Annotated in this window: 57 protein-coding genes (1 of these 57 running past the window's edge); 15 read left to right on the top strand and 42 right to left on the bottom strand. The window is 39.6% G+C overall.

Going from position 1 to position 57,671, the window contains the following annotated elements; translation table 11 throughout:
• From GJS40_RS01495 to rpoN, 9 genes are all read right to left on the bottom strand, one after another.
• A protein-coding gene (locus GJS40_RS01495; protein ID WP_270895582.1) for an alpha/beta hydrolase crosses the window boundary here: on the bottom strand, positions 1–134 show its 5' portion. The gene continues 616 nt to the left of window position 1, outside the view; the window shows 134 of its 750 coding nt (coding positions 1–134); its start codon is at positions 132–134; the stop codon falls past the left edge of the window.
• A gap of 26 nt (positions 135–160) precedes the next feature.
• Positions 161–901: an alpha/beta hydrolase gene (locus tag GJS40_RS01490; RefSeq protein ID WP_270895581.1), complete on the bottom strand. Its 741-nt coding sequence runs from the start codon at positions 899–901 to the stop codon at positions 161–163.
• A gap of 87 nt (positions 902–988) precedes the next feature.
• Positions 989–1,219, bottom strand: a complete 231-nt coding sequence (secG, locus tag GJS40_RS01485; RefSeq protein WP_270895580.1) for a preprotein translocase subunit SecG — start codon at positions 1,217–1,219, stop codon at positions 989–991.
• 199 nt (positions 1,220–1,418) lie between these two features.
• The gene (gene eno, locus GJS40_RS01480; protein ID WP_270895579.1) at positions 1,419–2,711 is read right to left on the bottom strand and encodes a phosphopyruvate hydratase; all 1,293 of its coding nucleotides are present in this window, start codon (positions 2,709–2,711) and stop codon (positions 1,419–1,421) included.
• Between the two features lie 16 nt (positions 2,712–2,727).
• Positions 2,728–4,266: a 2,3-bisphosphoglycerate-independent phosphoglycerate mutase gene (gene gpmI / locus GJS40_RS01475; protein WP_270895578.1), complete on the bottom strand. Its 1,539-nt coding sequence runs from the start codon at positions 4,264–4,266 to the stop codon at positions 2,728–2,730.
• Positions 4,256–5,020, bottom strand: coding sequence for a triose-phosphate isomerase (gene tpiA, locus GJS40_RS01470; protein WP_270895577.1), 765 nt, complete (start codon positions 5,018–5,020; stop codon positions 4,256–4,258). The genes gpmI and tpiA overlap by 11 nt, the downstream gene beginning before the upstream one ends.
• Before the next feature lie 18 nt (positions 5,021–5,038).
• Positions 5,039–6,223, bottom strand: a complete 1,185-nt coding sequence (locus GJS40_RS01465; protein ID WP_270895576.1) for a phosphoglycerate kinase — start codon at positions 6,221–6,223, stop codon at positions 5,039–5,041.
• Positions 6,224–6,375: 152 nt separating this feature from the next.
• A complete protein-coding gene (gene gap / locus GJS40_RS01460) occupies positions 6,376–7,380 on the bottom strand; it encodes a type I glyceraldehyde-3-phosphate dehydrogenase (RefSeq protein WP_270895575.1) in 1,005 nt (334 codons plus the stop codon).
• Positions 7,381–7,570: 190 nt separating this feature from the next.
• Positions 7,571–8,923, bottom strand: a complete 1,353-nt coding sequence (gene rpoN, locus GJS40_RS01455; protein WP_270895574.1) for an RNA polymerase factor sigma-54 — start codon at positions 8,921–8,923, stop codon at positions 7,571–7,573.
• Positions 8,924–9,220: 297 nt separating this feature from the next.
• On the opposite strand from rpoN, the gene clpP reads away from it, so the two are divergent.
• The gene (gene clpP / locus GJS40_RS01450) at positions 9,221–9,799 is read left to right on the top strand and encodes an ATP-dependent Clp endopeptidase proteolytic subunit ClpP (protein ID WP_270895573.1); all 579 of its coding nucleotides are present in this window, start codon (positions 9,221–9,223) and stop codon (positions 9,797–9,799) included.
• A 236-nt stretch (positions 9,800–10,035) separates the two neighbouring features.
• Here clpP and GJS40_RS01445 read toward each other — a convergent pair whose 3' ends face one another.
• The 14 genes from GJS40_RS01445 to GJS40_RS01380 all read right to left on the bottom strand — a co-directional run bounded on the left by GJS40_RS01445 (position 10,036) and on the right by GJS40_RS01380 (position 21,316).
• A complete protein-coding gene (locus GJS40_RS01445; protein ID WP_270895571.1) occupies positions 10,036–10,239 on the bottom strand; it encodes a KGG domain-containing protein in 204 nt (67 codons plus the stop codon).
• A 183-nt stretch (positions 10,240–10,422) separates the two neighbouring features.
• Complete coding sequence (locus tag GJS40_RS01440; RefSeq protein ID WP_270895569.1) at positions 10,423–10,677, bottom strand: HPr family phosphocarrier protein; 255 nt, start codon at positions 10,675–10,677, stop codon at positions 10,423–10,425.
• Between the two features lie 24 nt (positions 10,678–10,701).
• Complete coding sequence (gene whiA / locus GJS40_RS01435) at positions 10,702–11,658, bottom strand: DNA-binding protein WhiA (RefSeq protein ID WP_270895568.1); 957 nt, start codon at positions 11,656–11,658, stop codon at positions 10,702–10,704.
• A 51-nt stretch (positions 11,659–11,709) separates the two neighbouring features.
• Entirely contained in the window at positions 11,710–12,648 is a 939-nt protein-coding gene (locus GJS40_RS01430; protein WP_270895567.1) for a gluconeogenesis factor YvcK family protein, read from the bottom strand.
• On the bottom strand, positions 12,645–13,535 hold the full coding sequence (rapZ, locus tag GJS40_RS01425; RefSeq protein WP_270895566.1) for an RNase adapter RapZ: 891 nt from the start codon (positions 13,533–13,535) through the stop codon (positions 12,645–12,647). Before rapZ ends, GJS40_RS01430 begins: the two co-directional genes overlap by 4 nt.
• A gap of 28 nt (positions 13,536–13,563) precedes the next feature.
• Complete coding sequence (locus GJS40_RS01420) at positions 13,564–14,034, bottom strand: NUDIX hydrolase (protein ID WP_270895565.1); 471 nt, start codon at positions 14,032–14,034, stop codon at positions 13,564–13,566.
• 282 nt (positions 14,035–14,316) lie between these two features.
• A complete protein-coding gene (gene trxB / locus GJS40_RS01415) occupies positions 14,317–15,288 on the bottom strand; it encodes a thioredoxin-disulfide reductase (RefSeq protein WP_270895588.1) in 972 nt (323 codons plus the stop codon).
• 198 nt (positions 15,289–15,486) lie between these two features.
• Positions 15,487–16,113, bottom strand: coding sequence for a bifunctional phosphoribosyl-AMP cyclohydrolase/phosphoribosyl-ATP diphosphatase HisIE (hisIE, locus tag GJS40_RS01410; protein ID WP_270895564.1), 627 nt, complete (start codon positions 16,111–16,113; stop codon positions 15,487–15,489).
• Positions 16,110–16,868, bottom strand: a complete 759-nt coding sequence (hisF, locus tag GJS40_RS01405) for an imidazole glycerol phosphate synthase subunit HisF (RefSeq protein ID WP_270895563.1) — start codon at positions 16,866–16,868, stop codon at positions 16,110–16,112. The genes hisIE and hisF overlap by 4 nt, the downstream gene beginning before the upstream one ends.
• Positions 16,865–17,602: a 1-(5-phosphoribosyl)-5-[(5-phosphoribosylamino)methylideneamino]imidazole-4-carboxamide isomerase gene (gene hisA, locus GJS40_RS01400; protein WP_270895561.1), complete on the bottom strand. Its 738-nt coding sequence runs from the start codon at positions 17,600–17,602 to the stop codon at positions 16,865–16,867. Before hisA ends, hisF begins: the two co-directional genes overlap by 4 nt.
• Before the next feature lie 28 nt (positions 17,603–17,630).
• Positions 17,631–18,221 carry an imidazoleglycerol-phosphate dehydratase HisB gene (hisB, locus tag GJS40_RS01395; RefSeq protein ID WP_270895560.1) on the bottom strand — a complete coding sequence of 197 codons (591 nt, stop codon included), beginning with the start codon at positions 18,219–18,221 and terminating at the stop codon, positions 17,631–17,633.
• Entirely contained in the window at positions 18,218–19,501 is a 1,284-nt protein-coding gene (hisD, locus tag GJS40_RS01390; RefSeq protein WP_270895559.1) for a histidinol dehydrogenase, read from the bottom strand. Before hisD ends, hisB begins: the two co-directional genes overlap by 4 nt.
• Positions 19,498–20,136 carry an ATP phosphoribosyltransferase gene (hisG, locus tag GJS40_RS01385; protein ID WP_270895558.1) on the bottom strand — a complete coding sequence of 213 codons (639 nt, stop codon included), beginning with the start codon at positions 20,134–20,136 and terminating at the stop codon, positions 19,498–19,500. The genes hisD and hisG overlap by 4 nt, the downstream gene beginning before the upstream one ends.
• A gap of 1 nt (position 20,137) precedes the next feature.
• Positions 20,138–21,316 carry an ATP phosphoribosyltransferase regulatory subunit gene (locus tag GJS40_RS01380; protein WP_270895557.1) on the bottom strand — a complete coding sequence of 393 codons (1,179 nt, stop codon included), beginning with the start codon at positions 21,314–21,316 and terminating at the stop codon, positions 20,138–20,140.
• A 968-nt stretch (positions 21,317–22,284) separates the two neighbouring features.
• Here GJS40_RS01380 and GJS40_RS01375 point away from each other — a divergent pair.
• The 4 genes from GJS40_RS01375 to tatC are packed head-to-tail and all read left to right on the top strand — an operon-like array spanning position 22,285 to position 25,721.
• On the top strand, positions 22,285–23,037 hold the full coding sequence (locus GJS40_RS01375) for a gluconate 2-dehydrogenase subunit 3 family protein (RefSeq protein ID WP_270895555.1): 753 nt from the start codon (positions 22,285–22,287) through the stop codon (positions 23,035–23,037).
• 15 nt (positions 23,038–23,052) lie between these two features.
• On the top strand, positions 23,053–24,765 hold the full coding sequence (locus GJS40_RS01370) for a GMC family oxidoreductase (RefSeq protein WP_270895553.1): 1,713 nt from the start codon (positions 23,053–23,055) through the stop codon (positions 24,763–24,765).
• Positions 24,766–24,791: 26 nt separating this feature from the next.
• On the top strand, positions 24,792–24,986 hold the full coding sequence (tatA, locus tag GJS40_RS01365) for a twin-arginine translocase TatA/TatE family subunit (protein WP_270895552.1): 195 nt from the start codon (positions 24,792–24,794) through the stop codon (positions 24,984–24,986).
• A gap of 18 nt (positions 24,987–25,004) precedes the next feature.
• Complete coding sequence (tatC, locus tag GJS40_RS01360; protein WP_270895550.1) at positions 25,005–25,721, top strand: twin-arginine translocase subunit TatC; 717 nt, start codon at positions 25,005–25,007, stop codon at positions 25,719–25,721.
• A 39-nt stretch (positions 25,722–25,760) separates the two neighbouring features.
• Here the strand turns inward: tatC and GJS40_RS01355 are convergent, their stop codons facing one another.
• The 14 genes from GJS40_RS01355 to GJS40_RS01290 all read right to left on the bottom strand — a co-directional run bounded on the left by GJS40_RS01355 (position 25,761) and on the right by GJS40_RS01290 (position 40,012).
• Entirely contained in the window at positions 25,761–26,246 is a 486-nt protein-coding gene (locus GJS40_RS01355) for an acyltransferase (protein ID WP_270895549.1), read from the bottom strand.
• The gene (gene ppaX / locus GJS40_RS01350; RefSeq protein ID WP_270895548.1) at positions 26,243–26,890 is read right to left on the bottom strand and encodes a pyrophosphatase PpaX; all 648 of its coding nucleotides are present in this window, start codon (positions 26,888–26,890) and stop codon (positions 26,243–26,245) included. The genes GJS40_RS01355 and ppaX overlap by 4 nt, the downstream gene beginning before the upstream one ends.
• Positions 26,880–27,836 (bottom strand): nucleoside recognition domain-containing protein, encoded by a 957-nt coding sequence (locus GJS40_RS01345; RefSeq protein ID WP_270895546.1) that lies wholly within the window; start codon positions 27,834–27,836, stop codon positions 26,880–26,882. Before GJS40_RS01345 ends, ppaX begins: the two co-directional genes overlap by 11 nt.
• 24 nt (positions 27,837–27,860) lie before the next feature.
• Positions 27,861–28,724 (bottom strand): prolipoprotein diacylglyceryl transferase, encoded by an 864-nt coding sequence (gene lgt, locus GJS40_RS01340; protein WP_270895545.1) that lies wholly within the window; start codon positions 28,722–28,724, stop codon positions 27,861–27,863.
• 23 nt (positions 28,725–28,747) lie between these two features.
• Positions 28,748–29,683 carry an HPr(Ser) kinase/phosphatase gene (gene hprK / locus GJS40_RS01335; protein WP_270895544.1) on the bottom strand — a complete coding sequence of 312 codons (936 nt, stop codon included), beginning with the start codon at positions 29,681–29,683 and terminating at the stop codon, positions 28,748–28,750.
• 163 nt (positions 29,684–29,846) lie between these two features.
• Entirely contained in the window at positions 29,847–29,978 is a 132-nt protein-coding gene (locus GJS40_RS01330) for a hypothetical protein (protein ID WP_270895543.1), read from the bottom strand.
• Positions 29,979–30,167: 189 nt separating this feature from the next.
• Positions 30,168–30,521, bottom strand: a complete 354-nt coding sequence (locus GJS40_RS01325; RefSeq protein ID WP_270895587.1) for a phage holin family protein — start codon at positions 30,519–30,521, stop codon at positions 30,168–30,170.
• 2 nt (positions 30,522–30,523) lie between these two features.
• Complete coding sequence (locus GJS40_RS01320; protein WP_270895542.1) at positions 30,524–30,721, bottom strand: PspC domain-containing protein; 198 nt, start codon at positions 30,719–30,721, stop codon at positions 30,524–30,526.
• A complete protein-coding gene (locus tag GJS40_RS01315) occupies positions 30,721–31,878 on the bottom strand; it encodes a DUF4097 family beta strand repeat-containing protein (RefSeq protein ID WP_270895541.1) in 1,158 nt (385 codons plus the stop codon). The genes GJS40_RS01320 and GJS40_RS01315 overlap by 1 nt, the downstream gene beginning before the upstream one ends.
• A gap of 86 nt (positions 31,879–31,964) precedes the next feature.
• Positions 31,965–34,856 (bottom strand): excinuclease ABC subunit UvrA, encoded by a 2,892-nt coding sequence (uvrA, locus tag GJS40_RS01310; RefSeq protein ID WP_270895540.1) that lies wholly within the window; start codon positions 34,854–34,856, stop codon positions 31,965–31,967.
• A 6-nt stretch (positions 34,857–34,862) separates the two neighbouring features.
• Positions 34,863–36,839 (bottom strand): excinuclease ABC subunit UvrB, encoded by a 1,977-nt coding sequence (gene uvrB / locus GJS40_RS01305; RefSeq protein WP_270895539.1) that lies wholly within the window; start codon positions 36,837–36,839, stop codon positions 34,863–34,865.
• A gap of 133 nt (positions 36,840–36,972) precedes the next feature.
• Positions 36,973–37,197 carry a hypothetical protein gene (locus tag GJS40_RS01300; protein WP_270895538.1) on the bottom strand — a complete coding sequence of 75 codons (225 nt, stop codon included), beginning with the start codon at positions 37,195–37,197 and terminating at the stop codon, positions 36,973–36,975.
• A gap of 51 nt (positions 37,198–37,248) precedes the next feature.
• A complete protein-coding gene (locus GJS40_RS01295; RefSeq protein WP_270895537.1) occupies positions 37,249–38,454 on the bottom strand; it encodes a PDZ domain-containing protein in 1,206 nt (401 codons plus the stop codon).
• Between the two features lie 103 nt (positions 38,455–38,557).
• The gene (locus tag GJS40_RS01290) at positions 38,558–40,012 is read right to left on the bottom strand and encodes a S41 family peptidase (protein WP_270895536.1); all 1,455 of its coding nucleotides are present in this window, start codon (positions 40,010–40,012) and stop codon (positions 38,558–38,560) included.
• A 156-nt stretch (positions 40,013–40,168) separates the two neighbouring features.
• Between GJS40_RS01290 and GJS40_RS01285 the strand changes: the two genes are divergently transcribed.
• From GJS40_RS01285 to GJS40_RS01245, 9 genes are all read left to right on the top strand, one after another.
• Positions 40,169–41,275 (top strand): polysaccharide deacetylase family protein, encoded by a 1,107-nt coding sequence (locus GJS40_RS01285; protein ID WP_270895535.1) that lies wholly within the window; start codon positions 40,169–40,171, stop codon positions 41,273–41,275.
• A 203-nt stretch (positions 41,276–41,478) separates the two neighbouring features.
• Positions 41,479–42,654, top strand: coding sequence for a sulfate adenylyltransferase (gene sat / locus GJS40_RS01280; protein WP_270895586.1), 1,176 nt, complete (start codon positions 41,479–41,481; stop codon positions 42,652–42,654).
• A complete protein-coding gene (locus tag GJS40_RS01275; RefSeq protein WP_270895534.1) occupies positions 42,651–44,432 on the top strand; it encodes an SLC13 family permease in 1,782 nt (593 codons plus the stop codon). The genes sat and GJS40_RS01275 overlap by 4 nt, the downstream gene beginning before the upstream one ends.
• A gap of 21 nt (positions 44,433–44,453) precedes the next feature.
• Entirely contained in the window at positions 44,454–45,053 is a 600-nt protein-coding gene (gene cysC / locus GJS40_RS01270) for an adenylyl-sulfate kinase (RefSeq protein WP_270895533.1), read from the top strand.
• Positions 45,054–45,145: 92 nt separating this feature from the next.
• Positions 45,146–46,024: a glycosyltransferase family 2 protein gene (locus tag GJS40_RS01265; RefSeq protein WP_270895531.1), complete on the top strand. Its 879-nt coding sequence runs from the start codon at positions 45,146–45,148 to the stop codon at positions 46,022–46,024.
• A 160-nt stretch (positions 46,025–46,184) separates the two neighbouring features.
• A complete protein-coding gene (gene wecB, locus GJS40_RS01260; protein WP_270895529.1) occupies positions 46,185–47,276 on the top strand; it encodes a non-hydrolyzing UDP-N-acetylglucosamine 2-epimerase in 1,092 nt (363 codons plus the stop codon).
• Positions 47,269–48,255 (top strand): polysaccharide biosynthesis protein, encoded by a 987-nt coding sequence (locus tag GJS40_RS01255; protein WP_270895527.1) that lies wholly within the window; start codon positions 47,269–47,271, stop codon positions 48,253–48,255. Before wecB ends, GJS40_RS01255 begins: the two co-directional genes overlap by 8 nt.
• Positions 48,256–49,080 carry a dTDP-4-dehydrorhamnose reductase family protein gene (locus GJS40_RS01250; RefSeq protein ID WP_270895525.1) on the top strand — a complete coding sequence of 275 codons (825 nt, stop codon included), beginning with the start codon at positions 48,256–48,258 and terminating at the stop codon, positions 49,078–49,080.
• The gene (locus GJS40_RS01245; RefSeq protein ID WP_270895523.1) at positions 49,077–49,982 is read left to right on the top strand and encodes an NAD-dependent epimerase/dehydratase family protein; all 906 of its coding nucleotides are present in this window, start codon (positions 49,077–49,079) and stop codon (positions 49,980–49,982) included. The genes GJS40_RS01250 and GJS40_RS01245 overlap by 4 nt, the downstream gene beginning before the upstream one ends.
• A 45-nt stretch (positions 49,983–50,027) precedes the next feature.
• Here the strand turns inward: GJS40_RS01245 and GJS40_RS01240 are convergent, their stop codons facing one another.
• Positions 50,028–51,101, bottom strand: coding sequence for a glycosyltransferase family 4 protein (locus GJS40_RS01240; RefSeq protein WP_270895521.1), 1,074 nt, complete (start codon positions 51,099–51,101; stop codon positions 50,028–50,030).
• Positions 51,102–51,199: 98 nt separating this feature from the next.
• On the opposite strand from GJS40_RS01240, the gene GJS40_RS01235 reads away from it, so the two are divergent.
• Entirely contained in the window at positions 51,200–51,901 is a 702-nt protein-coding gene (locus GJS40_RS01235) for a glycosyltransferase (RefSeq protein ID WP_270895519.1), read from the top strand.
• Positions 51,902–52,059: 158 nt separating this feature from the next.
• Here GJS40_RS01235 and GJS40_RS01230 read toward each other — a convergent pair whose 3' ends face one another.
• From GJS40_RS01230 to GJS40_RS01215, 4 genes are all read right to left on the bottom strand, one after another.
• Positions 52,060–53,976: a glycosyltransferase gene (locus GJS40_RS01230; protein ID WP_270895518.1), complete on the bottom strand. Its 1,917-nt coding sequence runs from the start codon at positions 53,974–53,976 to the stop codon at positions 52,060–52,062.
• A gap of 38 nt (positions 53,977–54,014) precedes the next feature.
• Positions 54,015–54,695 (bottom strand): sulfotransferase family 2 domain-containing protein, encoded by a 681-nt coding sequence (locus GJS40_RS01225; RefSeq protein ID WP_270895516.1) that lies wholly within the window; start codon positions 54,693–54,695, stop codon positions 54,015–54,017.
• 651 nt (positions 54,696–55,346) lie between these two features.
• Positions 55,347–55,787, bottom strand: a complete 441-nt coding sequence (locus GJS40_RS01220) for a M67 family metallopeptidase (protein ID WP_270895514.1) — start codon at positions 55,785–55,787, stop codon at positions 55,347–55,349.
• Positions 55,788–55,874: 87 nt separating this feature from the next.
• On the bottom strand, positions 55,875–57,446 hold the full coding sequence (locus tag GJS40_RS01215) for a coiled-coil domain-containing protein (RefSeq protein WP_270895512.1): 1,572 nt from the start codon (positions 57,444–57,446) through the stop codon (positions 55,875–55,877).
• Positions 57,447–57,671: the final 225 nt, after the last annotated feature.

Below are 57,671 nucleotides of genomic sequence, written 5' to 3'. Positions count from 1 at the left end.
CACGTATACCCTCTCTTTTGTAAAAATCGTCCGAGCATACGAACGTCTGCCGAAGAACCTGTAAAGGCATGTAATAATAATACCGCCCTTTTTCCTCCTTCAAACGTAAACGGTTTCGGTGGTACTATTCTCATTTTGATGTTCCCCTTTCTCTCTTGTCTTATTCAATGCTTTTTAACACCATCGTTGATTTTTCTATGTCCGTCATTAGAAATGTTTCGACGTCATTCATTACTTGTTCTCTATTTTTATCGTATAACAAAAAATGTTTCGATTCTTGATACAGGTGTAGTTGTCGTATCGTTTGATTCATTTCTTCATAAATAAAAATAGCACTTTTCTTCGGAACAATCCCATCTTCCACTCCTTGACCGATAAAAACCGGAATTTGAACAGTAGAGATAAACGGAGTAATTGTTTTTACAAGCTTTTGAAATTGAGTGAGTGCACGAACAGGGGTTTTTATTTTATCATGGAGAAAACGATAATACGGATGTTCTTTCATTTGCCCTTTGATTCCATATTCAACTAGATGAACAACATCTTTCATCAGTTGTCCTGCATTGAAATACTCGGCAGCCGCTCCAAGTAACACTAATTTTTCAACCTGATAACGAGCTGCTAAATACGTGGCGAGCAGTCCACCCATGGAAAAACCAATGACAAATACTTTTTCACAGCGGTTAAGCAATTCTTGGAGCGCAATGTCAGCTTTTAAAATCCAATTTTTATAAGACGCTTCTTTTAACTGTTCAATTGCTTCATGCCCCGGTAACACAGGAGTATATACGAGCCAATGATACTTCTGTTTTAAACGTTCTGCGAGCGGCTCTAATTCCCAAGGAGAGCCGGTAAATCCATGAAGACATAAACAACCAATTGTTTCTTTATGTTTTACCATGATTCATCCCGCGCTTTCTCGTCTCTTCCTCTATTTTTCTCTTAAAACAGGAAAGAAGCAGCCGATTCCGCTGCTTCTTCCATTTCTTTATAAAAAATATGCAAGCAACACGGTCAACACAAAAAATAAGATGGCAAGAACTACTGTTGCCCGCGTCAAAAATGCTTCAATTCCACGCGCTTTTTGTTTTCCCATCAATTGTTCGGCCCCTCCGGAAATCGCCCCGGAAAGACCTGCACTACGTCCGGATTGAAGTAGTACAACGGCAATGAGCGCAATCGAAACAATGATTAGTAGCACATAAAGTAACGTCTCCAAAACCACACCTCCGACTGGTTCGGTTGCTTTTCTTCAAATTTAACATAAACACTAAACGAACACAACCGTCCCCAAAACCAATATGTGACAATTTTTTCTCAACAATCAATATCCCGAATCCATTTACTTGGAACGTTTTGCTAATAAGAGGTGAGCGTCATATTGACCATTTCATCGTTCAAATTCATATCCGATACCGTTATTGAAATGATTTTGCAAGGTTATAAAATGCTTTTTTTCCAGGATATTGGCTTGTGTTTCCGAGTTCATCATCAATACGTAGTAATTGGTTATATTTTGCGACACGATCCGTGCGGGATGGTGCTCCTGTTTTAATTTGTCCTGCGTTTACAGCAACGGCAATATCCGCAATGGTCGCGTCTTCCGTTTCCCCAGAGCGGTGAGAAATGACGGCGGTGTATCCTGCTCGCTTCGCCAATTCAATCGCATCGAATGTTTCTGTCAATGTACCAATTTGGTTCACTTTAATTAAGATAGAGTTGCCAATTCCCTTTTCAATACCTTCTGCTAACTTTTCGGTATTTGTGACAAATAGATCATCACCTACGAGTTGAACCCGATCGCCGATTGCTTCCGTTAATTTTTTCCAACCGTCCCAATCATTTTCGTCCAATCCGTCTTCAATGGATACAATCGGATATTTATCGACAAGCTCTTCATAGAAAGCAATCATTTCCTCAGAAGTTTTCACAAGCCCTTCCCCTTTTAAGTGATACTTTCCGTCTTCATATACTTCGGAGGAAGCAGCGTCCATCGCCAGTTGCACTTCTTCACCCGGTTTGTATCCAGCTTTTTCAATCGCTTCTACAATCGTTTGCAATGCTTCTTCATTAGACTTCAAGTCCGGAGCAAATCCACCTTCGTCTCCAACTGCTGTGTTATACCCTTTTTCTTGCAGTACTTTTTTCAAGTGGTGAAAAATTTCGGTGCCAATTTTCATTGCTTCTTGAAAATCTTTTGCTCCAACGGGCATGATCATAAATTCTTGAATATCGACATTGTTGTCCGCGTGTTCTCCTCCGTTGAGAATGTTCATCATCGGTACCGGTAATGTTTTCGCATTAAATCCGCCCAAATATTGATACAGTGGAATACCGAGCTCGTCTGCCGCCGCGTGAGCCACTGCCATCGACACGCCTAAAATTGCATTCGCGCCTAAGTTTTCTTTATTCGGAGTCCCATCTAACTCAATAAGCAATCGATCAATTCCTGCTTGGTCCGTGACGTCCATACCAATGACTTCCGGAGCAATCGTTTCATTGACGTTCTGAACCGCTTTTAACACTCCTTTTCCCATCAAACGATCGCCACCGTCACGTAATTCCACTGCTTCATATTCTCCTGTGGACGCTCCGCTCGGTACTAACGCCCGTCCAAATGCTCCCGTTTCTGTAAATACTTCTACTTCCACGGTCGGATTGCCGCGTGAATCCAGCACTTCTCTTCCATACACATCAACAATATAGCTCATCTTCATTGCTCCTTTTTTATTTATTTTGAATTAATGATTTTCCTGTCATTTCTTTTGGTTGCTCCACACCGAGTAATTCACAAGCCGTTGGAGAAAGATCCGCTAAAATACCGCCTTTCCGTAATGTTAATCCTTGTTTTGTTACAATCACAGGAACTGGGTTTGTCGTATGAGCAGTCATCGGTTTTCCTTCCAACGTCACGACTTCATCCGCATTTCCATGATCGGCGGTAATAATAGCGACACCATGATGCTTTTCGATTTGATCAATGATTTTACCGAGACACTCATCCACGACTTCGACCGCTTGAATCGTCGCTTTTAAATCTCCTGAATGACCGACCATGTCTGGGTTGGCAAAGTTCAATACGATAAAGTCCGGCATATCATTTTCCATTTCTGTAAGCAATGCTTCCGTCACTTCATACGCGCTCATTTCCGGCTTTAAGTCATACGTCGGAACTTTTGGCGAATCGATAAGAATCCGCTTTTCTTTGTTAAATTCTTTATGCTCTCCTCCACTGAAAAAATAAGTCACGTGAGGATACTTTTCCGTTTCCGCAATCCGAAGTTGAGAAAGACCCGCCTTTTCCACCGCTTCTCCCATCGTGTTCACTAGCGTTTCCGGCGGGTACACAATGCTCGCTTGGACCGTATCGCTATATGGTGTCATCGTTACATAATGAATATTTTCCGGTGCTTTCTCTCCTAAAGAAAAATCGTGAAAAGTAGGGTTTGTGAACACTTCAGATAATTGAATGGCTCGGTCCGGTCGGAAATTAAAAAAGATAATCGCATCGTGATCTTTCACGGTCGCTATCGGTTCCGAATGATCACCTACTATTACTGTCGGTTCAAAAAACTCGTCGGTAATTCCATCCTTATAAGAAGCTTCTACGGCCGCTTCTGGAGAAGAAAAAGTACGTCCTTCTCCATAAACAAGAGTGCGATAAGATTTTTCCACTCGTTCCCACCGTCTGTCTCGATCCATGGCGTAGTAACGCCCGTGTAATGAAGCGATTTGACCGACTCCAATTTGTGCGAACTTTTCTTGTAAGTCACGTACATACGTGAGTGCCGTCTTCGGTCCTACGTCTCTTCCGTCTAAAAAACCATGCACGTATACTTCTTTGATTCCTTGTTCTTTTGCCACTTGGAGCAGTGCGAACAAATGATCAATATGACTATGTACACCTCCGTCCGACAATAACCCAAATAAGTGAAGGCTACTTTGCGACCTTTTCACGTGGGCACAAGCATCCACAATGGCTTTCTTTTTTTGAAAAGTGCCATCTTCAATTCCTTTATTAATTCGCGTTAAACTTTGATAAACGATTCTGCCTGCTCCAATATTTAAATGCCCTACTTCAGAGTTTCCCATTTGACCATCCGGCAAGCCAACTGCTTCTCCACAAGCGGTAAGGGTTGTATGCGGGTAATTCTCCCAATAACGATCAAAGTTTGGCGTATTCGCTTGTTTCACAGCATTTCCGTACGTTTCCTCTCTTAAGGCGAATCCGTCTAATATGATTAACGCCACGGGTCTATTTTCCATGTTTCGCCACCTCTACTAATTGTAAAAAAGAATCTGCTTCTAAACTCGCGCCACCGACTAGGGCACCGTCAATTTGGTCCTGTTCCATAAAGCTTTTCATATTGTCAGGTTTGACACTCCCCCCATACAAAAGACGCACTTGTTTAGCGACGTCATCCCCAAATTGTTGAGCGAGAGCTGTGCGAATCGTCCGGCACGTTTCATTTGCTTCTTTTGCTCTGGAAGACTTTCCTGTGCCAATTGCCCAAATCGGTTCATAGGCGATGACGACGTTTTTCACTTCCTCTCTTTTGATACCGTGTAAAGCCGCATCCACTTGAAAAGTGACGACTTCTTTTGTCTCCTGATTCTCATATTCAGAAAGAGTTTCCCCACAACATATAATGGGAATGAGTCCATGTTTGAATGCAGCGTGCACTTTTTTATTGACACTTTTATCGGTTTCATTAAACATCTCTCTTCGCTCTGAATGACCGATAATGACGTAACGAACTCCTATATTTTGCAAGGCAACAGGGCTGATTTCTCCCGTAAAAGCACCTTGTTCTTCTTCGTGCATCGTTTGTGCTCCAATGGCAAGAGAGCTGTCTGTTGTCAAATCAACCATTTCCTTTAAAAACAAAGCAGGAGCACAGACGACGGTTTCCACTTCATCTACGGTAGGGACACCTTCTTTTACTTCGTTCGTAAACTGAACTGCTTCCTCCCATGTTTTATGCATTTTCCAATTACCAGCCACAATCGGTGTTCTCATCGTCTTTCACCTCTAATACTATTTGTCATCGATTGCCGCAATTCCTGGTAACACTTTTCCTTCAATATACTCCAAGGATGCACCGCCACCTGTGGAAATATGATCCATTTTATCCGATAATCCAAACATTTCCACCGCATGCGCAGAGTCTCCCCCACCGATGATGGAATACGTATTTTCTGCTTCCGCGAGAGCTTCACTGACACCTTTTGTTCCTTCCGCAAAAGCCGGGAATTCAAACACACCCATTGGCCCATTCCAAATGACTAATTGGGACGATTGAATAACTTCTTTGTACAATGCGACTGTTTCTGGTCCAATATCAAGCCCTTGCCACCCTTTTGGCATTTGATCAATAGTAACGACTTTTGCTTTTGCATCTTTTGAAAAAGAATCTGCCACGACCGCATCAATTGGTGTGTAAAATTTAACCCCCTTCTCCTCTGCTTTTTTCATAAAGGAGTTTGCAAGGTCAATTTTATCTTCTTCCAAAAGGGAACTGCCAATTTCATACCCTTTTGCTTTGATAAACGTGTAGGCGAGTCCTCCACCGATAATAAGATTATCCACTTTATCCAACAGATTATCAATCACTTCTATTTTATCTTTTACTTTTGCACCACCAATAATGGCCGTAAAAGGTCTTTCCGGATTTGTCATAGCGCGACCGAGAATTGCAAGTTCCTTCTCCATTAAAAATCCAGTAGCAGACGGCAGTTGACGAGCAATTCCTTCGGTGGAAGCGTGAGCCCTGTGAGCACAACCGAAAGCATCATTGACATAATAATCAGCAAGGGCGGCAATATTTTTCGACAGTTCCTCATCATTTGCCTCTTCTCCAGGGTGAAAGCGAACATTTTCTAACAGAACGACGTCTCCTTCTTTCATTTCTGCTACCGCTCGTTTCGTATCTTCCCCATAGACTTCCTTCATCATGTTCACTTCTTTATGTAACAATTCATTCAAAATAGGAATCATCGGTGACAAACTCAGTTCCGGTACGACTTTTCCTTTTGGTCTTCCTAAGTGACTCGCTAAAATTACTTTTGCTCCTTGATCCATTAAATATTGAATCGTTGGGATGGTCGCATGGATTCTCGTCATATCGGACACTTTCCCATTTTCCATCGGAACGTTAAAATCAACGCGACAAAATACTGTTTTTCCTTTTACATCCAAATCACGAATTGAACGTTTATTCATTGGTCTCCTCCTTCATGATGACAAACACGCCCCTTACCACCATCAAAGGGATGTATCTGTATTTTTTCATCGTTTGCTCAAAGAACCTCCTTCACCCATAGAAAAAGGGAGTAAGCAGTTTGCTCTTCTCCCTGGACAAAACCCAATGTTTGTTATTGTTGAGACATATGCATTACCAGATCTGCCACGCGATTCGAATAACCGAACTCATTGTCATACCAGGCAATGACTTTGACTAAATTTCCATCCAACACTTGGGTTGATAGTCCATCAACAATAGCAGAATAACTGCTGCTGTTATAATCACCAGAAACAAGTGGTTCATCACTGTAAGCAAGTATACCACGTAGCTCCCCTTTTGCGGCTTCTTTAAATGCCTCGTTTATTTCCGTGACGGTTGTATCGTTTTTTTCCAATTCTACCACGAAGTCAATGAGAGAGACATTTGGAGTCGGCACTCGAATCGCTCCACCGGTTAGCTTTCCTTTTAACGCTGGTAAAACAAATCCCGTTGCCGTCAGTGCCCCAGTTGTCGTCGGTATGATATTCATCGCCGCCGCACGAGCTCGTCGGTAATCTTTATGAGGGAGGTCCAAAATTTGTTGATCCGTCGTATATGAATGCACCGTCGTCATCATACCACGTTTGATTCCAAATCGCTCATACAATATTTTTGCCACCGGTGCGACACAGTTGGTCGTGCAAGAAGCGTTCGATACGACATGATGCTCAGTTGGATTGTATGTTTCTTCATTCACCCCAACGACAAATGTCGCATCCACTTCTTTTCCCGGTGCAGTAATAATGACTTTTTTCGCACCCGCTTTTATGTGGGCAGAGGCGCTTTCTTTCGTTCGAAAAAGTCCGGTTGCTTCAATGACATAGTCGACGTCAGCTTCTTTCCACTTGATGTTTTTTGGTTCGCTTTCATTACTGACTGTTACGATGTGTTCACCTATTCGTAAAGTATCTCCTTCGACGGAAATTTCCTTTTCTAGTTTACCATGGACGGAGTCATATTTTAAGAGATGACCAAGCATTTCTGTATCGGTAATATCATTAATTAATTTCACTCGGATGTCCGAATTGTTTTGAATCGCTCGAAAAAAAGACCGTCCGATTCTTCCGAAACCATTAATTCCTACATTTATTGGCATCATTGATTCCTCCCTTTATGACATTGTTTTTAGTATGGAATGTTCTTCGTTGTATCATTCTGCGAGAAAACATGAAAGTGATACGATGCGGTCTCCGAGAGAGTCAAGACACTGCGCTTTTCTCTTATACATCATTTTCCTATTGAAAAAAACTGCTAAACATATAAATAAAAACCGGCTGGTACCGGTTTTATGAATAACGTTTTCTTTTCGTAGAAGAAAGAATGTTTAACTCTCCTCGATACTTTGCAATGGCACGTCGGGACACTTTGATTCCATGTTCTTCATTCATCTTATCCGCTATTTTTTGATCGGAAAGTGGTTTTCTTTTATCTTCTTGGTCAATCATTTCTTGCAATAATTGTTTGATTGTTGTTGTAGACGTCTGTCTTCCCTCCCCTACCCCGGTTGTAAAAAAGTATTTCAATTCATATAACCCATGAGGAGTTTGCACATATTTTTGCGTCGTTGTACGGGAGACTGTTGATTCATGCACCTCTGCCTCTTCAGCTACTTCTTTTAATGTTAATGGTTTGATTGCCATTGGACCCTTTTCAAAAAATGCTCGTTGATATTTTACAATCGTTTCGGTAATACGGCGAATGGTTTGTTGCCTCTGGTCAATGCTTTTTAAGAGCCACACGAGCTGGTCATATTTTCGTTTTGCATAATCTGTAGCTTCACTGTCCGTCGGATTTTCTAACAGATGACGATAATGTCTATTCAAACGAATCTTCGGCAAACTATCGTCATTTAATCTCACAATAAATTCTTCTCCGTTTTTTTCCACGTACACATCCGGAACGAGATGCCCGGGTGCTTCTTTTCCGAAACGAGCACCGGGACGTGGGTCCAAAGATTGAATAAGATCATACACCGCTTGAATTTCTTCTAACGAGACGTCTAAAATTTTTGATAATTCCTTCCATTTCCGCTCTGCTAATTCTTCCAAGTAATACTCGACGACAAACATCGCCAGCGGGTTTTCTGGATAGTATCTTTTCAATTGAATGAGAAGGCATTCTTGGAATGAACGTGCTCCAATTCCTGCAGGATCTAAACGTTGAATTTTTGCAATTGCGTTTTCATACTCTTCTTTTGAAATAGGAAATAAGGTAGCCGCTTCCTCATAAGTTCCTACGAGATAGCCGGTATCTTCCACGTTGTTTGCCAAGTACTGTAACAACGCTCGTTCTTTTTCATCCACATCCATATAACCAATTTGTTCGTTTAAGTAATCGGCAACTCCTATTTGCTCCACAATGATTCGATCAAAAGGGGAGTACTCTTCTTCATCATCGTGAACCCCATCATTTTCGGAAGGCTCTTCTCTCCACATCACCGGCATATGATACAAAGATTCTTCTTTTTGCACAGGTTGCTTCTCTTCCATTTCTATTAGTGGGTTTTCTAATGCTTTTTCTTCCAAATATTCCGATAATTCTTGCGTTGAAAATTGTAAAAGCGTAATTGCTTGTCGTAACTCTTGCGTCATGACGACATTCATCGTCTGTTTTTGCACGATATTCATTTCTAAATTCATCTATATCCACCTCATTTTGTAAGCGCTTACCCTTTATATGAAGTATATCACAAAAATGCACTTATCTAAAAGTACGGAGTTTTTCTTCTTTTATTCTTACTCATTACCAAATTTTTCGTTTGAAAAAATATAATTTCGGTTACAATGTAAGAAGGAATTATCTCATACTTGTCGAACAGGTATTACGAAAGTTTGTCTATAGAACGGAGTGCTTTTTCTTTGACCATTACTGACCTATGAAGTATGATGAAAACAGAAACAGAAAAGATCCACTGAAATAAGAGGAGGAAGATAGACATGAATTTAATCCCAACAGTTATTGAACAAACAAATCGAGGAGAACGGGCATACGACATTTATTCTCGCTTATTAAAAGACCGAATTATTATGCTTGGAACGGCCATTGATGACAACGTAGCTAACTCCATTGTTGCCCAACTTTTATTTTTGGCAGCGGATGATCCGGAAAAAGATATCTCCCTATACATTAACAGCCCAGGTGGCTCGATTACGGCAGGTATGGCTATTTATGATACAATTCAACATATCAAACCACAAGTATCCACCATTTGTATCGGAATGGCAGCATCGATGGGAGCATTTTTATTAAATGCCGGAGAGCCGGGAAAACGTTTCGCACTTCCAAACAGTGAAGTGATGATTCACCAACCACTTGGGGGAACCCAAGGTCAAGCATCTGACATTGAAATCCATGCTCGCCGCATCATTGAAATGCGTGAAAAACTAAATAAAATCCTCTCTGAAAGAACGGGGCAACCAATCGAAGTAATTGAGCGTGACACCGACCGCGACAACTTCATGTCTGCCGAAGAAGCGAAAAAATACGGTTTGATTGATGAAGTGTTATACAAATAATGATGAAAAAGATGACCTCAATGATGAATCGAGGTCATCTTTTTTCGTAAGAATTTTTCACAAAATTGTTGATTCTCACCATGATGTTTGATATAAAGGAATCAAGGCATCCATGAACAGATGATCCTATGAGGGTGGGATTGTCGCTTTCATGGATGCCTAGATTTTGTATTTGACTGAAAACTTTTCCATTTGATGTTCCCATTTGCCGCAAAGATTTACTTTCTGTTTCGACGTTAAGATTCTCCACCAATTTTCTGGTAAAATTCTTTTCCGTGCTCGCGAGAAGTCTTATCGCCACCTTTTTCCGATTTCTTCTGTTGATCATGATTTTCAGCAGTTACTTCTCCACCTTTTTGTCCAATCTCTTGATAAAATTCCTTGTCGTGTCTTTTGGCCGTCGTCTCTCTGCCTTTCTTACGTTCTTTTCTTGTTGCCACTTGAAGTTCTCCTTTCTTGTGATGAATTTGAGATGTTACATAACTCTCCATTTACTTTTTTAAGGATATTAAAACGTTATTTTTCTATTTATATGAAATCAGGAGCAAAATCCCAACGATCTTCCCATATAAAAAGACTGTTCCATGTTATGTTCTTTCAAACACGGAACAGCCTTTGCTTCGTTATTCGCTTTCAATAAACTTCGTTAATGATTCCATCGCTTCTTCTTCATCTACTCCATCGACGACAAGTTGAATCTTTTCTCCTCTTCGAACCGCAATACTCATAATACCCATGATGCTTTTTGCATTAATTTTTTTGTCTTCTTTTTCAATAAAAATATCTGACTGAAAGCGATTTGCTTCTTGGACAAACTGTGCTGCCGGACGTGCTTGTAATCCTGTTTCTAATTTTACCTCTACTTGTTTTTCAAGCAATCCTATCTCCTCCACTTTGATTCATCATCTATTCTTTTCTAATTGTTTATTTCGAATGGATTCAGCTAATTGATCAATTTTCCGAAGACGATGATTGACTCCTGATTTGCTCACGGGACCACTCGGTACCATTTTCCCAAGTTCTTTTAACGTTACGTCTTGATGTTTGAGACGTAACTCCGCGATTTCCCGTATTTTGTCGGATAAGTTTTGCAAACCAATTTCCTTATCTACCAAGCGAATATTTTCTATTTGCCTCATCGCTGCCCCAACGGTTTTGTTCAGATTGGCCGTCTCACAGTTTACTAACCGGTTTACAGAGTTTCTCATATCCTTCATAATCCTTACATCTTCAAAGTATAAAAGTGCCTGATGAGCACCGATGAGGTTCAGAAATTCCGAGATTTTTTCACTTTCTTTAATGTAAAGAATAAATCCTTTTTTTCTTTCAATACTTTTAGAAGGCAGATGACATTTTAATAATAATTCTTGTAAGGAACGGTTATGGGTTTCATAAAGAGAAAAAATCTCCAAATGGTAAGAAGAAGTCTCGGGATGATTGATCGATCCCCCAGCCAAAAAAGCCCCACGCAAATAAGCTCTTTTACAACAAGTTTTTGCAGTTAGTTCTTCGGAGATGGTTCGCACGAAACGGTAACCTTCTTCCATAATATTTAAGTCATATAGTAACTGCTGAGCGTATTTCTTGATCCGTACGATGTACACATTATTTTTTTTCAAGCGCATTTTTTTCCGAACAAGAAGCTCAATCTTCACTTCTTTGTACAATCGTTTCATCAGAACATATAACCTTCGGGCAATGGCTGCGTTTTCCGTTGAGACGTCAAGGTGTATTTGTTTATTATGAAACGAAATCGATCCATTCATTCGGATTAATGCCGCTAACTCTGCTTTTGCGCAACAATCTTTTACTTCTAGTTGTGTAAGTTCCTTTTTTGTCATGGCCGCAAAAGATGACATACGCATCACCATCTCTTTCCACATTGTCATTTTCTTGTAGGCGGCCGCTGTTTATAATATAGACAATAGCGACTGTGCTACTTTTTCTGGGTCATGACGTACATTTTCTTTTGCATCTACAAATGTTCCTTTTAAAACGTCACAACCGAGTTTTCGTAATTTCTCATCATCACAAAGGACAGGAGTAGCATGTTCTTCTTCATAACGTTTTCTCACATGGGCCGGAATCGGACCGTCATGGACAAGCACGGTATCAATAATTTCTCCTGCGTGATCATGAATTGCTTGTACGTGGTCAAAAGCTGTAAAACCTTCTGTTTCTCCTGCTTGCGTCATGGCATTACAAATATACGCTGTTTTCCCTTGAGATGTACGAATCGTTTCACTAATTCCCGGCACGAGCAGGTTAGGAATGACGCTCGTATAAAGACTACCCGGCCCCAATACGATGATGTCCGCATCACGAATGGCCTCTAAACTTTCCGGCAACGCTTCAATCGTCGGTGGGGTAAGGAATACCCGCTCAATTTTCTTACCCGCTTTTGGAATGCTCGACTCTCCATGAATCACGGTTCCATCGCTCATTTTCGCATGTAACTCAACGCTTTGATTCGCCGCCGGCAGTACTTTTCCCCGAACATTTAGGACCGTGCTTAATTCACTAATCCCCCGGGCAAAATCTCCTGTAATCGATGTCATTCCTGCCAATAATAGGTTTCCAAGCGAATGCCCTCGTAATTCCGTGCCATTTTCAAACCGGTGTTGAAATAACTTTTCAAACATCGGTTCCACTTCCGCCAATGCAATGAGGACATTCCGGACGTCTCCCGGAGGCGGAATGTTCAACTCTTTGCGTATTCTTCCCGAGCTGCCTCCGTCATCGGCCACGGTTACAATCGCGGTAATGTCCATCGGGAACTTTTTTAGGCCTTTTAATAAAACGGAAAGACCTGTTCCTCCCCCAATAACAACTGTTTTTATGTTTTTCACGTTTCCTTTTTCTTTCCTTTCGCTATGTCTCTATGACTTTTATAGACGAAGTAATCATCAGCGAAATGGTTTGCAATGTACTCCGTTAATGTAACGGAGCGATGCTTTCCACCTGTGCAACCGATTGCAACAATTAATTGACTTTTTCCTTCCCGTTTATAAAGCGGAAGAAGAAAGGTTAACAGATCCAGTAATTTCTGCAAAAACTCTTTCGTCTCACTCCATTTTAACACATATGAAGACACTTCATCTTCTAAACCGGTTTTCGGTTGAAGGTGGTCAATATAATGCGGGTTAGGAAGAAAGCGCACATCCAGCACAATATCTGCATCAATCGGTACACCGTACTTAAATCCAAACGATAGTAAATGAAGCGAAAATGTTCCTTGTCTCTCTTCCGAAAAATCACGAAGAATTTTTTCCCGAAGCTGTTTAGGGGTTAAATCGCTTGTGTCAATAATTTGTCTTGCTCTTCCTTTTAAATCTTCTAACATTTTTCTTTCTTGTAAAATCCCTTCCAAAGGGGCGTCGGATTGAGCTAAAGGGTGAGAACGCCGGGTTTCTTTATATCTTTGCACGAGGACTTGATCTTTTGCATCTAAAAATAAAATATGCAGACTTAAATTCACTTTTGCTTGTAATTGATCGACGGATGAGAGTAAATCATCAAAAAATTCCCGTCCACGAAGATCAATCACAAGTGCCACTTTGTTCCAATTACCGGTTGAATTTTCAATGAGATCTATAAAAGTCGGCATAATCGCAGGAGGAAGATTATCAATACAATAGTATCCTAAATCTTCAAAGCTTTGAATTGCTACCGTTTTGCCTGCCCCGGACATTCCAGTAATAATAACAACATGAATGTCCTCTGTCCGTTCTGTCATCTCTGTCTCCCCTTCTTTTACACAAAGTTCAATCGTTTTCCCGTTCAAAAGAACTGGATAATAACTGAAAGTCCGCTGTATATCGAAAGGTTCCGTAAAGGAGGCCTTCTTCATGCAGCACGTGATGAAAAATATGGCGATCCCCTTCTGCCATGTCTAAATCAAATACATGTGGAATCGGCTGCCAACGAAGCTTTCCTTCCGGTGATTGTTCCAGCAAATCACCTTCCCATCTTTCTGCTTGAAAAGTAAACATCATCCACTCGGATGTAATATCATTCCCATCCATCATTAAAAAAGTAAAAATGCCGCGAAGATGGGGTTGAATTAGCGTAAGCCCTGTTTCTTCCCGGTATTCGCGAATAGCCGATTCTCGAACCGACTCTCCTATTTCCATTTTTCCACCTGGTGCAACCCACCAATTTCTGCGAGGCTTTTGCAAAAGGAGGATGCGATTGTTTGCTTTATCTAATAGCGCACTGTTTGTCACCCGTCGCACAACTTATCACCTCACCATTCCATATCAATAGTATACTACGAAGTATTCTCAAAATTAAGCAACAGGTCACAAACTTTCACGCTGCATGAATTTTTGAACGGTTCTTATTTTTTCATCAAAAAAAGCACAGGTGTTTTAAAGAACACCTGTGAAAAAGAAATATATAAAAAGGGGGTCAAGTACTATTTTTAGTGTACGCCTTCTTTGTTTCGCTTTCATTACATCAGTGTTAAAGTACGTTTAATTATTCAAAAAGCGGAGATTTCAATCACCGGACAAGCTTTATGCTTTCACTTTATTATTTTTAAGTTCTTCAATATATTTTTGGGCTGATTCAGCAGCTAATGCGCCATCTCCCGTCGCTGTCACAATTTGACGCAGTTCCTTTTCCCGAATATCTCCTGCTGCGAAAATACCAGGAATTTTCGTTTCCATTTGTTCATTTGTGACGACATATCCTTCATCATTTAAAATGTCTAATCCTTTTAACGCATCATTTAAAGGAAGCATGCCGATATAGACGAATGCACCGGAAGTTTCAAATTCATACTCTTCGTCATTTTTTAAATCATGCAATGTCACACTACCGAGTTTTCCATCTTTTTCGTTAAATTCTTTGACAACATGACTCCATTTAAATTCAATTTTGTCATTATCAAAGGCGCGTTGTTGCAAGATTTTTTGTGCACGTAATTCGTCCCGACGGTGAATGATGGTTACTTTTGAAGCAAAGCGTGTTAAATATACGGCTTCTTCAACAGCGGAGTCTCCTCCTCCTACAACGATAATCTCCTTATCGCGGAAGAAAGCACCATCACACACCGCACAGTAAGAAACACCTCGACCGGTTAATTTGTCTTCTCCCGGTACCCCGAGATGTTTGTACTCGGCACCTGTCGTAATAATAACCGCTCTTGCTTTATACTCTTTATCGTTACCGACTTTCACCGTTTTTAATTCTTCTCCATTTACAATTTCTGTGACATTGCCAGAAGCATATTCCGCACCAAATTTTTGTGCGTGTTGGAACATTTTTGTGGACAAATCTGGTCCAAGAATATGATCGAACCCTGGGTAGTTTTCCACATCTTCTGTATTTGCCATCTGGCCTCCTGGCATTCCTCTTTCTATCATTAACGTTTTTAGTTCCGCACGAGACGCATATACCGCCGCCGTCATTCCAGCAGGTCCTGCTCCTGCAATAATTACATCATAAACGTTTTGTTCAGTCATGCGATTCACTCCTCTTTCTATTATAATATCCCCTCATCACCAAATCCGATACATCACCTATTTATTTTTCTCACAAGTCAATCATAGGGGATGTTTATAAAGAAGTCCATTAATCTGCTTACCCTATATAGTATTACCTGCAATTATTTTCTGGAAGCACTCCTAACGTTCCTTTCATCCGTCTATTCCATTCTTCAAAATGGCAAATTTGCAAGAATTTTATTTTTCATGCCGTTCTTCTAATACATTCATTACTTCATCCAGAGGAAGTTTTTGCTCGCGTAAGAGGACGAGTAAGTGATATAGGAGATCTGCACTTTCCCACTTTAATTCTTCCGGATCGCGATTTTTTGCCGCGATGATCACTTCGCTTGCTTCTTCCCCAACTTTTTTCAAAATTTTATCAACGCCTTCTCGGAATAAATACGTCGTATATGCTCCTTCCGGCATTTCTTGTTCTCTTTCGGCGATTGTATTTTCCAGTTGATTGATAATCGCAAAACGATTTTCTTTTGGGTTTCCTGCTTCTCCGAAAAGAACGTGGGAGAAACAACTGTAATCCCCCTTATGACAAGCAGGACCAGTTGGAATGACTTTTACAATGAGGGCATCCTGGTCACAATCGTAGCGAATTTCTGTCACGCGTTGGGTGTTTCCAGAAGTTTCCCCTTTATGCCAAAGTTGTTGGCGCGACCGACTATAAAACCACGTTTCTTTCGTTTCGAGAGTTTTCTCAAGGGATTCTTTGTTCATATAAGCGAGCGTTAGCACTTCTTTACTTACTGCATCTTGCACAATCGCTGGGACCAATCCTTTTTCATCGAATTGTATTTCTTCTATTTTCATTGGACATGAACTCCTTTTTCACGTAAGTATGCTTTCACTTCTTTCACGGACGTTTCTTTGTAATGAAAAACGGACGCAGCTAAAGCAGCAGTGGCGTTTGTTTTTTCAAACACTTCGAGGAAATGTTCTTTTTTTCCTGCACCACCGGAAGCAATGACCGGAATCGACACGCTGTCACTTACCGCTTTTGTTAGTTCTAGATCATAGCCGTTTTTCGCTCCGTCTTCATTCATACTCGTTAATAAAATTTCCCCGGCACCGAGTTTCTCTACTTCTTTCGCCCAAGCGACTGCTTCCCAATCTCTTCTTTTTCGTCCGCCGTGCGTGTACACAATCCATTGCTCTTCTTCTTTTTCATACTTCGCATCGATGGCAGACACGATCCGTTCTTTCCCAAATTTTTCATTTGCTTCTCGCAACAATTCCGGTCGTTCTACCGCAGCTGTACTTAACGACACTTTATCCGCTCCAGCTTGAAGAACCGCTTCGATATCTGCTACGCTGTTCATTCCTCCACCGACAGTAAAAGGAATTGATAACACTTCCGCTGCTTTTTCCACAACATCAATCATCGTTTTTCTTCCTTCGTGGGAAGCGGAAATATCTAAAAAGACAAGTTCATCTGCTCCTTGTTCGTTATAAAAAGCGGCGAGTTCTATCGGGTCACCGGCATCTTTTAAGTCAACGAATTGGACTCCTTTTACGACTCGGCCATCTTTTACGTCTAAACAAGGAATAATTCGCTTTATGCTCATGAACGTCCCACCTTTTGGATTGCTTCTTTGACGTCTACTTTACCAGTGTAAATCGCTTTTCCGACAATTGCTCCGATGATGCCGTCTGTCCGGTGCTGAGACAACTTTTCAATGTCTTCTATATTACTTACCCCACCGGAAGCAATCACTTCTGTTCCCGTTTCTTTAGCGAGGGTAACGGTAGCGTCAATATTCGGTCCCGATAACATACCGTCTGTCGCAATGTCCGTAAAAATAAATGTTTCCGCACCGTGCTTCGCCATTTCTTTTCCGAGGGCAACGGCGGTTTGTTCCGACGTTTCTAACCATCCATTCACCGCCACATAGCCGTCACGGGCGTCGAGGCCAATCGCAATCTTCTCTTTGTATGTTGCTAACATTTCTTTTGCGAAGTCAGGATTTTGCACTGCCACGCTTCCTAAAATAACCCGATCGACCCCTTGTTCTAAATAATATTGTACCGTTTCTTTTGTCCGGATGCCGCCTCCGACTTGCACTTTGACATCTAATTGTTGTGCCACTTGAATGACATGGGAATCATTCACAGGTTTTTTCTCTTTCGCACCGTCTAAGTCGACCATATGTATCCAACGGGCTCCAGCATCGACAAATTGTCGCGCCATGTCGATGGGAGAATCGCCATACACCGTTTCTTTATTGTAATCTCCCTGAATTAAGCGGACGCATTTTCCATCACGCAGATCAATTGCGGGATAAATATCAAATGTGCTCATTCCTTGCACTCCTTTCTTTTCACAAAGCTTACAGTAAACCTTTCGTTGATGGAACTCCTTTGACTCTGTCATCTTTCATCGTCGCTTCATCCAGTGCTCTCGCAACGGCTTTAAAAATTGCTTCGATGATGTGGTGGGTATTTTCTCCGTGGTGAACGATGACGTGTAAGTTAATGCGCGCTTCCACGGTAAATTTGCTTAAAAATTCATGGACTAATTCTGTATCAAAGGTGCCGACTTTGTCTTTCGGTAAGGTGAAATTCCCGACAAAATAAGGACGGTTACTAATGTCCACGACCGCTTGGGCAAGGGCATCGTCCATTGGAACAAAAGCATGACCGTATCGTTTCATTCCTTTTTTATCTCCGAGGGCTTCCCGAAACACACGACCGAGACAAATGCCGACATCTTCTGTCGTATGGTGGTCATCAATATGGGTATCCCCTTTTGCGTCGACAGTCAAATCAAAATGACCGTGTTTCGTAAACGCGTCTAACATATGATCAAAAAAAGGGACTCCTGTTTCAATGTTGCTGTTTCCTTCCCCGTCAATATTCATTTCTACTTTAATTTGGGTTTCTTTCGTCATCCGTTCGATCTGTCCTGTACGAGCTGTCACTTTGACTCCTCCCCTTTTATGTTACGAACTTCAATGGAGCGAGCATGGGCTTCTAGTCCTTCCAAACGCGCAATCGTCATTATATCTTCTCGATCGCGAGCAAAAGCTTCCTTACTATAAGAAATGATGCTTGATTTTTTCGTAAAATCATCCACCGTTAACGGGCTAGAGAAACGAGCGGTACCATTGGTCGGTAAAATGTGATTCGGTCCTGCGAAATAATCTCCCACAGGTTCTGGGCTGTAATGGCCGAGAAAAATCGCCCCGGCGTGACGAATTTTTCCTAGTAACATCTCCGGCTTTTCCGTCATTACTTGTAAATGCTCTGGTGCAAGCTCATTCACTGCTTCCACCGCTTTTGCCATATCCTGCGCGACGTAAATAGCACCGTAATTTTCCAAAGAAGAGGTAGCAATGTCTTTTTTCGGTAACGAGTCTAATTGTTTTTCGACTTCTTCTTTCACTTTTTCCGCCAGCGCTTTAGACGTCGTCACTAAAACCGACGACGCCATCTCATCATGTTCTGCTTGAGAAAGCAAATCCGCTGCCACGTATTCCGGCGGGGCTGTTTCGTCCGCTAATACGACGATCTCACTCGGTCCGGCAATCATATCGATATCAACGTGTCCAAACACTTCTCGTTTCGCAAGGGCGACAAAAATATTCCCTGGACCTGTAATTTTATCTACCGCTGGCACTGTTTCCGTTCCGTATGCGAGGGCTGCGATTGCTTGAGCACCGCCGATTTTAAATATTTCTTCCACCCCGAGTTCTTGCGCGGTCACAAGTACGGCGGCATTTAATTTGCCGTCTTTTCCCGGAGGAGATGCCATAACGATTCGTTTCACCCCTGCTACTTGTGCTGGAATGACGTTCATCATAATGGTAGACGGGTAAGCTGCTTTCCCCCCGGGAACGTAGACACCAGCGGAATCAAGGGGAGTTATTTTTTGACCAAGAATCGTACCGTCTTCTTCGGTGAAAAACCACGACTCCCGTAATTGCCGTTCGTGAAAAGCACGAATGCGACGAATCGCATTCCGCAATGCAGAAAGTTCCCTGTCAGAAACGTTTTCATAAGCTTCCTTTTTCTCATCTTCTGAAACTGTAAAACGAGGGAGCGTCACCCCGTCAAAACGTTCCGTCAATGTGCGGAGGGCACGATCTCCTTCTGTCTGAACTTGTTCGATAACGGATTTCACTGCTTTCGTTTGTTCGCTCGTGCCAGATTCCACATCTCTTCTTAACGACACGCTTCCCGTTAACTCAATAATCTTCATACTTTTTCCTCCTCCACCACTGCTGCCAACTTTTCAACCATCTCGTCAATTTGAGCATCTTTCATACGATAACTTACTGGATTCACTATTAAGCGCGATGTAATTGGAACAATTTTCTCTAACTCCACTAAACCGTTTTCTCTTAACGTTCGCCCTGTAGAGACGATATCGACGATGCGGTCGGCAAGACCGACGAGAGGGGCTAGTTCAATGGAGCCGTTTAATTTAATAATTTCCACTTGTTCCCCTTGTTCTTTAAAATATTTTGTTGCGAGATTTGGGTACTTCGAAGCGACTTTCGGATTAATGCCTTTCTTTTCACACCCTGGTAATCCTGCTACTGCCAAATAGCACGCACTTATTTTTAAGTCTAACACTTCGTAAACGTCTCGCTCTTCTTCAATCATCGTGTCTTTTCCTGCCACGCCAACGTCTGCCACTCCGTATTCCACATACGTCGGCACGTCCATTGGCTTCGCTAAAATAAATCGCATATTCGCTTCTGGTACGTCTACAATGAGCTTTCTCGAATCATCAAATTCCGGGGGTAATGGAAAGCCCGCTTTGCGCAGAAGTTCCACCGCTTCTTCAAAAATTCGTCCCTTTGGCATCGCCATCGTCAGTATGTCGCTCATGCTACCCCTCCTGTCCATTCTTTCCGATAAAGTAACGCACATCGCTAAATGATTCGCTTAATTCATCGACGTTTTCTACTCCTTGCAAATCTTGGAGCACAACCCGTTTCCCTTCTTTTCGAAGCGCTTTTGCTGTTTGAATCGCTTCTCCTCTTCTTTCCTTACTAAATAAAATGCACGTATCTTGACGCACTTCTTCCTTTGTATCAAGGGCTTCAATGAGTAAATCTAAGCGAATTCCAAATCCAGTGGCTTGGGCAGGCCGATGGAATTTTGCTAACAGTTCATCATAGCGACCGCCGCTAGATAATGGAAAACCGAGTCGATTCCCGTATCCTTCAAACACAATGCCGGTATAATAACTCATGTGCATCACTAAATTAAAATCTATTTTGATATATTCCGTCACACCATATCCGGCTAAAATTTCCTCCAGTTCCTTTAACTCCTGAATAGACTTTTTCGCTTCCTCCGTTTGAACGAGTTCTGCGGCTTTCTCCAATGTTTCTATCCCACCGCGTAATTCTAACAAACCTAACAAACGGTTTTTATCAATAGAGGATAGTGGTAAGCTTTTTACGTGTTGCCTAAATCCGACGTAATTTTTTTCGTATAAATAACGACGTAACGTTTGAACGCGTTCTTCACTCCCAAGAACATCTTGAAGGAGCGCATTGACATAGCCAATATGCCCTACCGCTACTTTAAAATCTTTCAGACCAGATTTTTCAAGGGCAGCAATCATCAGGGCAATCACTTCTCCATCAGCACTCGTCGTTCCATCTCCTACAAGCTCTACTCCCATTTGGTTAAACTCTGCTGGACGACCTCCTTCTCTTTCTTGCGCCCGAAACAAAGAATCATGATAAAAAAGCCGAATGGGGAAAACTTGATCTTTTAAACTAGACGCAGCAACTCTTGCAATGGGAGCTGTCATATCTGGACGGAGCACAAGGGTATTCCCATCTTGATCTAACAATTTAAACAACTGTTTTTCTAAAATAGCAGAGGCGGTTCCCACCGTCTCGTAATACTCGAGCGTCGGAGTCCGAATCGGCAAATACCCCCACGTTTTTATCTCTTCTTCCATCTGTCTTTTCACTTTCTCTTCCTTCACGTAATAGGAAGGCAATGTATCACGCATTCCGACAGGCTTTTCAAACATAAACGGCGTGCTCATTCTCTCCACAAACTCCCTTCACCATATGTTTATGCTACCATAAATACTTTAGTCTGCTAATATGATAATGAATTAAAGAGTATATCGTGTAGTTTACCCCTCTTTCCTCAAACAGTCAACATAGAAAAGCGGAGAAAGCCGGTTAGCCGTGACAAGCGGTGGAAGAGCACGGACAGAAGTCGCTCTTTGACTTCTGCCGTGAACTGCTTGCATGGGATATGCTGACTTCTGTGTTACACACCAAATCTATATTGCAATACCTCTCTGTTTTCTTTTGCGTCAAGTAATTGCAGGGGCAGGACGGGGTGATTTTAGCAGAAGTTCCTTATTCCGAGGATTGGTTTTCGGAGTTAAAGGGTCTTTCAAAGTGCCATGCGACCACTCAATGAGTTTTACATGGAAAAAGTGGTCGTATGAAATCTTCATGCGACAACTCATTTCTTTTTTCGACGATAATAAGTCGTATCAATCGAAAAACAAGAAATTTTTACATAAAAATTACCATTTCTATCTGTTATACGACGTTTTGTTAAGTTTTTTATTGGAATAGTGGTCTCATGAATCGTTCATACGACGACTAATTTTCTTTTATTCATGAAAACAAGTCGGTCGTATGAAACGTTAAAACTCAAAATAATTACATCTTTGCGTCCATTCCAGCCTCTCATGCGACCACTTAATCGAATTTTTTCACAAAAAGGGACTCATGAATCGTTCATGGGACACTTTTTCGCTTATTGAAACTGGAATCAGTCGTATAACACTGCGTTGGAAGAAAGGATTCTCAATTGTTGCCATACTTCATTCCTTTTTGCACCAAGTAATCCCAATTTCTGTTTCGTCGAGTAATCCCCCAGCCCAGTTTTTCTTCCCTCGAGCATTTCTCTAATTATTTTACACGGTTCTGCATGATTTTTCCCTAATTGGACATAGCTTAAAATAACAACAATGAAGGAGGGATAAACATTATGTCTCCACCGGAAAAACGTAAATTCACGCGACGTAGATTTCTTAAAAATAGTGGCTATGTTGTTGGAGGCGTCCTTGGAGGTGGGATTCTTACCGAAGTAATTTCAAAACAATTTCGTACGAACGCACCTGCCGACGAAGAGACAAACGAAAAATTGACGCACGCCCTCACTTACTTTACAAAAAAAGAAGATTTTAACGTGTTAGCGCAAGTAACAGAGTTAATTTTTCCAGAAGATGAGTCAGGACCAGGAGCAATTGCTCTTGGTGTTCCCTTTTATATTGACAAGCAACTTTCAAGTGCTTGGGGATATAACGCCAGAGATTATATGCAAGGGCCTTTTTACAAAGGAGAACCTACCCAAGGTTATCAAACGAGTATGCTACGCCATGAAATATTTTCAGCTGGAATTGAGAAAATCAAAGAGTATAGTGAAGCTACTTTTAACCGGCCATTTTTAGAATTAGAAGAGGAAGAACAAATTTCCGTCCTAAAAGCTTTCGAAAATGACGAAGTAGAAATGAAAGGTGTGATGAGCTCACAGTTTTTTGCTCTGCTTCGCGGTGCTACTTTAGAAGGTGTCTATGCAGACCCCCTTTATGGCGGAAATGAACAAATGAACGGTTGGAAAATGAAAAAATATCCAGGAAACAAAATGTCTTATTTAGAAGTGATTGATTCAGAAGAATTTTACGATGAACCACCAAGTAGTTTGCATGCGCATATGGAAGACTCGTCAAATGAGAGGTAAAGGAGGGTAACAAATATGGCTCAAGAATTAGAAAAAGTGGATGTCGTTACAGTTGGTGTCGGTTGGACCGGTGGTATTATCGCAGCCGAATGTGCAAAAGAAGGACTAAGTGTGGTTGGATTGGAACGAGGAAAAGGTCGTAGTATTGAAGATTATTTTATGATTCATGACGAATTACGCTATGCGGTACGATACGAACTCATGCAAGACGTGTCAAAAGAAACGATCACTTTTCGCAACCATCCGAAACAGCGGGCGCTACCGATGCGACAAATGGGTTCTTTTTTACTCGGGGAAGGACTCGGAGGAGCGGGGATCCATTGGAACGGACAAACCCACCGCTTTTTACCGTACGATTTTGAAATCAAAACGAAAACGATTGAAAAATATGGAGAAGACAAGTTGAAAAACGGTATATTCCTGCAAGATTGGGGCATTACTTACGACGAATTAGAACCATATTTTGATCGATTTGAAAAAACTTGCGGAATTTCTGGAGAAGAAAACCCGTACGGAGGAAAACGAAGCAATCCTTATCCGACGCCACCAATGAAAGAAACACCGATTACAAAAAGGGCACGAACCGCTGCCGAAAACTTAGGATTAAAACCGTTTATGACTCCTTCCGGTAACTTATCTGAACGATACGAAAATCCGGACGGGCAAGTGATTAACGCCTGTCAATATTGTGCTTTTTGTGAACGTTTTGGCTGTGAATATGGTGCAAAATCAGACCCAACCATCACCGTTATTCCTACCGCACAAGAAACCGGTAATTTTGAACTGCGCACCCATGCCAACGTCGTCGAAATATTGCACAATGACGGGATGGCTACAGGAGTACGCTACATCGATGTCCAATCGGGGGAAGAATATATCCAACCCGCAAACGTCGTCGTGCTTACTAGTTACGTATTAAACAATACGAAACTACTGTTAGTATCCAAGTTAGGAACTCCTTACAACCGAGAAAACGGTACGGGACATGTTGGCAAAAATTATTGTTATCAAGTGAATGCTAGTGCCACTGGCTTCTTTGAAAATGAACAATTTAATACGTTTATGGGAGCAGGAGCCCTCGGAACGTGTATTGATGATTATAATGGGGACAATTTTGATCACTCGGATGTTGATTTTCTCCATGGCGGGGTCGGTACCGTTGGTCACACCGGCATTCGACCGATACTGTCAAATCCAGTTCCTCCAGGCACGCCTCTTTGGGGGAAAGAGTTTAAGGAAAAATCCCTGTACTATTTCACACGCCATCTCGGAATTGGCTTCCAAGGCGCTTCTTTACCCCACGTCAACAACTATTTAGACCTTGATCCAACTTATAAAGACGCGTACGGTGTTCCGTTACTGCGGATGACGTACAACTTTACCGACCAAGATCGCAAATTACACTCTTTTTTAAGTGAGAAAGCAACGGAATTTGTCAAAGAAATGGGAGCAGACATCGTGACAGAAGGAGAAGAGCTTGGTGATTATGATATCGTCCCTTATCAAACGACTCATAATACAGGAGGGACACCGATGGGAGACGACCCGGCTCTTTCTACGGTCAATAACTTCCTACAAATGTGGGAATCAGAAAATACATTTGTCGTTGGTGCTTCCAACTTTGCCCATAATAGCGGCTATAATCCAACTGGAACCGTAGGAGCGCTAGCGTACCGTGCAGCGGAAGGAATTATTCGTTACAGTCGCGAAGGTGGCATGCTCGTTTAAATTAACATTGGAAAGGTGGAATCGTCATGTTTCCTTCTAATATTGGCATTCCAGGGTTGATTATTATTTTAGTCATAACGCTTATCATATTTGGACCGAAAAAACTCCCTGAAATCGGAGCGGCTTTCGGAAAAACATTGTCGGAGTTTAAAAAATCCGCCAATGAAATTATGAGTGACACTCCGGAAAAAAATCCAAAAGAAAAAGTTACTCAAGATTAGTTGTTAGGTGACAAACAGATGGACAAAGAATTAACAACCGTTGAACATTTAACCGAATTGCGCCATGTTGTCATTTCTTCTTCCATTATTTTCATCGTTTCATTTATTGTAATGATTTGTTTTATTCAACAAATCACTCCTTTCTTAACGAAAGGAGAAATGCTTACGATGCTCGGTCCGCTGGAAGTGGTACGGTTTTATACCGGCGTTGCGGGAAGTTTGAGCCTTGGCGTATCTGCTCCGTTTATCGGATTTCAATTATGGCGTTTTATCAAACCGGCCTTGACAACAACGGAGAGTAAAGCGGCTCTCCGTTATATTCCGGCAATGTTTTTTAGCTTTCTTGCCGGGACTTCTTTCGGCTTCTTTGTCGTGTTTCCTTTTGTTTATCAGTTTTTAATTCATCTAGGTGAATTACACTTTCACATGTTAATTACGACGAAAGAATATTTCTCTTTTTTGTTAATGTCGACGATTCCACTCGGATTTTTATTTGAAGTCCCTTTTGCTTTAATGTTTTTAACCGTTATAGGAATCGTTACTCCAAATGATCTGAAGAAAACACGGAAATACGGATATCTCCTTCTCGCCATTGTCTCGGCACTTATTACCCCGCCGGATTTTGTGTCACAAATCATTGTGCTAATTCCTCTGATGCTTTTATATGAAATTGGTTTATATTGTTCCAAACATATATACGCAAAGCATATGCGACACGAGAGTCAAGCAAATTAAAGAAGCCAAGAATGACTAGCATGCCATGGTCATTCTTGGCTATGATTTTGTCCGTATGACGCGAAGAGGGTTGCCACCGACGACAGTGCCGGGCGCTACATCTTTATGAACGACCGAACCTGCAGCGACAACCGCTCCATCCCCAATTTTCACACCGGGTAAAATCGTCGTGTTAGCGCCAATCATCACTCGATCACCTATTTGGACTTCCCCAAGGCGATATTCTTCAATTAAATATTCATGGGCTAGAATAGTTGTGTTGTACCCAATAATACTATTTTCTCCTACCGTTATTTTTTCTGGAAACATGACATCCGGAACCACCATTAACGCAAAAGCAGTATGTTTTCCAACTTTCATGTGAAGAAATGTACGATACATCCAATTTTTTAGTGGTAGAAAAGGAGTAAAACGTGCTACTTGGATGACGATAAAATTTTTCACGACTTTCCAAAAAGATACTGTTCGATATATGTTCCATAAAGAGTTTTCGGGGCCGATGGGATAGCGTTCCGTTCGCCTCATGGCGTTTTCACTCCTACGTAATCAAGGAGATCCGTCATGACATCTAACATGATATCCGGTTGAAAAGTACGTAAATAATCTTCTCCTTTAATGGACCAGCTCACCCCTGCCGTTTTCGTTCCTGCATTTTTACCTGCAAGGATATCGTGATAACTATCTCCTACCATGATAGCTTCATGTGCTTCCGCTTCTAAAGCAGAAAGTGCTTTTTCAATAGGCTCCGAGTCCGGCTTGACTTTGCTTACATCGTTAAAAGTTACAATCGTTGAGAAATACGGCAACAATCCCGTCACTTCCAAGCCCCGATAAGCCATATCTTTCCGCTTCGTTGTTACAACACCAAGTTTCCATCCTTGCGCAGCAAGAGTAGCAACGGTTTCATCCACCCCCGGATATTCTTTAATTAAATCATCGTGATGTTCTCGGTTATGTTTTTGGTACGCTTCCACTAATGTAGCAGCATTTTCAGGATCAATTTTTTGAAACGTTTCGTTTAACGAAGGACCGATAAAAGAAATCATGTCCTCCCGGCGAAAGCGTCCTGGAGCATGAGCGTCCAGCACGTGTTGAAAGGAAGCGAGAATTAATTCCGTCGTATCAACAAGCGTGCCATCTAAATCAAATAAAACGGTATTAATATTCATAAGAAGCCGCCTTTCGTGCATATTGCTTTTTCTCCATTTTTTTCCAAATTGTAGCGATTCCTATTGTGAGAAGAATGGCTGTCACCAAACGAATGATTAACAGTGGTATCACAGGAATACCAAGTGGGATGAAGATAAGCGTGTCTTCAATCACCGCATGGCAAGCAACGAGAAAAATAAATACGAGATATAAATCTTTCTTTTTCACATGGTCTTCTTTAATTGCTTGCATCATGACTCCTGCGCCAAAAGCGAGCCCAAACACAATTCCTGATGCAAGGGTGGTCGATGTATTTTCGCGGATGCCAAGGACTTTAGTAAAAGGAGACATCCATTTCGAGAAAACATTCAACCATTGTAAATCTTTCATGATTTGTATAAAAATCATGAGCGGGATGACGATCACGGCAATTTGTAACACTCCGAAAAACGCGCTTGTTACCCCTTCCCACAATATTCCTCCCCAACCAAGGGAGGCACTAAGAGGAGCACTCTCTTCAGAAACAAACCCATACTTTGCCGGTTCTCCACCGCCTTGCCAAAACCAATGAATGATGAAAGCAGAAAAGACAGCAAGACCGATGCGAACGGCTAAAATAACCGACATGCGAATACCGACTTTGACGGCAATCGCTGATTCTATGAGTAAATTGTGAGAAAAAGATAACATGACAGCTAAAATAAATACTTCTTTTACAGTTAAATCCATCGAAAGTATGGCCCCGATTCCGGCATACAAATTCAACAAGTTACCGAGAACTAATGGAATGGCTGCTTCCCCAGGCAAACCAATCCAGCTCATAAACGGGGTTAGAATTTTCGCCAGCCAATCGAGTACAGGTGTAAATCCTAAGATCGTCATGATCAAGGTAACAGGGAAAATCACTTTCCCTAACATCCAAGTTGTTTTTAGCCCTACGAGAAGACCTTTTTTCAATGTATTCAATATTCTCCCCGTCCTTTCCAATGACTACTTTTTCTTTTTTCGCTTTCCTCTTTTCTTTGGAAATCCTACCCCGTCTTCGTCTAAATACCGAGCTACAGCTAACTGATGAGTACGGCGGTAAATGAGCAATGCGACGGCTAATACAATGAGCAATAAAGACATCACTTGGGCTGCCCGGAGAATGTCCGCAATCATTAAACTGTCAGTTCGAAGCCCTTCAATAAAGAAACGACCGACAGAGTACCAAATCACGTATGTTAAAAACAATTCCCCACGGCGTAAATTCACCCGTCGTAAATAAAGGAGGAGCGCAAATCCTAGCAAATTCCATAGGGATTCGTACAGAAAAGTCGGATGGTAATACACTCCTTCTATATACATTTGATTAATAATAAATTCAGGCAAAAAGAGCGATTCTAAAAATTCACGTGTTACGGGACCCCCATGAGCTTCTTGGTTCATAAAGTTACCCCAACGCCCAATTGCTTGCCCTAAAATAATACTAGGAGCGGCAACATCCGCTAATTTCCAGAAAGATACCTTTTTCACACGAGCAAAGACTATGGCCGTGACAACCGCTCCAATTAAGCCGCCGTGAATTGCTAAACCACCTTCCCAAACCGCAATGATCTTTTCGGGATGGTTTCCGTAATATTCCCAGCGAAAAATGACGTAATAAAGCCGGGCACAAATAATGGAAATAGGCAAAGCAAAGATTAACAAATCCGCAAAAATATCTTTCGGCAGCCCCCGTTTTTTTGCTTCCTTCGTTGCGATGATGTAACCGAGTATCGCTCCAAATACGATGATGACACCGTACCAATAGATTGTAAAAGGTCCAAATTCAAGCGCTACCCGGTCAAGTGGTTGGATATGAAACACTCTCATCTCTTCCTTCCATCCTTGGACTATTAAAATTCTTCCCAGTCTCCATCTTCAATGACGTGAGTAAGTCGTTCTGAAAACTCTTGCGCAGTATTAATTCCCATCCGTTTCAAACGGAAGTTCATCGCTGCTACTTCGACAATCACCGCTAAGTTTCGTCCTGGTCGAACAGGAATCGTGTACTTTGGTATATCCGTATCTAAAATCCGAATCGTCTCTTCTTCAATTCCAAGGCGATCGTACGCTTTCTTTTCGTCCCACTGCTCCAAATGAATCGACATCGAAATCCGTTTATGCGGTCGAATCGCTCCTGCGCCGAATAATGTCATCACATCAATAATCCCTAATCCGCGAATTTCTAACAAGTGTTCAATGAGCTCTGGTGCTCTTCCGATTAAAATATTCCCTTGTAGTTGGCGTATTTCTACCGAATCATCGGCGACAAGACGATGTCCACGACGGACGAGGTCAAGGGCTGTTTCACTTTTACCAACCCCACTTGCACCGGTTAATAACACGCCAATTCCATAAATATCAATTAATACCCCATGAACGGCGGTTGTTTTTGCTAACTGTATTTCGAGAAAGTTCCTTAACTCGCTGCTTAGTCGAGTGGTCGTCATATTAGAACGCATAACAGGAACTGCTATTTTATTTCCGCTATCAATTAACTCCGGTGGAGGAATTAAATCTCGGGACAGGATGATTCCTGGCGTGTCATACGTGCATAACTTCTCCATTCTCTCAATTTTTTGTTTTTTCGTTAACTGTTGAAAAAAAGCCACTTCTTTCCTTCCCAACAGTTGAATTCGCTTCGCTGGATAATACGTAAAAAAACCTGCTATTTCAATTCCTGGACGAGAAATATCGCTCGTCGTAATCGCACGATACACTCCTTCATGTCCTGCCAAAATTTCTAAATTAAAATGTTCTACTACATCGCTCGTCGTCACTTCAGGCATGTCTTTCACCAACCTTTATTCGGTTCAAACATATAGATGTTATCATGTCACTACCAGTCAACACACTTTTATCATTGTAGCATGAATTTTGCAAGTTGTCGGGGAAAGAGAGGCTGTCTAATAAATCCTGAAAAATAAATCGAGCGTTCCTTTCAACAATCATTTAGCGCTGAATCGGTGCCATACATCGTGCATGGATTGCTTTCACAATGGTGTTTGGATCGAAACGGTACCATGAACCGTTCATCGCTTGTTTCCTCAAACTATTTTTGAATGAAACGGTGGCATGAGCCATTCATGGCTCGCTTCCATTCGCTATTTTTATATGAAACGATGGCATGACTATCCATGACTTACTTCCATCAACAATTTGTTGTTGGAAACATGCCTATTCGGCTAAGGGCCGTTTCCAGAAGCAATTTTTGATGAAGCGGTAACAAAAAAATGTCCAAAAAGTCACCAATCATGACTTTTTGGACAGCTCCTAACGTGCGAAAGGTTTGATAATAAAATGTTCGATAAGAACGTTCAATATCGCAATAATAATTGCTGCCAGAAGCGCCATTCCGAATCCTGAGATCACAAAGGCATCCCCCATCAATGCGGAAGTTAGCATGAGAAGCAATGCATTAATGACAAAGAGAAAAAAACCAAATGTAAACACAGTGATGGGAAGCGTTAATATGATTAAAAGCGGACGAAGAAAGAAGTTAATTCCCGTTAAAATCACGCTAGCAATGATTGTTGCTCCAATACCATCTAAATGAAATCCAGGGAAAAAACCCGCCACTACCATTAAAGTAATGGCGTTCACAATAAATGGTACAAGACATCCCATCACTAAATCGTTTCTCCTTCATTCGGCATAATCACTGCCAAGACAATATAAGCAACGAGAACAGGAAAGCCAGAAGTAATGAACGCAATGAGAACCGTAATGATACGGACCAAGGTTGGATCTACGTTAAAATAATTCGCAATTCCAGCACATACACCTGTTACCATACGATTTTGTTGACTTCTCGTTAATTTTTTCATTAGAAACTTCCTTCCCTATCTTTCTCTTTTACTGTTAAGGAGCCTGTTTTGCTACTAGCATCAAGCAAGAGTCGCGGTGAACCATCTACTTGTGAAACGAACTTTAATGATTTCTGCATAAAGTCTTTTTTCTCTTCTAAAATATGAAGTTCATTGAAATGATAATGAATGTTGCCAACACTCGTGCTAAGATATCCTTCTGTTTTAATGTGAGGAGGCACATTCGCGATGATACTGCCGGTAACTGTAGAAAGTTTTGCTTTTCCATCCTCTTCTAACGAAAAGGTACTATTAATGGTACCATTGACAGACTCTGCTTCAATATCTTCTACTTTTGCATTGAAATGGATGGAACCGCTAATCGTTTTTAAATAGACGGTGTCATACGCACCATTTTGTATCGTAATCGCACCGTTCACCGTTTCCCCTTCCACCGTATCCGCTTCCAGATTGTTAAAGGTGACACTACCGTTCATCGCTTTTCCCAACACTTTTTCCGCATGTACATCATCAAGGGTGAGATGTCCATTAAATGTATACATGTGAAGACGATCGTACGATTTTTCCGGGACATACATCGTCGCTTTGATTTTCATCGCTTTCGTTTTCGTATAAAAACGTAGTTCATTGTCATCCGTTTCAAAAACAGTCTCTTTTAAAAATTCTCGTCTTGCTTCTTCACTTGAATTTCCGCGGTACATTTTCACTTGGCATTCAATTTTGACATCGTTTTCTTTCCACGGTTTCACGTCGATGGACCCGTTTTCCAATGCCACGTCAATCCGCTTTTCTTGTAAATTTTTATGTTGAAAAATGTGATGGATTTCTTCATAGGGACCGAAATTAAAATCGAGATCGAACTCTTTAATCTTTTGGAAGGCACTATCAATAAATTCTGTGAACATAGAAGCAAAATCTGGTTTCTTCTCTCGTTCAGAGCGTGTCTCATTCCATTTGTCCCACTGTTTATTGCCTTCTTCCCAATTGACTTTTGTCGATAGGCTTGTCGTTGTTGTCGTTTCACTGGACTGTCCGGCTTGTTTTTGCGAACGATCATCTGTTGGATCGTTTAACGCTTCTAATAATTTCACTCCGTCTTCTGCTGAAATCTTTCCTTCATCAATCATTTTCAAAATAAGTTTACGCTCTTCTTCCAAGAACAATCCCTTCCTTCTTTTTAGAGTAAAATGTCACCTCTTCCTCCTGTGATCCTTCGCGCCGGGAGGAAGAGCTTTCACAACAGTTATGAGCGAACCTTCGAAGGGTCAGAAACTTTTTCTGCTTCTTCCAGCAACGTTTTCATTCTTTGCCGATCTCGTTCTAACATTGGTTTTAAATATTTGCCTGTATAAGAAGCTGGGATTTCGGCCACTTCTTCTGGTGTTCCGCTTGCTACCAGCTCACCGCCTTTATCTCCACCTTCAGGTCCTAAATCAATCATATAGTCCACTGTTTTAATGACTTCCAAATGATGTTCGATGACAATCACTGTATCTCCATTATCTACTAAACGGTCTAACACTTGCAATAGTCTTCTAATATCATCAACATGAAGTCCGGTTGTTGGTTCATCTAAAATGTAGACGGTTTTTCCGTTGGAGCGACGGTGAAGTTGGCTGGCAAGCTTCACCCGTTGTGCTTCCCCCCCAGACAATGTCGTTGCAGGTTGCCCAAGAGTCACATAACCGAGCCCGACATCATACAGCGTTTGGAGCTTTCGTTTGATTTTCGGGATATTTTCAAAAAAAGAGACTGCTTCTTCCACCGTCATATCGAGGACATCGGCAATATTTTTCCCTTTATATTGCACTTCTAACGTATCGCGGTTATATCTTTTACCTTTACATTGTTCGCATGGCACATATACGTCCGGTAAAAAGTGCATTTCAATTTTAATAATCCCGTCTCCTTTACAGGCTTCACACCGACCGCCTTTGACGTTAAAACTAAACCGACCTTTTTTATATCCTCGCATTTTCGCTTCATTTGTCATCGCGAACACTTCACGAATATCGTCAAACACTCCTGTATACGTCGCCGGATTCGAACGTGGAGTACGTCCAATCGGGGATTGATCGATATCAATCACTTTATCGATGTGCTCGATTCCTTCAATCTTTTCATGTTGACCTGGCTTATCTTTGGCACGGTGCAACTGCTGGGCAAGGGCCTTATGCAAAATTTCATTAATTAACGTACTTTTTCCTGAACCGGATACCCCCGTCACCGCCGTCAGCAAACCGAGCGGGATGGCTACATCAATATTTTTTAAGTTGTTTTCTTTTGCTCCTTTAATCGTGAGCCATCGGTCGCCAGGTTTTCTGCGGGAAAGAGGAAGGGGGATAAACTTTTTCCCGGATAAGTACTCTCCTGTTAATGAGTTCGGATTTTCTTTAATTTCTTCCGGCGTTCCAGTTGCGGTAATGTAACCACCGTGGACCCCTGCTCCCGGTCCGATATCGACAATGTAATCTGCTCTAAGCATCGTATCTTCGTCATGCTCTACTACAATCAACGTATTGCCCAAATCTCTCATCTGTTCTAACGTATCGATCAAACGATGGTTATCTCGTTGATGAAGTCCGATAGACGGCTCGTCTAAAATGTACAGCACTCCCATTAAAGAGGAACCTATTTGAGTTGCTAATCGAATCCGTTGAGCTTCCCCGCCGGAAAGTGTTCCGGCAGAACGACTTAACGTTAAATAGTCAAGTCCTACATTTATTAAAAATCCAAGTCGATCTCGAATCTCCCGTAAAATTAATTTCGCAATGGCTTGCTCTTTTTCACTCAATGATAATGTCTCAAAAAAATTCTTTGCCTCCGTCACCGAAAGTTCAGTCACTTGTCCGATATGGTAACCATTTATTTTTACTGCTAAACTTTCTTCTTTTAAACGATATCCTTGACAAGTTGCACACGGTTTTTCTGTCATATATTTTTCCATTTGTTCGCGAATATAATCAGAAGTCGTTTCTTGATAACGGCGAGCAATATTATTGACCACACCTTCAAAGTAAATCAACCGCTCTTTTACAACCCCGCGTTCATTTTCAAAGCGAAAAACGATTTTTTCGTTCTTGCTGCCATACAATAAAATGTCACGTTGTTTTTTTGTCAATTCTTTTACCGGTTTGTCCATCGGGATATCAAAATGGCGACAAACCGAGGCCAGCAATTGCGGGTAATATTGTGAGCTGACTGGTTTCCAAGCGGCAATCGCATGTTCTTCAAGGGTCAATTCTTTATCGGGAATAAGTAAATCTTCATCGACTTCAAGTCTGCTTCCTAAACCATCACAAGTGGGACACGCGCCAAACGGGCTGTTAAAAGAAAAAAGACGCGGTTCTAATTCATCAATGGAAAAACCACAATGAGGACAAGCGTGAAATTGATTAAATAACAATTCCTCTTCTCCAATCACATCAATCAACACTCGTCCCCCACTTAGTTCTAAGGCGGTTTCTAAAGAATCCGCCAACCGCGTTTCAATCCCATCTTTGATTACGATGCGATCGACGACGACTTCGATATTGTGCTTCTTATTTTTCTCGAGAGAAATATCTTCACTGACTTCGCGCATTTCGCCATCGACCCGCACGCGAACAAAGCCTTTTTTCTTTACATCGTTCAGAACTTTGATATGCTCTCCTTTTTTACCAGAGACAAGGGGAGATAAAATCTGCATTTTCGTCCGTTCTGGATAAGACATCATTCGGTCCACCATTTGTTGAATTGTTTGAGAAGTGATTTCTATCCCGTGAACAGGACATACAGGGGTGCCGATTCGGGCAAAAAGAAGTCGTAAGTAGTCGTAAATCTCCGTCACCGTCCCAACCGTCGAGCGAGGATTTCGACTCGTCGTTTTTTGGTCAATGGAAATAGCAGGAGAGAGACCTTCAATGGAGTCGACGTCTGGCTTATCCATTTGTCCTAAAAATTGTCTTGCATAAGCAGAAAGAGACTCTACATAACGACGTTGCCCTTCTGCGTATATCGTATCGAAGGCGAGAGAAGATTTCCCTGATCCTGATAATCCGGTAAATACAACTAATTTATCCCGAGGAATGGTGATGTCTATGTTTTTTAAGTTGTGTGAGCGAGCCCCTTGTATACGTAAATGATTGCGTACCATCTTAAGTCATCCTTCCGCTTTTAATTCCAACATCATATCCCGCAGTTCCGCAGCCCGTTCAAATTGTAAATCCCGTGCTGCTTGTTTCATTTCCGCTTCTAATTCGTCAATAACTTGTTGACGTTCTTTTTTGCTCAACTTATCAAGGGCCGGCTTATCATAGTCGGCTTGTTCATCGGTCACAATCGTTGCTTGAATTAAATCCGGAATTTCTTTTTTAATCGTTTGAGGGACAATGTTGTGTTTTTCATTGTATTCCATTTGAATTTTTCTCCGACGGTTCGTCTCTTCAATTGCCACTTTCATCGAGTCGGTAATCTTATCTGCATACATAATGACATGACCGTTGGCGTTTCGAGCCGCCCTTCCCATCGTTTGGATCAGGGAGCGCTCTGCCCGGAGAAACCCTTCTTTGTCCGCATCTAAAATGGCGACTAATGACACTTCCGGAATATCGAGTCCTTCACGAAGCAAGTTAATTCCGACCAATACATCGAATTCGCCGAGTCGAAGTTTACGTACAATTTCAATTCGCTCCAATGTTTTAATGTCAGAGTGAAGATAGCGTACGCGAATCCCTATTTCTTTTAAATAATCCGTTAAGTCTTCCGCCATCTTTTTCGTTAACGTAGTTACAAGCACCCGCTCTTCCTTTTCTTTCCGAGCACGAATTTCTTCAATTAAATCATCAATTTGTCCTTCAATTGGTCGTACGTCAATCGTTGGGTCTAAAAGCCCCGTCGGTCGAATAATTTGCTCCACCATTTTTGGTGTATGTTCTAACTCATAAGGACCAGGGGTTGCTGAAATGTAAATCGCTTGATGAATTCGTTTCTCAAATTCTTCAAACTTCAACGGACGGTTATCCAATGCCGATGGGAGTCGAAAACCGTGGTCAACTAGCACTTGCTTACGAGCTCTATCCCCGTTATACATCCCGCGAATTTGTGGGAGCGTCACGTGAGATTCATCCACCACAAGTAAAAAGTCATCAGGAAAATAATCTAAGAGCGTATAGGGTGTCTCCCCGGGTTTTCGAAACGTTAAATGGCGGGAATAGTTTTCAATTCCGGAACAAAACCCCATCTCTTTCATCATTTCGATGTCATAATTTGTTCGCTGTTCCAAGCGTTGTGCTTCCAGTTCTCGACCTTTGTCGCGAAAATATTGAAGTCGTTCTTCCAACTCTTTTTCAATATTTTTAATTGCTTTGGCCATTTTTTCTTCTCTCGTCACGAAGTGGGAGGCTGGGAAAATAGCGACATGATGTCGTTCCCCTATGATTTCTCCCGTCAAAGCATCCACTTCTGTCATTCGATCTATTTCATCTCCAAAAAATTCAATGCGGATGCAATGTTCGTCGCGAGAAGCAGGGAATATCTCGACAACGTCTCCCCGCACTCGAAAAGTCCCACGAACAAAGTTGACATCATTTCGTTCATATTGAATATCGACCAATTCCCGCAGAACAGCATCCCTTTCTATTTCCATTCCAGTCCGTAAAGACAAAACAAGATCACGATACTCCTCTGGAGAACCGAGACCGTAAATACAAGAAACACTGGCAACGATAATAACATCTTTTCTTTCAAACAATGCACTCGTCGCAGAGTGTCGCAATTTATCAATTTCTTCATTAATGCTGGCATCTTTTTCAATATACATATCCGTTTGAGGAACGTACGCTTCCGGTTGATAAAAATCGTAATAACTAACAAAATATTCTACCGCATTGTTCGGAAAAAACTCTTTAAACTCACTATAAAGCTGTCCTGCAAGTGTCTTATTATGAGCGATGACAAGCGTAGGTTTATCCACTTCTTTAATCACGTTCGATACGGTAAATGTTTTACCCGTTCCTGTCGCTCCGAGCAATGTTTGATGTCTTTTTCCTTGTTTGACTCCTTCTACCAGCTCTTTAATCGCCTTTGGTTGATCTCCAGCAGGGTCATATTTCGACACTAATTCAAATGTCTCACTCATAATAAAATCCCTCACTTTTCACCCGATTCTCACTAGAAACTTCTTATAGTATACCACAGATGATAGCGGAAGAAACAACAAAAACGAATGCTTGTTCTATCCCATAAAAATAGCAGCACTAAAATGCGCTGCGTTACGGCCCTACTTTCTGTTTTTGAAATAAACGCCATGATAGAGGAAGAGCGACGACAAAAGATACTATCACAAACGTTAAGACGAGTTCTCCAAATTGCCATGGTCGTACCGCAAAAAGAACAATGAGAGAAACGACCACCCCGCCAATATAATTGTGTGTTAAACGTACTGCTAAAATAACGAGTAAAATAGGAAGTAACAAAGCTCCAATATATGTTAACAACCAAAACACCTGTCTTTCTATCAGGACACTGGAGAGGCCCCTCACGTCACATTATTCCGACATCGATATATTCGTCGAGGTCTTTTCTTCTTGTTCTCGGTCTGATACAAATAGTATTCCTAACTCATGATGCTCGTTCGCATATACCGCGGATTGCACATGTCTCACTTCGCCACGAATATCCTTTACCTCCAACTTACAATAGGCCGAATTCCTTTGAATCCCCGTATATAAATCTCGTTCATGCAGAATTGGTTGACCATTTGCTTTCACAATTATTTCTCCTGGAGTAATACCAATCTTTTCCGCAGTGGATCCTGGTAATACATCCAATACCCGAATACCTGCCGGTGGCAACGTAAAAAACGGATAATTTTCACGCGCTTGCCAATAGTTATGTAAAGAAATAGCGATACGAGCGAGAATGACAATTCCTAAAACGAAAGGAACAATTCTCTCTTCATAATAACTAAGCCAAGCAAATGCTCCCATGACGACACCTAAAATGACGACTTTTTTTCCAGTGCGAGAAATGGCTGCGTGAGGCAACGTATGCAAAACGCTTTGTTTCGCGCCGATAGCGAATGGAACAAGAAACAGTGAAACGCTTTCTACTCCCGTCGGTAAGAATAGCCACCAATCTTGTGCCACTAAGCCTCCCACTGGAAGAGGAAGAAACAATGGAATAAACCATATTCTTTGAAGACGATGAGCTCCTATATATTTTCCCCGGGGGCTTTTCACTAACAACGGAGAAGTGTACTTTGGTCCATTGGTCCAAATAAGGCTTCCTTCTACAATGAGAAGAAACGCAAGAAACACAAGAAGCAAACGTCCGTCCATTTCTTGTAAGGATGATAAAAAACGCCCCATTTGAAAACTCTCAATTTGAAGCATCGGCAACAGAAAGAGAGACAGTCCCGCGAATCCTATCGTATAAGCAGGAGAAAGCAGCCGGACTCTTCCCATTACAATAAATAACAACAACCAACCACTTACAATAAGAAAGAAAGAGAATGGAAATACGATGCCGAGTGTAAGAAGAGCGAAAGATAATATCATTCCTGCCAAGAAGCCTGGAAAAAGAGGAGCGGTGACGTCAAACCAAGAAGGATGAATGCGAATATGAAAAAATTGACGTTCACGCTTTACTCGTAGAATGCCAAGAACAAACATTGCCATTGGAATGATATACGTGAGTGGATGAGCAAAAAAACGTCCAAACGCTTTTAATAATTCCCAAAGAGTCGCTTCCATTCTTTTAGCTTCCTTTCCTCTAAAAGATGAATACTGCCGCTAATATCGTAATGAATGATTATCTGTCGGTGTAAAGATGGGCGGAGTAAACGTGACTACTCCGCTAAGATAACTGTTCTTGTATTAAGTTGAGGGCTTCTTTCAATTGACGATCGTTTTCTTCAGAGCGAATTAAGTCTAAGAGCGCTTGATTCAAGCTTGTCGCAGTCTCATAATCAATTGCACCGGTCACCGCTAATCCATCCGTTTTTGCTTGAAAATCTTCTACTGCTTGTCTCGTTTGTACATCAAAAAGACCTTCATTTTGACCTGGAGAATACCCTAGCCCTTCCAGTATATTTTGAGCTACAGCAACCTGTTCACCATAAGATCCTTCACTGAGTGTTTCTTCCTCTTCTAACGATAACACCGGGGAATAAAAATAGTCTGGTTGCATGACTTCTACCGTCGGCTCGACTCCTTCTTCATTAATCCAATGACCATCGGGAGTTAACCATTTAAACATGGATAATTTTAGCTCACTGCCATCTCCTAAATCGAGGGCTTGTTGTACCGTTCCTTTTCCGTATGTTGTTTCTCCAACAAGGTCATAATTACCAGCTTCTTTTAAAGCTGCCGCTAAAATTTCAGACGCAGAAACACTGCCGCGGTCAATGACACCAACTATCGGATACGGCTTTTTCTCTTTTAACGTGGAAACCGATTGGACAACATTTCCATCAGGGTCTTGAATTTGGACGATATTTTCCCCTCCAGGAATGACAAGGTCTCCAATATCTTCCACACTATTTAAAAATCCGCCTGGATTCCCTCTGACGTCAATAATCAGTCCTTCCATTCCATCTTCTTCTAACGTTTTTAATTGTTCTTCAAATTCGGAAGCTGTATCTTCAGAAAAAGAAGTAATTTCAATATAACCAATTTTTTGTCCATCTTCTGTAAACATTTTCGAATAAACTGTTTCTACAGGTATTTCATCCCGTACCACTTCCACATGAAACGGTGTGGAAGCACCTTGTCTTTGTATCGTCAATGTGACCGTAGTTCCTTTTTCTCCACGAATTTTTGCCACCGTCTCTTGAAGCGTTGCCCCTTCTGTTGATTCACCATCCACTTCCAACACTCGATCATTCGGTTGTATCCCTGCTTTTTCCGCCGGAGAATCTCGAAAAGGTGAGACGATCGTCACTACGCCATCTACCATACTTACTTCTGCACCAATTCCTTCAAAGGAAGACTCTAACGACTGATTAAAATGTTCTGCCGATTGTTCTTCCATATAGACAGAATGAGGATCATTCAGCTCTTCTACCATTCCGGAAAGCGCACCATTAATTAACTTTTCTTCATCTATCTCTTCCATGTAATTCTCTTGGATCAATTCATATACTTTTTCAATTTTTTCTATCCCTACATCTGCTGTTTCCGCAGAGGAAAAACCTACTCCGTCTCCCGAAACAGGAACTTCTTGCAAATTTATGCCCGCAAAAACCCCACCTGCTCCGGCAAGGAGTGCAATACCAACAAACGCTGCTGCCATTTTCGCTTTCCATTTCATGTCGCTCACCTCAACTATTCGCTTCCTATTATTCTACCATGAAAGATGAGAAGTAAAAATAGTTGTCAAGTTCCAGATTAGCATAAGTAATTCTTCGGTTATTTGGTTACAATAACACGAACGATATGATTACAATAACAAAGGAGATTTTCAGTGATGTTATTTCGTACGTTTTCCTTTGATAAGTGTACAAAATGGATCGTATTTTTCATGATTTCAGTGTTATTTTTTGCCCCGCAAGCACACTCAGTTTCCGCACAGGAGGAAGCACTAACTGTAAGAGTCGCATCCATTGTCATTGATAATGAACCGATCAAAACAGAATATGTGATGAAGGATGGGCATTTGCTTGTACCGGCACTATTTTTTAAACATATGGGTACGAAGGTTGATAAAAGTGACAAGTATCAATCCCTCGTGTTCCGGTATGGTGATATTCAATTTGCCCTTCCAATCGGAAAAAAACAATCCTACAAGTCCGTAAAAGGAACAACAAAGTGGGAAACGTCCACTTTGACGACAGAAGTCTTGGAATTGGAAGGAGAGGCATTTGTGCCCCTTTTAGACGTCGTAAAAAATTTAGAAATGGACGTTACCTATGATTCAAGAATGAAGCGTACTTTTGTAACGACGAACTCAGCGCCAGCACCAAAAGCAATCTCTACTGGCAACCCGAATAAAAAACTTGTTTCCCTTACGTTTGATGACGGACCAGACCGCCACTACACACCGCAAATTTTAGATATATTAAAAGAAAAAGGAGTAAAAGCGACATTTTTCGTTACAGGGGAACAAGTGAAAAATCATCCTGACATCATGAAACGGATTGTCGAAGAAGGACATAGTATCGGAAACCATACGTGGAGCCATCCCTCCCTAGACGAGACGTTTACGGCAGACGTCATTCAGGAAGTGACGTCTACCCAACAGATGATTGAAAAAACAGTCGGTCGGGCTTCCGATTTATTTCGACCACCTTATGGCGCCATCACAAAATCCGACGCCATCGTTCTTCATGATATAGGTTATCGAGTGATTCTTTGGTCCGTTGATACACTGGATTGGAGTGGAAAATCAAAAGAAGAGATAATAGACATCGTAGAACGTGACATCTCGCCAGGAGGAATTGTTTTACAACACAACTTTCAATCGACAGAACGAGTTTTAGACGGAACAGTGGAAGCACTTCCGACAATCATTGATCACCTACGAAAAAAAGGATACAAGTTCGTGACAGTGCAAACATTGTTAGACAATTACTAGTCCAAAAGGACAATATATGTAGAATAGAATGAGGGCCTATTCCTTTGAAGATGGCCCTTTTTTCATGGAACGCTTTTCGAAAAGCGCCATTTTATGACTACCAATACATAGGCCGAAGTTTGTTTTCTACAACTGCCGTTTCTCTACCATGTTCAAAACATATCATTAAAGTAGTTTTAAGGAAAATGGTAGATCATGCTCTGATAAACTTTGTTAAGAAAGGAAGAGAAAATATGATACCTCCTCATGGTGGAATATTAATACAGAAATTAACAGATGAACTGCAAAAAGATGAATTACTCTCAAAAATGAAAACGACTGTGCAAATTTCTGACGAATCATTAGCGGATCTGGAGTTAATTGCGAATGGCGCATATAGCCCTTTAGATGGATTCATGGATAAGGAGAATTACCTTCATGTTTTAAAAAACATGAGATTGAAGAATGGTCTTGTATGGAGTCTTCCGATTACATTGGCCGTAACAAAAGAAAAAGCAAACGAGTGTGACCTAGGAACTTTGATTGGATTAAAAGGAAAGGACGGAAAAACGTATGGAGTCCTAGAGCTTACGGAAAAATACGGCTATGACAAGAAAGAAGAAGCCAAATTAGTTTATGGAACGACGGATAAAAATCATCCAGGTGTAAAAAAGTTATACAGCAAAGGAGATGTTTATTTAGCAGGTCCAATTCATCTTATCAACAATCCTTCTCATTCGCCATTTGAAGATTATGTCTTAAGCCCGCTAAAAACAAGAAAATTATTTTCTCAATTAAATTGGAATACAGTTGTCGGCTTTCAAACAAGAAATCCGATTCACCGAGCACACGAGTATATTCAAAAGTGTGCATTAGAATCAACAGACGGTTTATTTCTCCACCCCCTTATTGGAGAAACAAAAAAAGATGACATTCCAGCTGATATACGGATAGAAAGCTATAACACTTTACTCAAACATTATTATCCTGATAATAGGGTAAAATTAGCGGCTTTTCCAGCAGCCATGAGATATGCTGGCCCTAGGGAAGCTATATTTCATGCTCTTGTCCGTAAAAATTATGGTTGCACTCACTTTATTATCGGAAGAGACCACGCTGGTGTCGGTGATTATTACGGAACATATGAGGCCCAAGAAATATTTAACCAGTTTTCTACCGACGAGATAAATATAACTATTTTAAAATTTGATCACGCTTATTTTTGTAAAATTTGCAATAGTATGAGCACGATTAAAACTTGCCCTCACCATAGCAATCACCATCTTCATTTAAGTGGAACAAAAGTTAGGGAGATGTTACGACAAGGAAAAAAACCTCCGAAAGAATTTACTCGTCCTGAAGTTGCTGAAGTTCTTATCAAAGGATTGAACAAGCGTTGACTTGGGAAATAGTATTTACCTTGTTCTTCATTGGTCTCATGCTAATTGGACTTATCTTTGAAATTGCAAGTCCTTTTATCGTTATTTTCTTCACTCTTACAATATTTGTAATTACTGGTATTGTTTCAATAGAGGAAGCATTATCCGGCTTCGCTAATGAAGCATTATGGACGATTGCTATGTTATTTATTATCGCCGGCACAATAAAGAAAAGCGGGATTATTGACCAAATAATTTCACGATTGCTACAAAGACAAGGAACTGTGAAAAAAACATTATTGAAACTTCTTCCACCTATAGCTGGACTTTCTGCTTTTTTAAATAACACCCCTATTGTAATCACGTTAACGCCTATCCTCCGTGACTGGTGCGAAAAAAATAACATACCACCATCTAAGCTTTTAATCCCACTTTCTTACGCTACTATTTTAGGGGGAACTATCACATTAATGGGAACTTCTACCAATCTCATTATTCACGAGTTGATGATAGAAAACGGTCTTCAAGGATTTTCTATTTTTACACCTTTGGCAATCGTGGGGATACCAATCACTGTATTAGGTATTGGTTACTTGATATGTATTGGTCATAAATTCTTGCCTTCTCACAAACCTATAAAAGACACTGTGGCAGAACAAAGTCGTGAATATTTAGGAGAAGTAGTGATTGAAAAAAATTTTCCCTTCACCTATCTTACCATTGATGACGCGGGCTTGCGAAACTTAAAAGGGATCTATTTTATTTCTCTTCTTAGAGGCAAAAAGAGAATAACTCCCTTAAAGAGCACGACAATAGTCCAACCGGGAGATCGCCTCACTTTCACTGGTGATCTTTCGTCTATAGCCGAGCTACAATCGATAAAAGGCCTTCAGATAGAAACAAATTCAGATATGGATATAAGTGATTTATGTAATAATCACACGAATTTTGTAGAAGCAGTCGTTTCCCATCATTCGACTCTTCTATATCAAAAATTAAAAGACACACAATTTCGAGCAAAATATGACGCTGTCGTCATTGCAGTCCATCGAAAAAATGAACGTATCCACAGTAAAATAGGTGACATTATCTTAAAGCCTGGAGACACTCTCTTAATGTTAACCGGATCTGATTTTCAAAAAAATAGTGGTAAAGACGATGATTTCTATGTCGTTACCCCAGTTAAGCGTACAAGTTACACTAAATCCAATAGTAAACGTGGTTGGTTTGCCATCGCTATTTTTCTGGCCATGATTACCCTTGTAACTTTTCAAATTTTATCTATGTTTATGGCGTTGTTAATAACGATTTCTTGCTTTTTTCTTTTTCGAATGTTCAAACCATCTGAAGCAAAGCATTATATACAACTTCACGTGCTTATGATCATTGCTTGCTCCTTAGGAGTCGGGAAAGCTTTAACGAACTCTGGAACAGCTCAATGGGTCGCAGATAAACTTTTGTATCTAACAGAACCATTCGGGGTGTTAATGATCCTCATTTCTGTCTATTTTATCACGATGATGTTCACGGAATTTATAACGAATAATGCTACAGCTGTATTAATGTTCCCAATTGCTATGGAGATTTCCAATGTAGTATCTTTAGACCCACTCGTATTAGCAGTAATTGTAACTATAGCGGCTTCCGCCAGTTTTGCTACACCGATCGGCTATCAAACTAATTTAATCGTATATGGACCAGGTGGATATTCCTTTAAAGATTTCTTAAAAGCTGGTATCCCACTTAATATGATGACAATGATCGCAACCGTCACTATCGTATATTTATTCTGGGTTTAAAACAAAAGGAGGTTATTGAGAATGGGACAAAAAAATATTACGTGGCATCAGGGTCATATCTCTAAGTCCGATCGTCAGAAATTAAATAATAAAATAAAAAGTGCAGTCCTTTGGTTTACCGGGCTTTCTGGTTCCGGAAAGTCAACAATTGCAGTTGAAATCGAAAAAGAACTATACCACGCTGGTATTCTCTCTTATCGGTTAGATGGGGATAACATACGTCACGGTTTAAATCGTGATCTCGGTTTTACTCCACAGGAAAGAACAGAGAATATCAGGAGGATTGGGGAAGTATCCAAGTTGTTCGTCGATGCAGGTATTCTGACATTAGCTTCATTTATCTCTCCATATAGAAAAGATCGTGAAATGGTAAGAAACCTTCTGGATAAAGGTGAATTTGTTGAAGTTTATGTGAAATGTGACTTATCGGAGTGTGAGAAACGAGATCCTAAAGGACTATATAAAAAGGCAAGAAATGGAGAAATAAAAAGTTTCACTGGCATTCATTCTCCATATGAAGAACCTATTTCCCCTGAAATTATCGTAGAAACGGACAAACAAACACTCCAAGAATCCGTCAATCAAATATTGAACTATTTAATCAAAAACAAGTATATGTAGCCTCCTAATATTTTCCTCTTCCTTTTTCTCACGACCTGTTTTACCAGTCATACAATGGAAGGAAATATGTTTCTTAAAAAGGAGAGAAATCAATGAACCATTTCACACCCGAAGTCTCGATTGTTATTCCCGCTAAAAATGAAGGGATAAATGTGCGAAACACACTGAACTCCTTATTTTCTACCCGTACAAACCAACGATATGAAGTGATCGTAGTTGATGATGGTTCCACTGACGGTTGTTGTGATTTTATCCAACAAGAAACGACATATAAACATGTCCATCTGTTGAAGACAAACGGAATAGGAGCTGCCAATGCAAGAAATTATGGTGCTCAGTATGCCAGAGGACAATATCTTGTTTTTTGCGATGCCCACTTATTCTTTAAAGATATGTGGATGGATAGACTAGTCAATCCTTTAAAAAAGAGGAAAACAGACGCGATTTGTCCAGGTATTGCTGATGTAAACAACACCTCTTCTGTCGGATATGGTCAATCCTTAAAACCTAATCTTGTAATCTATTGGACAGGAAAACCTGCAAACATTTCGGACACGGCGGTTTTACCCGGTGGGTGCTTTATGATTTCCAAGAAAGTTTTTCAAAGTGTAGGTGGCTTTGAGTCTGGGTTTAAAACTTGGGGTTATGAAGATATTGAACTTTCCATCAAGCTTTGGTTATTCGGCTACAGATGCAGTGTCCATCCAGATGTAAAGGTCTTTCATGTATTTAGAACTTCTCATCCCTATCAACTCAGTCGTCACCACTTAGATTATAACTTAATGAGATTGGCCTACTCTCACTTTAACACCACACGTATCAACAAATGTAAACGATTATTAAAACAAGATCCAAAAAAAATAGATAAGCTTGTTCTAAGAGATCATGTGTTGAAACAAAGAAAAGCGTATTTTCAAAAAAGAAAGTACGATGACACATGGTATTTCAAGAGATTCAGTATCCCCTTCTAAACCTCCCCCTTTCCCCTTTTCTCTTTCCTTTACGACTGGATAAAAGCCAATATCCCCCTTCTTTATGTTAATGGTCTAAGAAATGGAAGACCTTCATTCATACAATGATAGAAAGCCTGCGAGGCTTTTGATGAGAAAACGTAAGGAGGGAGGGTTTTCAATGAAAATCATGACGATATTAGGCACTAGACCGGAAATCATTCGGCTTAGCTTAGTGATGAAAAAGCTGGATCAATTTGCAGATAAACACATTATCGTTCATACAGGACAAAATTTTACTACTACTTTGAACGATATTTTTTTTGAACAACTTCATTTACGAAGACCAGATTATATTTTAAGCGATAGACAACAGTCTTTAGGTGAACAGCTTTCAAGAATGTTTTTAGAATTAGAAAAAATATTCATGAAGGAAAGGCCTGACAAAGTTTTAGTGTTAGGGGATACCAATAGTTCTTTAGGAGCGATTTTGGCAGAAAGAATGGGGATTCCGGTAGTGCATATGGAAGCTGGCAATCGCTGTTTTGACTGGAATGTTCCGGAAGAAATAAACAGACGTATGATCGACAGTATTTCAAGTTACAACCTTCCCTACACTCAAAACAGTAAAGAAAATTTATTGAGGGATGGAATTGCGAGCAAGCAAATTATGCTATCTGGCAATCCTATTTATGAGGTTCTCGAAAATTATAAAACGCAGATAGACGCAAACGATATTTTAAAAAAACTTCAACTGGAAAAAAAGGATTACTTCCTTGTGACAATTCATCGGGCAGAAAATGTAGATAACGCAGAAAGTTTCATTGAAATCATAAAAGGGTTAAACTTGGTTGCCGAAACATTTCAAAAAAGAATGATTTGTAGCTTACATCCCCGCACGAAATCAAAGTTAAACCAAGCAAGTAATATTGGTATCCATCCTCTTCTAGAGTTCTATGAACCATTTGGTTTTTTTGAATTTGTGAAACTTGAAAAATCTGCCTTTTGTGTATTAACAGACAGTGGAACGGTCCAAGAAGAATGTTGCATTTATCACATTCCTACAGTAACCGTCCGAACAACGACAGAAAGACCAGAGACGGTGGATTGTGGAAGTAATATGGTCTCTGGAATTGATCAAAAGAACATTCTTAAAGCCGTAAAAGTAATGACAAAACAGCCACTGAATTGGAAGTGCCCGGATGGCTATTTAGATAAAAACGTTTCAGAAAGAGTCGTCAAATTCATCTTAGGAGGTGCAAACATTGTTTAAGAATCAAACGATTTTAGTCACTGGAGGAACGGGATCATGGGGAAATGAGTTGGTAAAGCAATTACTAGCTAAAAATCCCAAAGAGATCCGAATTTTTTCTAGAAATGAATTTACTCAAGTAGTGATGAAACACAAATTTGATAATAATAAAAAACTATCTTTTATTATCGGAGACATTCGTGATAAATCCGCATTGAATGAAGCATGTAGAGGAGTCGATTTCTTATTTCATCTCGCTGCCTTGAAACATGTTCCAGTTTGTGAAGACCAACCTTATGAAGGGCTAAAAACGAACGTATATGGTACACAAAACGTTATTGAAGCTTCCATTGAACAGAAAGTGAAAAAAGTGATTTATATTTCAACAGATAAAGCTGCCAACCCCACTAACTTCTACGGATTTACGAAAGCATTGGGAGAACGATTGATTATTCATGCAAACATTTTAACGAAGGAAACAAAATTTATTTGTGTACGAGGTGGAAATGTTTTAGGAACAAATGGCAGCGTGATTCATGTTTTTAAGGACCAAATACAAAATAAATCAAAAGTTGGGATCACTGATAAAAGAATGACCCGCTTTTTCTTAACCCTCGAAGATGCTATTAAACTATTATTTAAAGCTTCCTATGAAAGCATTGGTGGAGAAATTTTCGTGATGAAAATGCCAACATGTAAAATTATAGACTTAGCCAATGTCCTTATTGAAGATTCAGGAAAAAAGAATGTAAAGATTGTGGAGACGGGGATACGTCCTGGAGAAAAACTCCATGAAATATTATTAACAGAATATGAAAGCAACAATACCGTTATTTACGATAAAGAGTATTATGTCATTTTACCCTCTATTAAAATCGAAGGCCTATCAGAACACTATGCAAACTATCCACCCATCGATTTAGATCACTATCACTCTAATCACTCCCTTATGTCCAAAGAAGAAATTAAAGACATGTTAAAAAAGGGAGGGTTTATTTAAATGAAGTTATTAATTATTGGCGGTAAAGGAATGGCCGGTCATATGATCCGTGACTATTTTTCCCGAAAAAATCACGAAGTTTATTACACGTCTAGAGATTCCTTTGATAAGAAAAGTATTTATCTTGATGTTCACGATTTAACCACTCTGAAAAAAACGATACAAAACTTGAAACCAGATGTCGTTATTAATTGTACAGGTATATTAAATAAGAAAGCGAGTGAACAAAAAAAAGAAGCTATTTACGTCAACAGCCTCTTTCCACATCTATTAGCGAAAATGTCAAAAGAAAATCAAGCAAAATTTATTCATTTAAGTACCGATTGTGTGTTTCAAGGTGACCGTGGTGATTACAGAGAAAGAGACTTTCCGGATGGAACTTCCGATTACGCCAGAACAAAAACATTAGGAGAGGTTTATCACCCTCCCCATTTAACCGTCAGAACATCTATTATTGGCCCAGAATTAAAAAAAGATGGAATCGGATTGTTTCTCTGGTTTATGAATCAAAAAGGAACGATAAAAGGATATAAAAATGTACTGTGGAATGGTGTGACCACCTTAGAATTAGCAAAAGCTTTAGAGAAAATGATTTCTCAAGAAATTACCGGATTGTACCATCTAACTGCCCCTAAAAAGATTTCGAAATACAAATTATTAAAAATGATCCAACGGGTTTTTAACAAAAACGACGTTCATATTGTACCCGATTACGAAATAAAATTAGACAGAACTCTGGTCAACACACGAAAAGACTTCCATTATGAAGTACTTGATTATGAAGCAATGCTTACGGAATTAAAAGAATGGATGAATCGGTCATGACAGAAAAAATATTAATTACTGGAGCAAACGGTTTTACTGGAAAACATGCTTGTCATTACTTTTCCAAAAAAGGAATGAAAGTAATAGCAGCGGTTCGAAGAGATAATAATATATGTAATCATTCAGTAAAGCAAGCGGTTTGTGACCTTACAAAGAAAAACGAAATAGAATTATTATTGAGAAAAGAAAAGCCGTACTATATCCTTCACTTGGCCGGGCAAAATGATGTGAGTAAATCATGGAATCATCCCCATTTAACAATGGAAACAAATGCATTTGCCACCTTACATTTGCTTGACGCTGTCCGACAAGAAAACTTCCCTTGTAAAATAATAGTGGTAACGTCGGCACTTCAATACGATATGAAGATAGACAAGTATCCACCTCATCCTTACAGTTTAAGCAAATCCGTTCAAAGTATTATTTCTGAATCTTGGTCTGAGTTTTTTAATCTAGAAATCATCATTGCCAAACCGAATAACCTTATAGGACCTGGAGATTCAAATGGCGTCTGTTCCCTTATTGCTAAAAAAATTGTCGACTATGAAAATAACAAATCGAAAGATCCTATCGTTATCAATGATAGCAGTATTCATAGAGATTTTCTCGACGTAAGAGATGCTGTCAAAGCATATGATTACCTCTTTCAACGAGGAAAACGAAATGAAATATATAACGTTGCCTCAGGAAAGAGTCAGTCTTTAGGGGATTTAATTTATATTTATCGAGAATTATCTAATACTAACTTCCCTGTAAGTATAAAAAAATCTAGCAAAGAAATATCACCTGTACAAGTAGATATTTCCAAATTAAAAGCGTTGGGGTGGTCTCCTCGGATACCATTTCGAACTTCTTTACAAGATATTCTTGATTACTATCGAAAAAAAGCAGTCAAAAAATAAAAATCTGACTCCGGAATGTATGTTTCCCGGAGTTTATAATAATGACTATATTTTGAGTTCTTTAAACATATTCATCATATGTTGAGCGTAAATTTCGGGAGAAAAATGATGTTGAATGTAATCTCTAGCGTTTGTTCGAATTTTTTGTTTTAATACTGGATGATTGAACAAGTCCTTTGCTTCTTTTACTCCCGCGTCCACATCATCTTGGGGGAATATTTTTCCCGTCTCATTATGAAATACAAAACTTTTAACACCATCCGAATCCGTAGTGATCACTGGACACATGCAACTCATCGCTTCTACAATAGCGTATCCAAATCCTTCCACCTTGGAAGTCGAACACAAGAATCCTCCTGAATTTCCAATTCGGGAATAATAGATCGGCATTTGATCATAAGGAACATTTGAAAATCTCTCTATGACATTCTCAAGTCCAAGTTCTGCCACTTGATTTTCAAACTTTCTTTTTTGTTCATCCGTAAGAAAGCTTAATGTGTCATCACCAAACATCCACACCTTTAAATCTTTATTCCATTCAAGAAGACGCGCGCAAATCTTTAAAAATAATTGCCAATTCTTATTTTCTTCTATTCTCCCTACCCATCCAATAATAGAATTTTTCTCTTTCGGCAATCCTTCTACATAAGAAAACAATTCCGCATCAATACAATTATGGAAACAGTACTTTTTTGTATTTGTAAAATACTTTTCAATGTATTTTTTTAAGTGAGGAGTCTGTGGATACAAAATGGCATCTATATGTCTTTCTATTTTAGGCTGGACAAATTCGAGAAAACGCTCCGCCTGTTCAAAAGAGCCAAGCCCTTGAATTTCATAAATGATTTTTCCTTTATATCCCATTTTCCTTAACTTTTCTATAATAACGTTATCTGTATTTACGATAATGGCATTGTATTTCTCTCGTTCCACTATGGATTGGATGACATGGTCTTTATCGGTAATGTATGTTTTTTCCTTAATATTTTGTAACCCTGAACCTTTTTGATAATAAAGAAATTCAAAAATCACTCCTTTCCGCTGTAGAGCTAAGCTCCTTTGTCTTGCCAATGTTTCCACACCACCACTTGGAACATAGTAAATAAACAATATTTTCATACATCCCTCTCCCTTGAACGTGAATAAAGTAAAGCACTCTTCAACAATTTTATTCATAAAATAAGAAAGCGTTACAGAAAAATAAAGGAGCGAGCCTAATGAATGCGAAAGTATCCATTATCATTCCGTTTTATAATTGTCCTTATATAAATAAAGCTATTGACAGCGCTCTACATCAAACATATCCAAACATTGAAATTATCGTTGTAAATGATGGTTCTACAAAGCATCAGTTAAATCTTCATCGATTGAGAAAAATAAAATCTTTTCGTTATATTGAAAAAGGAAATGGTGGAACAGCTAGTGCACTAAATATGGGGATAAGAAATGCAACTGGAGAATATGTTGCTTGGTTAAGCTCTGATGATGTACTCAATAAAAGGAAGGTAGAAAAACAAGTAATGTTCATGATGCAACGAAAATTCCATGTCAGCCATACTAATTTCTCTATCATCAATAAACACGGGCTAACGACCCATCCAAAAGCCGGGATTTCCTATACTAATAGACGACTATTTGTTAGAAATTTACTCAAATCTTGTTTTATTAATGGGAGTACCGTCATGTTTAAAAAAGACATCTTTCATCACGTAGGATATTTTGACGAACAAATCAGATACGCCCATGATTATGATTTATGGCTGAGAATAGCTTCCCATTATCCATTTGGGTATATCGATCAACCTCTCACTAAATACAGAGTACACCGTCAAATGGGATCATTGAAAAATACCCAAGCTCAAATCACAGAAGCCCAACTTATACGAATGAAATATGAACCACTTCTTAAAAATATCTAATTTTACTAGTTATGCTTATCCACTTTCTATGTTGAAGCGTATTCATCAACATGACATGAAATATACGATATCCAATCAAAGAAGGAGAGTAATCATTTGGCTACAAAAACGGCACCTTCAATTGTTAAACGATGTCTAACAATTGGGGTGCAGTTCGTTCACCAGTTATTAGATTGTTCATACCCTAGTTGAATGAGGACATCCCCAGCAACTTCTTTAAATGCTTCCTTATGCTCTTGTTTAAATTCTTTTTTCCAATCTCCTATCGATCCTTTTCTAAAGGTTGCTGATTTTTGCTCGTTCACATTGTTTTTCATAGCAGCGATCAACTCAGATTTGTTTAATTGCAATGGTGCTAGATCCTCTCCTAAAAAATCTATGATTCTTGATAACTGATTGTTGAAGGAAGCTTCGCTACGTTTAAGATCTTCAAAAGTGACACAACAAGTACTTGGGTCGCTCAACCAACCTAATTTATTCCGAGCAAACTCGTCAATGCTAGGTATTTTATGAATTCCAAACTTTTCACGCTCTTCTTTTGTTAACGTGACTCCCTTTATCATTGTCATCAATCGCTCGTCATGGGTTTTCAAATGGGATAAATAAGGGTGCCATGGATGATTATATTGATTTTTCATTACAAAATGAACAAGTGACACAACATTATCACGTAAATCTCTACTTATAAAAATTGTTTTTATTTTCCTTTGTTTAATGAAATGATGAAGGGAATAGCTTAAATGTCCGGGACCAACAAAACTTTCCTGAATTTTATCTAGATCTTCTTCCCCTGCAATCCATGAAGGGGTTATCTTCATCCCAGGAATACCGAGAATCAATTGCAATAGTAGGTGTGTACCACTTTTCGGTATAGAATTAACCAATACTTTTGCACGGCTTTGTATTTGTGATTGACTCATAGAGATACCTCCAAAATGTTTATTTTCATTTTTTAAAAGTTCTTTCAAGTCATTCGTTTTATACACTTTCCCACATATCAATTCATCATTGTCAAAATTTTCTTTTCTCATCTCTATTTCTAAAGCAACAACAGAAGTTGGAAAATTACCTTCACCATATAAAAGAGTGTAAGGAGTATCCGTAAATTCCATTCCTTTCATGAAAGTTCCCCGAATACTTTTTCCTGGTAAATGCACAAACATTATACGGGGGTCGCTAATATGTTGAAGTGTCGAAATTCCCTCTTTATCCACACTTTGATCTATAATTACTAACTTATAGTTACTAAAGGTCTGATCTAAAAGTGATTCAAGCTTTTCAATTGTTTCAGGGGAACCGTCTCCAACTGGAAAGATAACTGTTAATTCATAAGGGATATTTCTACGTTTTCTTGCATTAACTTTTGCTAAATTGTAAATGTATCTCCAGTGTCTTTGTTTTTCGATTGAATTTTTTAATTGTGCTGATATACTTTGTTGCGAGTCTGTACGATATTCCATTAATACTTCAGGAATGAAAGCAATATCGCAGTGTTCCGTCAATCTTAACCAATAATCATAGTCTTCTACAGGCTCCAGATAATAGCCATTTATTTTATTAGCTACATTTTTTTTGTACATGAAGGAAACGCCAATAAAACAATAGTCCAAGAGCTTCTCTTTAGGTTGATCTTGATGAGCTAAAAACTCCTTTAAAGACGGCTCAGGTAACCTTTCTCCTTGATCATCAATATGGAAAAAAGAGCTAAATACTAATCCTACCTCTTCCGGTGAATTCACAAGCTTATCTCTTAATTTTTCTATCATTTGTTCATAGTGAATATTGTCGCTTGAAACCCAAGTTAAATACTTCACTTCTTTTTTCTTCATAATAAAATTAAAGCCCCTGTTTAATGCTTTTGAGACCCCTTCATTTTTTTTCTTTACAATCACATGGACTCGATCATCATTATTTACTTCATTCAGGGTGATTTTAATCGTTTCTGCTGGAGATCCATCAAATACAATGACTAAATAAAAGTCCTGATACGTTTGATTGAGAATTGTTTGGATCGCTTGTTTTAAATACTGGGGCTCTTGTTTGTAAATCGGCATGACTATCCCTACATCTCTCATATCGCTCCTCCTCTCTCTTTACGATACAGCTTATCCAATTAACTATCTGTTCGTATTGCTTGAAGTTTTTTTTCAAAAATCTTCTTTGCTAATTCGTATAACTGAATGTCTAACTGATTATTTTCAGTAATTTGATCAATTACTTCTTTTGAAAAGTCACTTCTGGAAGTTTTATTAGGATTCTCATTTATTTTCTGATAATTAAGGTTATTCCAACCTAAATCATGTTCTAATATTTTAAGTGAGTCGTCGAATCGTTCTGTAATCCCAACAAAATAAATGTTGTGTTCCATGACTTTAATAGCTTGTGTCAAATGAGGCGTTTTTCCGCCACAAAAGTAACGAGTTTGTAAATTTTTCGTCTGTACGTCAAAAAATTTACAGTTTAAAAACTGCTCAATAGTTAAATCTTTCACTTTTTCATGATGAATGTGTCCAGAGGATCTTTTCATAAAAAGATAATGCGAAATCACCCGGTCTACTGGATCACGTAACATCGTTATATAAAATGAAGGTTTTGAGTACTTTTTATGAATTCCATAATAGACATGGCCCATAAAAGCATCGGAATTCTCAACTTTTTTCTTCAAACTTGATAATCCCTTCCCCTTTCCTACCCAGTTAACTGATTTTTTGTAATTATTTTGTATGATGGAGCGCAGTGTGGCTCCAGAAGCTTTAGGTATATGCATGAAAATAAGCAGTTTATTATGAAACAATCCCAATTTCCCCTTTATTCAACATTTCTTTTTTGTTTAACTCAAAACAAATACATATAAAAAGTTTTCTTACGATCAAGATTTAATTGTTCCTTCTCACCCTCATCATATGTTTGTATGAAGAGATAAGTTTGGGGTGAATCCACAAAAAGATAAATAAAATCATTCTCTATGGCACTAAATAATCTAATGGCATGATTTATGAGGCTGTCTAATAAGTCCTGAAAAATAAATCGAGAGTTCCTTTCAACAATCATTTAGCGCTGAAATGGTGCCATACATCGTGCATGGATTGCTTTCACAATGGTGTTTGGATTGAAACGGTGCCATGATCCATTCATAGTTTGTTTCCACAAACTATTTTTGAATGAAACGGTGGCATGAGCGATCCATGACTTGCTTTCATCAGACATTTTTGAATGAAACAGTGTTATGAGTCATTCATGGCCTGCTTCCATTAGCTATTTTTATATGAAACGATAGCATGACTATCCATGATTTACTTCCATCAACCATTTGGTGTTGGAAACATGCCATGATTCGGCCAAGAGGCGTTTCCAGAAGCAATTTTTGATGAAGCGATAACAAAAAAATGTCCAAAAAGTCACCAATCATGACTTTTTGGACAGCTCCCTCTTCCTCGCAAGTAAACTAATCGTTAAATATTTTTAACCTTACAGGTAAGCATTTTTTTCCTATGATTTGATAACATTTTACTCGGGGATACTTCTTAGAAAGTGAAATAATAAAATAAACGGCCTCATGGTAATGGGCATTTTCAATATCTTGTTGGGAAGGGATTGGCTCTGCAGTAGGGTGGGAGTGATAGATTCCTGTTAGCGTTTGACCTTTTGCTTTTTCAATTTTTTGAAGCTTATTTTCTAATTCAACTTGACTCATTTCAAAAGAATAGCTGCTACGTGCAATATTTTGCATCTCCCAAATTTTTTCGCATTTACCTGCTTCTCCTGATAAAATTCCACAGGCTTCTAATGGTTTTTCTTTCATACAATGTTGGAGCATCCTTTCCCAGACATCTTTTTTAATTAAAATTTCTTTTTTCAGACCAAGATGTTCTTTTTTTCCCTCCACAACAGCCGCATCCCTTTTTACTAGACGCAGACGTTCGGGGAACAACAGATTTTTTTTGTCTATATAATTGCCGAACTTGTTCAGGCTTCATTTTGTACCTCCTCCTCGATTAGCGTATTTATAAGGACTAAAAACAGTTGTTTGAGATTCCGAAGGCAACGGAACATTGTAGTGATGTGAAAGAGGTTTTTGCTCTTCTGTTCTAAAGGTAGGCACGTTTCCTTTGTCGTTCGTTTCTTTTTTTGCTGTATTTAATTGCTTTGATCTTCCTTCCATTTGCTTTCGAAGCTCTCTGTTTTTCATCTCCATATTTTTAATTTGTTTATGAAGTTGTTGGATTTTTTGTTCATACGTTTCTTTTATATGAACATCATCTTTATCACTGATTATCTCGCGTTGTCCTTCTATATTTTCGATATTTTTCTTTAGTTCTCTGATGTGCAATTGGTAACGTTCTTCTTTTTTCTTAAATTCTTCAATCTCTTTCTCAAGAATCTGAAGACGCTTCTTCATACTTTCATTTTTATTTTCAACTTTTTTATATTGTTCTAAGGTACTGTGGATTTCCTCATAACCTGATTCCAATTTTTTCAACTGTTCTGAATCTAACTCATTTTTAACATTATCACCTCCTTTGTCAGAATGACCCGCTTCTTGCTCTTTGTAACTTTCGAACATGTTGGTAACCTGATTGATTAAATCTTTTAATTGCTTCTCATGTTCCATGTTTTTTTGGATATTACTATCCCAGTCTTTCAGTAATTTTTTATAATGCTGAAATTCATTTTTAAATTCCGTCAAATCTTTTCTTAAACTTTCTATAGTAAATGGCGCTTCTTGCTCTTTTTCATTATTCTCATTACTATTCAAGGGAACCCACCTTCCTTCACCCATCTCATGTAGCCATTTAAGTTTATTTTGTATAACTTGTTCCTTTTCCTCTAATTGGTTCGTCACACGAAGAATATTCTTTTGCAAATCTAATGCGCTACCTTCAACGTTCCTTATTTTCTGCCTCGTTTCTTGATATTTAAACAAAATTTCCACTATTTGATCCAAGTTGCGCTTATACACATTTTTCATTTCTTTATAGACATCTTTTTGTGAGTCCTTTTGATTTTTATACCGTTTTATTTGTATATTTTTACTTTCTAATTCTTTTGCTAATTTTTTTTGTGTATCACGTTGAACATTTAAGATATAATCCTTCCTGTTTATTTCTTTTTTTAATGCCTGAAGTTGTTCTTTATAACGATTCATTTGTTTTTCGTAATCAATGATTTCATTTTGAAGTCGTGTGTATATTTTTTTATATTGTTCAACTGTTCCTATTTCTTCTTCTAATTGTAAGTTTTTCTCCTCATTCGTTTTCTTTAGGGAGAGAAGTAACTTTTTCAAATCCTCAAATAACTGATCAATGTCACTTGGTATCGTTTGATCGGAAATATCAGGATCTTTACAGGCACTCTGTTTCCATTCTGGTTGTTTCTGTTTTAATGTTCTCTTTAACTCTGACTCTTGATCTTTCAAATTTTTAAATACTTGTTTTGCATTCTCTAGTTTAGCGGACTGGTCCTTCAATCTTTTCTCTAACCGAGACAACGCGTCAAGAACAAAATCTTTTTCATTTTTTTTAATGACAAATTGTCTTATTTCCATATTGTTTCCCCACCTTCATCAAATTTACATATTTATACATATGTAAGAACATTTTTAATGTTCAATTGATGAAAAGGAGAAGGGTTTACATCCTCCTCCCTCCCTCAATAAAGTAAGAATATCTTCCAAATGCTCGCTTATTCTCAAAATTTCATAGACACTGTTTTACACCTAACAGCACTTCCACCTTATAAAAGGATAATCACAGAATATTCTAACAGGGTG

The sequence above is a fragment of the Aliibacillus thermotolerans genome (genome assembly GCF_027853235.1).
Taxonomy (GTDB): domain Bacteria; phylum Bacillota; class Bacilli; order Bacillales; family Marinococcaceae; genus Aliibacillus; species Aliibacillus thermotolerans.
This window is presented reverse-complemented; position numbering and strand designations above follow the sequence as displayed.

Bases quoted from the DNA above. Each gene is read 5' to 3' on its own strand.
- hisA (WP_270895561.1), bottom strand. From the start codon at position 17,602: ATGAGCACATTTGATATTTATCCCGCAATTGATCTGCGTGATGGAAAA.
- rpoN (WP_270895574.1), bottom strand. From the start codon at position 8,923: ATGAATTTAGAAATGAATATCGTGCAAAAACAGACGATGAATGTCGTC.
- GJS40_RS01325 (WP_270895587.1), bottom strand. From the start codon at position 30,521: ATGGGATGTCTTGTACCATTTATTGTGAACGCCATTACTTTAATGGTA.
- GJS40_RS01320 (WP_270895542.1), bottom strand. From the start codon at position 30,721: ATGAAAAAATTAACGAGAAGTCAACAAAATCGTATGGTAACAGGTGTA.
- rapZ (WP_270895566.1), bottom strand. From the start codon at position 13,535: ATGACAGAACGGACAGAGGACATTCATGTTGTTATTATTACTGGAATG.
- GJS40_RS01295 (WP_270895537.1), bottom strand. From the start codon at position 38,454: ATGGAAGCGACTCTTTGGGAATTATTAAAAGCGTTTGGACGTTTTTTT.
- GJS40_RS01490 (WP_270895581.1), bottom strand. From the start codon at position 901: ATGGTAAAACATAAAGAAACAATTGGTTGTTTATGTCTTCATGGATTT.
- GJS40_RS01250 (WP_270895525.1), top strand. From the start codon at position 48,256: ATGAAGTTATTAATTATTGGCGGTAAAGGAATGGCCGGTCATATGATC.
- GJS40_RS01290 (WP_270895536.1), bottom strand. From the start codon at position 40,012: ATGAAATGGAAAGCGAAAATGGCAGCAGCGTTTGTTGGTATTGCACTC.
- tatA (WP_270895552.1), top strand. From the start codon at position 24,792: ATGTTTCCTTCTAATATTGGCATTCCAGGGTTGATTATTATTTTAGTC.
- whiA (WP_270895568.1), bottom strand. From the start codon at position 11,658: ATGTCATCTTTTGCGGCCATGACAAAAAAGGAACTTACACAACTAGAA.
- hprK (WP_270895544.1), bottom strand. From the start codon at position 29,683: ATGCCTGAAGTGACGACGAGCGATGTAGTAGAACATTTTAATTTAGAA.
- GJS40_RS01215 (WP_270895512.1), bottom strand. From the start codon at position 57,446: ATGGAAATAAGACAATTTGTCATTAAAAAAAATGAAAAAGATTTTGTT.
- hisIE (WP_270895564.1), bottom strand. From the start codon at position 16,113: ATGAAAATAGAAGAAATACAATTCGATGAAAAAGGATTGGTCCCAGCG.
- GJS40_RS01240 (WP_270895521.1), bottom strand. From the start codon at position 51,101: ATGAAAATATTGTTTATTTACTATGTTCCAAGTGGTGGTGTGGAAACA.
- hisG (WP_270895558.1), bottom strand. From the start codon at position 20,136: ATGAGCGACATACTGACGATGGCGATGCCAAAGGGACGAATTTTTGAA.
- eno (WP_270895579.1), bottom strand. From the start codon at position 2,711: ATGAGCTATATTGTTGATGTGTATGGAAGAGAAGTGCTGGATTCACGC.
- GJS40_RS01230 (WP_270895518.1), bottom strand. From the start codon at position 53,976: ATGAGAGATGTAGGGATAGTCATGCCGATTTACAAACAAGAGCCCCAG.
- gap (WP_270895575.1), bottom strand. From the start codon at position 7,380: ATGCCAATAAATGTAGGAATTAATGGTTTCGGAAGAATCGGACGGTCT.
- gpmI (WP_270895578.1), bottom strand. From the start codon at position 4,266: ATGGAAAATAGACCCGTGGCGTTAATCATATTAGACGGATTCGCCTTA.
- GJS40_RS01465 (WP_270895576.1), bottom strand. From the start codon at position 6,223: ATGAATAAACGTTCAATTCGTGATTTGGATGTAAAAGGAAAAACAGTA.
- GJS40_RS01235 (WP_270895519.1), top strand. From the start codon at position 51,200: ATGAATGCGAAAGTATCCATTATCATTCCGTTTTATAATTGTCCTTAT.
- tatC (WP_270895550.1), top strand. From the start codon at position 25,005: ATGGACAAAGAATTAACAACCGTTGAACATTTAACCGAATTGCGCCAT.
- GJS40_RS01265 (WP_270895531.1), top strand. From the start codon at position 45,146: ATGAACCATTTCACACCCGAAGTCTCGATTGTTATTCCCGCTAAAAAT.
- GJS40_RS01330 (WP_270895543.1), bottom strand. From the start codon at position 29,978: ATGGCTCATGCCACCGTTTCATTCAAAAATAGTTTGAGGAAACAAGCG.
- hisF (WP_270895563.1), bottom strand. From the start codon at position 16,868: ATGAGCATAAAGCGAATTATTCCTTGTTTAGACGTAAAAGATGGCCGA.
- ppaX (WP_270895548.1), bottom strand. From the start codon at position 26,890: ATGAATATTAATACCGTTTTATTTGATTTAGATGGCACGCTTGTTGAT.
- GJS40_RS01370 (WP_270895553.1), top strand. From the start codon at position 23,053: ATGGCTCAAGAATTAGAAAAAGTGGATGTCGTTACAGTTGGTGTCGGT.
- GJS40_RS01380 (WP_270895557.1), bottom strand. From the start codon at position 21,316: ATGAGCACGCCGTTTATGTTTGAAAAGCCTGTCGGAATGCGTGATACA.
- clpP (WP_270895573.1), top strand. From the start codon at position 9,221: ATGAATTTAATCCCAACAGTTATTGAACAAACAAATCGAGGAGAACGG.
- lgt (WP_270895545.1), bottom strand. From the start codon at position 28,724: ATGAGAGTGTTTCATATCCAACCACTTGACCGGGTAGCGCTTGAATTT.
- wecB (WP_270895529.1), top strand. From the start codon at position 46,185: ATGAAAATCATGACGATATTAGGCACTAGACCGGAAATCATTCGGCTT.
- GJS40_RS01355 (WP_270895549.1), bottom strand. From the start codon at position 26,246: ATGAGGCGAACGGAACGCTATCCCATCGGCCCCGAAAACTCTTTATGG.
- GJS40_RS01375 (WP_270895555.1), top strand. From the start codon at position 22,285: ATGTCTCCACCGGAAAAACGTAAATTCACGCGACGTAGATTTCTTAAA.
- GJS40_RS01285 (WP_270895535.1), top strand. From the start codon at position 40,169: ATGTTATTTCGTACGTTTTCCTTTGATAAGTGTACAAAATGGATCGTA.
- GJS40_RS01245 (WP_270895523.1), top strand. From the start codon at position 49,077: ATGACAGAAAAAATATTAATTACTGGAGCAAACGGTTTTACTGGAAAA.
- tpiA (WP_270895577.1), bottom strand. From the start codon at position 5,020: ATGAGAACACCGATTGTGGCTGGTAATTGGAAAATGCATAAAACATGG.
- uvrB (WP_270895539.1), bottom strand. From the start codon at position 36,839: ATGAGTGAGACATTTGAATTAGTGTCGAAATATGACCCTGCTGGAGAT.
- hisD (WP_270895559.1), bottom strand. From the start codon at position 19,501: ATGAAGATTATTGAGTTAACGGGAAGCGTGTCGTTAAGAAGAGATGTG.
- uvrA (WP_270895540.1), bottom strand. From the start codon at position 34,856: ATGGTACGCAATCATTTACGTATACAAGGGGCTCGCTCACACAACTTA.
- cysC (WP_270895533.1), top strand. From the start codon at position 44,454: ATGGGACAAAAAAATATTACGTGGCATCAGGGTCATATCTCTAAGTCC.